The sequence below is a fragment of the Pedobacter gandavensis genome (assembly GCF_014172405.1).
Lineage (GTDB): Bacteria > Bacteroidota > Bacteroidia > Sphingobacteriales > Sphingobacteriaceae > Pedobacter > Pedobacter gandavensis.
The window spans coordinates 115,344-173,014 of sequence record NZ_WNXC01000005.1; the positions used below are offsets into that span (position 1 = coordinate 115,344).

The following is a 57,671-nucleotide window of genomic DNA, read 5'->3' on the forward strand; positions in this document are numbered from 1 at the left end:
GGATTTTTGAGAAAAACGAAGGGGATAAAAAAAATGACCAATATCTTCAAGTTTGAAGATATTGGTCATTTTTAATGAATTGATTCAGGCGCAAACCAGATCCTGGTTACAAAAAAATAAATCTATGGTTAAAGTGCTTTATCCAGCCCTCTGTCTTTTAGCAAGTACTTCATGTTTGGCTCTTTACCTCTAAAGGCTTTATATAAGTCCATTGGCTCTACAGTTCCGCCTTTTTCCAATACATTTTTACGGAAGGAATTGGCAACTTCAGGATTAAAGATATTTCCGCTTTCCTTGAAAGCAGCGAAAGCATCGCTATCCAATACCGCCGACCAGATATAACTGTAGTACCCTGCAGAGTATCCTGAAGCGAAGATATGTTGGAAATAAGTACTTCTGTAACGTGGGGCAATTTGCTTGATCAATCCGTATTTATTCATTTCTGAACTTTCAAATTCCGTAGCATTCACTTCTTTTCCTGCGGGTACAGTATGGAAGCCCATATCAAGCAAAGAAGCCGCAAGATATTCAACGGTTTCAAAGCCCTGGTTAAATTTAGAAGCATTCTTCATGCGATCGATCAATTCCTGAGGAACAATCGCTCCTGTTTTGTAATGTTTTGCATAAAATTGGAGTACTTCAGGCTCAAAAGCAAAGTGTTCCATCACCTGAGAAGGCAGCTCTACAAAGTCGCGGGGAACTGAGGTTCCAGCCAAACTTCTATATTTTACATTCGACAATAAGCCATGCAAGGCATGTCCCATTTCATGGTAAAAAGTGGTCACTTCATCAGCTGTAAATAAAGCCGGTTCATCACCATTAGGTCCGGAGAAATTACAAACGATAGAGACTACCGGAGCAACGCGCTTCCCATTTTCATAAGATTGCGTAGCGTATGAGGTCATCCATGCACCTCCACGTTTAGAGCTTCGGGTAAAGAAATCCATATAGATCACCCCAATATGAGTTCCATCAGCTTCTTTAACCTGATAAGCAGAAACATCTTTATGGTATACCGGAACCTCTGGAAGAAGCGTAAAAGTAATGCCATAAAGCTTGTTCACCACTTTAAAGAATCCTTCTCTTACATTGTCGATATGAAAATATGGGCGTAATGCTTCCGCATCATAATTGTATCTTTCTTTGCGTACCTTATCTGCATAGTGTGCCCAATCCCAGGCTTCCAACTTTTCATTGCGCCCTTCCTTGTCCATCACTTTCTGCATTTCCACCGCCTCCTGTTTTGCAACTGGCAATGCGGCATCCCAAAGGCCATTTAACAAGTCATAAGCCTCTTTTGGCGATTTGGCCATACTTTCTTCCAGTACAAAATCAGCATGACTGTTATAACCTAAAAGTGCTGCTTTTTCTGCACGTAATGCGACAATACGAGAAATGATTTTTTTGTTGTCATTCTCATCGTCATGATTGGCGCGATTGATATACGCATTATACATTTTTTCACGCAGGGCACGGTTTTCCGAATACTGAAGGAAAGGCGTTACACTCGGTGTATGAAGCGTAAACCTCCATTTCCCATCTTTTCCGGCCTGTTTTGCAGAAGCTGCCGCAGCAGCTTTTACCGATTCCGGCAAACCGGCAAGGTCAGCGGGCTTGTCAATTAACAATTCATATGCGTTAACTTCAGCAAGCAAATGTTGCCCAAAATTTAGGGTCAGCAAAGAAAACTCTTTATTAATGGCTCTCATTTGTTGTTGCTGTGCCGCATTCAAATTCGCTCCACTTCTTACAAAAGACTTATAAGTTTTCTCTAACAAACGCTGTTGTTCCGCGTTCAATTTCGAAGAATTACGTTTATCGTATACCGTTTTTACTCTTTTGAATAGTTCGGAATTCAAGTAGATATCATCACTATGTTTTGACAACTCCGGAGCCATTTGCTGAGCAATTTTTTCCAACTCAGGAGAAGTATTTGCAGAACTCAGGTTAAAGAATACGGTACTTACTTTCGACAATAATCTACCGCTTTCCTCTAAAGCCACTACCGTATTTACAAAAGTTGGTACCGAGCGTTGTTTATAAATTGCAGCAACCGCTTGCTGTTGTTGCTTCATTCCTTCCTGAAAGGCCGGCACAAAGTGAGCATTGGTAATTTTGTTAAATGGAGGCACCCCATATGGAGTGTTATATGTTTCCATAAATGGATTTGTACTTTGTCCCATTACCGTTTTATCAGTTACCAGAAGCATACCGCAAACTAAAAGCATAGAAGAGATTCCTTTTTTTAAGTTCATTCTTTAATAAAATTTATTAATCTACCACAAAAGCCCGGCAAGCCAGGCCCTCACAAAGATAATCTTAAAGCGGCTGATCCGCTTTTTTAAAAGTATCATTGTTGCAACAATATTAAAAAAATAAGGATTTAAACAGTGATAGCTCCTGTTTTTAGGAATTAAAAATCAAATTTCAATCTTAATCCTGTTCCAATCAGGTAGAGATTTTCCTGTGTAAACTCTTTTATTGGGAGCTTCACAAATGGCTCCAAAGAAACTGATTTCCCGCGGGAAATTTGTTGTTTATAGCCCAGGGAGAAGTTATAGAATCCAAGGTAAGGATCTGTTTTAAGCTCAGAATTTTTGCGCTCTTCTATCACTGTTGTGCTGAGTACATTGGCTTTAAAGGTTGCCGAAGCAGTACTTCCAGGATCAGCAAGGCTGCTCTGTACCTGGCTTTCCAGAAAAGTATTTTTTTGTTTTTGATTGAGTACGGCAAAGGCCGAGATTCCGACATTGGCATATAAGCTGTTCGTCAGTCTGTACCGGATTTCCAAAGGAATATCTATCCCCCGAATGTTCGCGTCTACCGCTTTCAGCTCTTTGCTGTTGCTAGCCAATCCCATTGTTGTCGTTGCCGGACTAGAATACGCGCCGTCTGAAGCTGGAGACGCCGTTCTGGATGCCCCCATTTCATTGTAGGAGATCCCCGAATTAATGGAAACCCTTTTACTTAAAGCATAGCCCATGCTCAGGCCATAGCCCATATTTAATTTCTTACTGCTGCCAACAGAAGGAGCTACCATTACACCCATTTCCCACTTGTCTTCCATAGGTAATCTGGCAACTTTAGCCTGATTTTTTCTTCCTCTGGCATTGCCATTTTTAGATTCTTGTGCTAAGAATTCTTCCAGACTTTGTGTTTTTACTTCTGCTGCAGCATCCTTTAAAACTGCTTCCTGGCGCTGCTGAGTTACAGCTACTGTTGTAGAAGGATGAACCGTATTTGAAGTACTATTTGCGATTACTGAATGATTAAAAGTTGTTTCCTGTACATTTGAAGGTTGATGTACTTGCGTACTCGTGGCTGTTGTATGGCCAGCAGGAATTTGATTTCTGGATTTGCTGCCGGAAACTTGCGCCAAGTCGCCCAAAACCCCAACAGGGTTGCCCGATTTACCTGCCCCAATTAAATTAGCATTAGCGGGTTCAGGGGTAGAAGCCAATTCTGCAGGCTTTACCTCTTTTATCAATTCCTCTGCTTTCAAGGCTTTTTCTTTTACCTCTACCGGCAATTTTATCGTTTGATTTGAAGCGCTTGTCCCAGTCAATATGGAGGGCTTAAGCCCTTCTTTTTTATTATTTACAAAGAATATAGCAAAGCCGATCAGCACTAAAGCAGCTGCAGTACTCAGACTACCCAACCAAAAAAACATCCCCCTTTTTTTTGCTGACTTATCAGCGTTGAAATTTTCCCATGCTCCAGGAGCATAGTCTTCCTCATGAGCCATTAATTGCCCCTTGATATGAGCGATTAGCTCATCATCAGGTAACTTTATATGTTCATTCGGTTTCATCTTTATCTTTTTATATTTATCATTTCCCCCATTCATCCCCTAGTACTCCTTTTTCGCGCGCCTTTTAATTTGGTTCAAAATCAGTAATCAATGATTTTGAATACAATATCCTTAACTTATTCTTTGCTCTGGTCAGGTAAACCCTGCTAGAACTTACTGGTATGCTCAATAACTTCGAAATCTCCTCATGCGAAAAACCCTCTAATTCATACATATTGAAAATCAACTTATGCATTTCCGGCAATTGATTCAATAACTTCATAATGTCTTGAACATGGAGTTGAGAGATGGCATTTAATTCTGTGATTGGTTGCGGCGGCTCCTCCATATCCTCCACATATAAAAATGTCTTTTTACTACGTAAAAAATCAATTGCTGTTCGGGATGAAATTTTGGCCATCCATCCTTTAAATGCTTTTTGTAATTGTTCCGGATCTTTAGGTGCCCCAAACTGCCCTAATCCTTTAAAAACCTTAATAAAGCAATCGTTAATCAGCTCTTCTGCATCATTACGATCGTTGATATACCTTAAAATAACGCCCATTAAATACCCATAAAATGATTTGTAAACCACCTCCTTGCATTTATTGTCATTTTTCAAACATCCAGCTAAAACGTCCTCAAACTTGAGCATTCTTTTCTAACACCATTAAGGCTTTTTTAAATTAACATCTTCTAAAACAGGGTTTACCTAGGAAAGGCTAATTTACACATTTCCAAATTAACGGTTTTAGAGGCTGGCTCTATTGAAGAGCCAGCTGCTTTATGGTATTTTTATTTTGCAGTATAAATGGCTGCTTTAAGACTCAAGGAATCCGTTACTGCTTTATCCTTAAATCCTTTTGCCCAAACGGTATAGAACTTACCTTTTTCCAATTTCATCGGAGGAAGTGTCGCTTTAACCACTTTGGTTGCATTGTCTTTTAATTCCAGGGCTACGCTTTCTCCTGGTTCTACATCTGTAAATACACTGAATTGTTTAAATACTTTGTTGGTTGCAATTTCTGTTGCTGAACCAGTGATTGCTAAATCCAACGCATCTGCATTAGGGCTTAAATTGATGAAACGAACTTTCGCTTTCTCATTTACCTTGATGCTATCCAACTTATCATTAATGGTAAAGAAGGCTCTTTTACTACCTGTATCTACTAAAAATGTACTATAGAATTTACCTGATTGGTACAATTCATTTTTTGTTAAAAGGAAGTTTGTCTTTCCTACCTCAACAAGACCAATTCCGCTGGTGCCAGGATACAATCCCAGGTAGCCGATTTTCACACCATACTTAAAAACTTCTTTAGAATTTGCCTTTTGGTTACCAATAATAAAGTCGTATTCTTTAATATCCGGACTAGCATTTACAATAGTTAACCCAGCCAGTTCAATTGGCTCTATATCATTGTACTTTTTTTTACAGGCAGAAAAAACTACAGAAACAGCAGCGACAGCAACAAACGTCTTCGTTATCGTTTTAAAATGGTTTGAAATTTTCATAATCAATTGTTTAATATATAAATGGTTAAATCTTGGCCTTTTGCCTTTTCTTTATTAAACGGGGCCCCATTTAAAAACGCTACAACCACCAAGCAAATAAAACAAAAAACCCTACTACATTGCTGTAGCAGGGTTTTTTGTTTTACTAAAAAAAGACTAGATCAGATTTACACTTCTACTTACAAAAGCAGTTAATTCCGCACCAGTTAACATTCCTTGCGCCAATAAAGCAAGATCAATGGCTTGTTTCGCCAATAATCCTTGTTCTTCTTCATTGTCAGTCAAAAGAATCTTACCGATTAGCTTATGGTTTCCATTGATGGCTACTTTATAGCTATCCGGCATGCCGCCATATAAGCCCATACCACCACCCATTTGTGCCATTTCTTTCATGCGGCGCATAAACTCATCCATCGTTACCGTTACTGGCAACTCTTCCGGGTTTAGCCCAACCACCTCTACTTGCATTCCCGGTTTGGTAATGGCTTTAGTAAAGATATCAGTTACCTTTTTCGCTTGTTCTTCTGTTAATACAGATTCGATAGCCTCATCTTTTTCGATCAATTTATCGGCAACGCTAGAATCTACGCGTTTCAATAATGTTTTCTCAAGTTTATTTTCCAGGAAGCTGATAAAATGGTTATCAATTGCTGAGTTCATCAACAATACATCATAATCCTTTTTATTGGCCGACTGGATAAAGGTATCTTGTTTAGCAGGATCCGTTGAATAGATATAAACTACCTGACCATTTTTATCGGTCTGAAAATCTTTTACCTTATCATGGTATTCTCCTAAAGTATAATTCTCATTTTTAGTATTGGTTAGCAAGGCAAAATCCTTCGCTTTATCGTAGAATTTCTCTTCGCTTACCAAACCATATTTCACGAATAAACCGATATCACCCCATTTCTCTTCATAACCTTTACGGTCTTTATTGAAAAGTTCTTGAAGTTTATCTGCTACTTTTTTCGTGATATAGCTATTGATTTTTTTCACATTGCTGTCTGCCTGAAGGAAACTTCTGGAAACATTCAAAGGAATATCCGGTGAATCGATCACCCCATGTAACAACATTAAGAATTCAGGAACGATGTCTTTTACCTCATCGGTGATGAATACCTGACGGGAAAACAACTTGATTTTGTTGCGTTGCATGTCAAAATCATTCTTCACTTTAGGGAAGTACAATACGCCTGTTAGGTTGAAAGGATAATCTACATTCAGGTGAATCCAGAATAAAGGATCCTCTGCGTATGGATACAATTGCTTGTAAAACGCAAGGTATTCCTCATCTGACAAATCTGCAGGTGCTTTTGTCCAGATTGGGTTGGTCGTATTGATGATATTACCTACCTCAACAGCTACTGTTTTTGGTTTTCCTTCTTCATCTTCACCGTCAGCAACATGCTCTGTTCTTGTACCAAACTTAATCGGTACCGGTAAGAACTTACCGTATTTCTCTAGAATTTCTTCCAGTTTATTTTTGCTCAAAAACTCTTCTGATTCGGCATTGATGTGCAAGGTGATTTCTGTTCCACGAGTGGTTCTGTTACCAGCAGAAATTTCGAATGAAGTACTGCCATCACATACCCAACGTGCAGGTTCTGCACCATCCTGGTAAGATAGCGTTTGAATTTCTACTAAATCCGATACCATAAAGGCTGAATAAAAGCCTAAACCGAATTTACCTATGATTTCGTTCGCGTCTTTTGCGTCTTTAAACTTCTCTACAAACTCGCTTGCTCCGGAGAAAGCCACCTGATTGATGTATTTCTTGATCTCCTCAGCAGTCATACCTAAACCATTATCAGTAATGGTAATGGTTTTTTTATCTGCATCAACCGCTACTTCTACCAATGGGTTACCCAGCTCTCCGTTGTATTGTCCTAATGCAGCAAGACGTTTAATCTTTTGTACCGCATCTACTGCATTGGATACCAGCTCGCGCAGGAATATCTCATTGTCTGAATACAGGAATTTTTTGATGATCGGGAAAATATTCTCCGTGTGAATGGATATGGTTCCTTTTTCTTCTATGCTCATATGTTAACTCATTTTTAAGTACATAGCCAACCTATCAATGGCTATTCCAATTCAAAAATCTTGTCAAATTGACAGTATCCAACAAGGTATAAATGCCAACTCATTCCCTAAATTTTCTGTATACTTGAATATCCTATGAATTTATTATCGCTTCATGATACCGACTGATCTCTATAAAACACTAAAAGATAACGGTACGATCTCCGCCGAATCTTTTGATAAATTAACTGAAAAACAGCAGAGTTCATTGTTCTCCTTGCATTGGGAGCTCAAAACCTTGTTATACCTGGGCGTAGTCTTGCTGAGCGGCGGACTCGGTATCCTGATTTATAAAAATATAGATAGCATAGGCCATCAAGCAATATTGGCGGGTATTGCAGCCATTTGTGGCGGATGTTTTTACTATTGCTTCCGACATAAAAATCCATTTAGCCGAGAATTGCTAAAATCTCCAGGTGTACTTTTTGACTATGTAGTTTTGTTGGGCTGTCTTAGTTTTCTAACCTTCACAGGTTACCTTCAGTATCAATACCAGATTTTTGGTACTCATTACGGCATGGCCACATTTATTCCGATGCTGGTTTTATTTTATGTGGCTTATGAGTTTGACCATTTAGGCGTGCTCAGCATGGCCATTGCCAACCTCGCGGTCTGGATGGGGGTATCGGTGACGCCATCCAGTCTACTTTCCAATGCCAATTTCGACAACCAAACCTTAATTTATACGTATTTACTTTTAGGATTGATCCTGCTGCTTGTCGGTTTCTTTTCTGAACGATTCAATTTCAAAAAGCACTTCCGTTTCAGCTACCTTCATTTTGGAATTCACATCAGCTTTATCGCCTTGTTATTCGCTTACTTTAATCATTACGATTCAGCAACGGCCATTTTATGGTTACTGATCTTATTCGGCCTGGGGTACTACCTTTATGTTGATGCCATGCGCCATAAATCATTCTATTTTATGCTTCTGGTGATCCTGTATAGTTATGTAGCGACCAGTATTCTTGTTTTCCGACTATTGGATGGAATGAGCAATACGGATAGTATATATATGCTATGCTTATACTTCATCATTTCTGCGGCAGTGTTAATACTGCGCATCATTCGCTTAAACAAACAAATTAAAGCCTCATGATCATTTACAATACGACCTGGTTAAAGCACCTGATCATCCAGGATCAAATGAAAAAAGCACATCGGGCAAATCAACTTTCTGCAGAAGAATTACAGGCGATCCAGCATAAATATCCGGTAGGTTTCTACAGCTCTAATCTGTTTTTGCGGATTGGGTTATTTTTGGTTACCACCACCCTTACTTCTTTTGCCTTTGGCTTACTGAGCCTCCTGCTGAGCAATAGCCATATTGTGGAGTCTCCGGGCTATTTTGCTTTCCTTGGAATTTTAAGTTATGTCGCTCTAGAAGTTGCGGTTCGTGTATATCACCATTATAAATCAGGCGTAGATGATGCCCTGATCTGGACCTCGGGCAGCCTCCTGTTAACCGCACTTTATATTTTTCTGGATAAAAGTGCTTTTAGCTTCAAAGGTTATGTTGACGAACTGTTGATTTCTGGATTGGTATTCCTGCTGAGTACTTATTTTACCCTCCGTTTTGCGCATATGGCTATGGCCCTGCTTAGCTTTTGTGCCTTCATCGCTTTTATCTTCTTTGCCTGGAATAGTTACGGTTTTTACACCCTTAGCACCATGCCTTTCCTCCTCATCATCATGGCAACGATGATCTATTTCTTCGCGCTACAGCTCGTTAAAAAATACTGGATTTATCAGGATTGCCTCGGGATGTTGCAATTTATCAGCCTGCTGACAGGCTATGCTGCTGGAAATTACTTTGTGGTCAGAGAGCTTGGCAGTTCCATGAATCATGTCGTTCTATTGCCAGATCAGGACATTCCTTACGCTTGGTTTTTCTGGCTATGGACCTTTTGTATTCCTTTCGTGTATATCGCAATGGGCTTAAAAAGAAAAGACATTGTACTCATACGTACCGGGTTAATTTTAATTGCCGCAGCCTGTTTTACCCTTAGAAATTATCACCACATTGCTTCAATAGAATGGATACTGGTAAGTTCAGGGGCCTTATTACTGGCTACCTCTTATGGGCTAATCCGCTACCTGAAAACACCAAAATACGGCTTTACAGTAGCCGAGCTTGATAGTGACCATATTTTAGATAATCTAAAAGTAGAATCGCTAATCGTAAGTGGAACCTTTGGTGATGGCACTACTGCAGCCGAAGGAAGCCGCATGGGCGGTGGTAGTTTTGGCGGAGGCGGCGCCTCAAGTGATTTTTAAGCTAGAAACCGAACTCCTGATTAGATTGCCGGGGGCGATTCTGAGGCAGAAAAATTTCTTTAATATTATTTAGAATAATTATAAATAGTTTGTTTCTTTGTGAAAAAAGAAACACATGGATTTCAACCTCAAGACCTTATCTATACTCTCGATTTTCCTTTTTGCCGGACAAGCTGTTTTAGCGCAAACGGCAAAAACAGAGAAAAATCTGGATGCCAAATCTAAAACCACGTTTTACAGTCTGACCGATGGGAAAACAGTAAAAGAAGCTGAAAACTGGGATCTAGCCTTCAACACCACCACCATCAAGCTGAACAGTAAGCATAAAGTTGCCGGACAAATGTTAAGCAACACCAGCTTTGATAAAGTATCAAAGGCTCCCGAAAACGGATACAAAGAAGACACTCAAAGCACAAGTGTAATCCCAACCGGATCAGGAAAAGGCTGGTACAACTATGACATGGCCAGTCATGCATTAACCCCAATTGACGGAAAGATTATTCTAATTCGTACTGCGACAGGGAAACAGTATAAAATTCAGGTATTGAGCTATTACTTCGATGAGCAAGACTACAATGATACCGGTTTTTACACCTTTAAATATGCCCTATTGAAATAAGTCTCCGTTCATTTTTAACGATTATTCAAACCATTTATAATTGCTGCAAACTCGCCCTTAGCTTTTGCTAAACCCTTAACATAGATACAGAAATGACCGGAATGCTACATAAATATTATCCTGCGTACGGTTATTTCTTATGTATCTTTGTGCCCTGATGGAATACAATGTTCACACTTTGCCAAATGGCATCCGATTACTTCATGTCCCTTCTCCCTCAACCATTTCCCATGCTTGCATTATTGTAAATAGTGGGTCAAGAGATGAGCAGGACGAAAAAGCAGGTTTGGCTCACTTTATTGAGCACTTAATCTTTAAGCGCACAGAAAAAAGAACGACAAACCAGATCCTAAACCGACTGGAAAGCGTGGGTGCTGATCTAAATGCCTACACAACCAAAGAATATACTTGTATTCATGCTTCCTTTCTAAATCCATATCTGGACAGGACTTTAGAACTTTTCCATGACATCGTTTTCCATTCCACTTTTCCAGAAGACGAGATGGACAAAGAAAAAAGTGTCATTCTGGATGAGATTACTTCTTACCTGGATCAACCGGAAGAGGCAATTTACGACGACTTCGAAGACCTTGTTTTTGCAGGGCATCCACTGGGTAGGAATATCCTGGGTAGCCCGGAGACGGTCAACAATATCAATCAAGCAGACATCCATCAGTTCATCAAGGAAAACTACCATACCGATAAAATTATTGTTGCAGTTTTAGGAAATTACAGCCTGAACAAACTAATCAAAACCGGTGCTAAATATTATTCAGAGATTCCGGAAAACCTACATAAAAACACCAGAGTTGCGCCAGAAAAAGCGCCATTGGCGAAGGTGATTCTCGAGAAACCGATTATGCAGGCTCATGTGATGTTAGGCTCCCAGGCTTATTCTTTACACCATCCCTACAAAACAGGATTATTGTTACTGAACAATTTAATTGGTGGCACAGGAATGAGTTCGATTTTAAACTTACAGATCCGCGAGAAATACGGCATCGCTTATACCATTGAAACAGGCTATAGTCCTTTGAGTGATACTGGTATCTTTACCTTATACTTTGGGACAGACAAAGAAAAAGTAGACCGCGCCTTATCACTGATTTTTAAAGAGTTTAAAAAGCTGAAAGACCATCCGCTCACAGAAGTTCAACTTCAAAAAGCGAAGAATAAGTTTATTGGACAAATTGCTTTAGGTGAAGAAAACAGAATAGGACTGATCATTTCTATGGCTAAGAGTCTGATCGACTACAATAAGATTGACGATTTACAAACTGTTTTTAATAGAATTGAGGCCGTAACCACCACCGATATGGCTAATATTACGCATGAAATATTAGATGAAAGTAATCTTAGCGCCTTAACCTTTTACCCTTTAGCGTAATATTTGTATTTTTGCATTATGAAATTACCCATTGTAGCATACGGCGATCCGGTACTTAAGAAAGTTTGCGCTCCTATAGACGAGACTTATCCGGATTTAAAACAATTGATCAGCAACATGTTTGACACCATGTATAATGCTCATGGAATTGGTTTAGCTGCCCCTCAGATTGGCTTACCGATCAGGTTATTTATTGTTGATACGGGAGTAGATGAAGAGGAGAAGCAAGGCTTCAAAAGTGCTTTCATCAATGCAGAGATCCTGGAAGAAACAGGCGAGCCCTGGGCTTTCAACGAAGGCTGTTTAAGCATTCCAGACATTAGAGAAGATGTGATGCGTAAGCCAAACATCCGCATCAGGTACTATGATGAAAACTGGGATTTGCAGGAAAAAGAAATCAATGGCATCCTGGCCCGCGTAATTCAACATGAATACGATCACATTGAAGGCAAACTGTTCACAGAAACTTTAAGTTTATTGCGTAAAAGAATGCTGAAAAGCAAACTAGATGCGATTTCTAAAGGGAATGTGAGAGTAGATTATAAAATGCGTTTCCCACAGCAGAGCAGAAGGCGTTAATTACCTTCGCTCCTGCTTTTATCACCTTTGAATATGGATTGCATCAACTTACCCCATGCGAATGGGTTTAAAAGCGGGTTGGTTTGCACCATATTCTTATTTAAAGACCTATCGTGATTCAATCGGAAGTTAATTCCGGAGATCTCTGAAGCGTCTCTTGGCAGGGTTTGTATCCTTTCAGTGATACTCTCCTGAGAAAGATTCCTGATGGCGATTGAAAAATCATCATCAGCAATCTTCATAGCCATAAAGTCTCTGGTGAAATCCTCTACAGTAGCCCATGGATAAACCCGAACGGTAGGTAGATTGACAATCTCTGCTTTTAGCTTCACCATCGCTGTATATTTACTGTCGTCTATCTGTGTAGGTATTGCCTGTAGCAAATCCTTATAGCCTATCGCAGTATATAAAATGGTATCGCCAGGATGTGCGATAAAGGAGAAATATCCTTTATAATTCGCCGCATAGCGCTGGCCTTTATTTGTTAAATTGGTCACCGTTACATAAGGCACCACTGTATTACTGTCTACATCGGTGATAATCCCGCTAAACTGAATCAACTTCTTTCCACCCGGGCTTTCTTGTGCAAAAGCCGTAGAAATGAAAAGAAGTAATAATAAGGTGAGTGAATACTTCATATACAAAAATAGCTGTATTAATTAAAACGGCTAGTTAAATAGTGTTAAAACGATTATACCGGTTCTGCCAGGTTAACAGCCACAACAGCAGTGATTTGTGGCACTGCTTTCATGATGGCTTGTTCAATACCTGCTTTCATGGTCATAAAGCTCATTTTGCAAGATCCACAGTTACCTAATAATTTTAATTTAACTACATTATCCGCCGTAATCTCTTCTATAGCCACATCCCCACCATCAGCAATTAAATATGGTCTGATCGTGTCTAGTGCCTGCTCTACTTGTTGTGTTAAATCCATTTTATTAATTTATTAAAGTATAAAAATAGTAATTTTTTAGCAATTAACGGTCAGTGCATTGTTAATAGCTACCTGTTGTGCCACCTTTCCAGCAATATCCGCAAAGACAGCTGACATTTGACTAGACAGGTCTAGTGCAATTGGCGCCCCTTGATCACCAGCAGCTGTAATCCCTTGAACGATTGGTATTTCCCCTAAAAATGGTACTTCAAATGATTTTGCCAGCTCCTTACCTCCATCTTTACCAAAGATATAATATTTGTTCTCTGGTAATTCTTCGGGTGTAAAGTAAGCCATATTTTCGATTACGCCTAATACCGGGATATTAATGCTTGGCATTTTAAACATGGCCAATCCTTTCCTGGTATCTGCAAGCGCAACCTGTTGAGGAGTCGTCACAATGACAGCGCCTGCAATTGGGAAGCTTTGGGTGATCGTGATGTGAATGTCGCCGGTTCCTGGAGGTAGATCTACAATCAGGTAATCCAATTCACCCCAATCGGCATCATTAAACAATTGCTTGATTGCATTGGAGGCCATTGGTCCACGCCATGGTACAGGCTGATCCGGATCTGCAAAAAATCCCAATGACAATAGCTTGATGCCATATTTTTCAATAGGAAGAATCAACGTTTTTCCATCTTCAGTTTCTCTGGCACTAGGTTTTGCACCTACCAGATCAAACATCGTAGGTACCGATGGGCCGTAAATATCGGCATCAATCAATCCTACTTTTGCGCCATCAGCAGCCAGAGCCACAGCAAGGTTACTTGCAACCGTAGATTTCCCAACTCCACCTTTTCCTGAAGATACCAGCAAAATATTGCGGATAGCTTTCAATTGAGTGGTGTCCATTGGCTTGGTTACCCTCGAAGTGATATTAATTTCGACTTCAGCTTCCTGACTTACAAAATGTTTCACTGCATTTAAACATGCATTTTTCAGCATATCTTTCATTGGACATGCAGGAGTGGTTAATTCCAACGTGAAACTCACCTTCTTATCTTCTATTTTCAAATCCTTGATCATGTTCAAAGTCACCAGATCTTTTTTAAGATCAGGGTCTTCAACATTTCTCAGAGCGGCTAGAACTTGTTCTGGACTAATCATCATTAGCCAAAATTAACAAAAGACGGCCACAATTAATTGACTTTAGGCTTTTTAAGTGTAATTTTAACACGAAATAAACATTCGCGTTTAACGTTTAGCAATTATATCTACTTTACCGTATGCAACTTCCCAAAATTAACATCCCCAAAAAATATATAAAAATTGGTGCCTGGGTGTTTGGAGTTTTTCTATTGATCTCGGTTATTCTGGGCGGCATTGCCTATAGTAAGCGGGAAGCTTTGTTACAAAAAATGATGGCGAAAGCCGTCGCTAAAGCCGACACGGACTATGATCTGGATTTGAAAATCGGGAGCTATGGTTTCAGCGGTTTGAGTACCGTTCACCTCACTAATATTACCGTAGTGCCAAAGGATCGCGATACATTGGCCAATATTAATGATTTTACTGTTGGTGTAAAGCTATTCCCACTGATCTTTGGAAATGTGAAGTTGTCGGAAATTATCCTCAATAAAGGAACGCTAAATGTGGTGTTTAAAGATTCACTGAGTAACCTGGATTTCTTATTGAAACGCAAAAAGAAAGACACAGTGAGTACGAAAAAATCAGATCTTGCTGACCTTGCACATAATCTTTTGAACCAGGTTTTATATAAAATCCCTGACCATATGGAGCTGAAAGATCTGATGCTCCGAATCAATGACAATGATACGGCAAAACTGAGCTTTTTAACCACCACAGCCACCATTAGTGACGGAGATCTATTATCGACCATTAAAGTGAATGATAATTATGCAACCTGGCATGTGAATGGCTCGGTATATCCAGGTAGAAAACAACTGGATGTCATGCTTTTTGCCGACAAAAAAAAGGTTGACCTTCCTTACCTGGAAAAGAGATTCAAAACCAAGTTCAGTTTTGATACGGTAAGAACCGAAATGAAAAGCGCAGATTATAGTGGCGATGATTTCAAAATCAAGGGCTCATGGGCCGTAAAAAATCTATTACTGAACCATCCGAAAGTCGCTTCCAACGATATTGTAATTGAAGATGCCAAGATTGATGCCGATATGCGCATCGGTGCAAATTATATTGCTCTGGACAGCTCATCCACTGTATATCTGAAAAAAGCAACACTTCATCCTTACCTAAAATATACCCTATCTCCGAATAAAATTTATGAAGTAAAAATCCAGGCTCCAGAGCAGGATGCCCAGGATATATTAAATGCGTTCCCACAAGGACTGTTCGAATCACTGGACGGCCTGCAGGTAAGTGGAAAGGTAAAATATGCACTCAACTTTTACCTCGACAGCTCGATCCCAGACAGTGTAAAATTTGATTCAGGTCTTACACCAGTCAATTTTAAGATCCTGAAATGGGGAAAAACAAATCTCCAAAAGATCAATAGCGACTTTATTTATACGCCCTATGAGCGCGGAAAGCCGATGAGAGACATCATGATCGGTCCTTCCAACCCGAATTTCACACCGCTTTCGGAAGTGTCCAGCAATTTTAAGAATGCCATTTTGACTTCTGAAGATCCTTCATTCTTTACCCACAAAGGCTTTGTACAAGAATCCTTTCGCAAGTCTCTTGCGGTGAATTTCAAAGAAAAGAAATTCGTGAGAGGGGGTAGTACAATCTCTATGCAGCTGGTTAAGAATATATTCCTCAGCAGACAAAAAACGCTGGCCAGAAAGGCAGAAGAGATTCTGATTGTATGGCTGATTGAAAATAACCGCCTGATCAGTAAGAACAGAATGCTTGAAGTTTATTTCAACATCATCGAAATGGGACAAAATGTTTACGGAATCGGTGAGGCTACCCGCTACTATTTCGGTAAAAGACCTTCTGACCTGAATATCGGAGAAGGAATCTTCCTCGCCAATATCGTCCCTCGTCCAAAGATTGCCCTATTTAAGTTTAAACCAGATGGTGGCCTGAAAGATTACCTACATCCTTACTTTAAATATATTGGTAATATCATGGCCAATCGTGGCTTGACGCCTAGAGATAGCAGCGCCTATGGCTTCTATAATGTACAATTGAGACCAGCATTGAGGCAACATCTATTGCCTGATACCACAGCGGTAGATTCTGCTGCCTTTGATAGTGACGATCTACTTCCGGCCATAGAAACACATGATGAGTCTAAAAGCTTATTCGACCGGATCTTTGGTGGCAGCAAAAAAGACACGACTTCCAGGCCTGCTATAAAAACGGACAGCTTGCAAAAGACCAAGAAACAGTTGAGACAAGAAAAAAGAGAGCAGAAGAAGAAGGAAAAAGATTTAGAAAAACAAATGGAGCAGTCCAAAGAAAAGGGTTAACGCTCCTAAAGAAAAGATATGAATACGATTAAAGTGCTGGATAAGGAGTTCAATATCCTACTAGAAAATGACAACATTCAGAAACGTACCCGCCTGATTGGCATACAGATGAATTTAGATTATGAAAAGCGCTGCCCCCTATTTATCGGGGTATTAAATGGTAGCTTTTTGTTTATGGCAGATTTGGTTAAAGAAATCACCATTCCCTGCGAAATGACCTTTATTCGTGTCTCCTCTTATAAGGACACCGAAAGTACCGGCGAAATTAAGGAAGTATTTGGTCTTCCGGAAAATCTGGAAAACCGCGATATTATCCTGGTTGAAGATATTGTAGATACTGGCTTTACCCTGAGTTATATCCTTAAAGAGATTTATAAACAATCACCAGCTTCAGTTAGTGTCTGCTCCCTTTTACTGAAACCAGATGCGCTAAAAGTGCCCATTGAAGAGTTGGAATATGTAGGCTTTGAGATTGCCAATGAGTTCGTTGTAGGCTATGGTCTGGATTATAACGGGCATGGCAGAAACCTTAACCATATCTATACGGTTAAAACTGTTGCAGACCCTATACCTTAATGTTATATTTTTTTATCACTTTTGCAGAAACTAATACTCCAAATCACCAATGACCATACACAAAGAAGGTTACACTACCATTGCCATATCATTGCTGTTCATTTTTGTATTGAACGCTTTTATCGACTATAAATTTGCAGACATTACCTGGTTAACCTGGTTAGTATATATATTCTCATTTGCATTATTTATTATTGTATTGCAATTTTTCAGGAACCCAAGTAGACAATTTGTTACTGCCGACAACAAAGTGATTTGTCCGGCGGATGGTAAAGTTGTCGTAATTGAAGAGACTGAAGAAGGTGAATATTTCAAAGATAAAAGACTTCAGGTCTCTATCTTTATGTCGCCAGTAAACGTACACATCAACAGAAATCCAATTTCTGGTGTAGTGAAGTTTTTTAAATACCATCCAGGGAAATACCTTGCCGCATGGAACCCTAAGTCTTCTACCGAAAACGAACGTACTACAGTTGTTGTAGAGCATGCTAATGGAACACCCGTATTATTCAGACAGATTGCCGGCGCCCTTGCCAGACGTATCGTATGGTATGTTAAAGAAGGAGACCAGGTTAAACAATCTCAGGAATTTGGCTTTATCAAATTTGGTTCTAGAGTAGATATCTTCTTACCACTAGGTACTAAGGTTAATCTTGAACTCGACCAGGTTGTAAAAGGTGGAATTACCGTTTTAGCGGAATTGAGCTAGAAGTTTATCAGCTATTTATTTAGACGGCGTTCTGTTACAGGACGCCGTTTTTGTTTTTAATAGAATTTAAGGGGAGGTCAGCGGATAGCAGATTTTTCTGAGTAGTTCTACATTGTTAAACTGGGGAGGAGAAGCTTATAGCTCGTTTGTAACGGCTATAATAGATTCAGGCCTGTAAAGGTGGCTCAATTCATTTGACGCTACTGTAGCCCTTAGAAATCGATTCTAGCTTTATTTCTACATAACCAAGAGATTTCTTGATCAGCAGATGCCGAATTTATATTCAGCGTTAAACCTCATGGCTTTTTTGAATAATTTTTAGGCGTCAAAACGCGGCTGGCCGATCTGAATGATCCGCTCATTTTCTCCGGCCAGGGAATGGCCATTGATTACCCTTCAGAGGGTATTTTACTTTCCGTAATCGTATCCTTCCTGGAACAGGAACTTCTTGTACAGACAAAAACTACTTGTAGCATCTTATAATTGCCAAAAAAAGCCATTAAAGACGTACATTGTAAATGTCTGCCTACAGAAACCACCTCCTTCAAGAGGAGAACAAAAAAACCTCCCCGATCGGGATCGGGAAGGCTATTATGCTTTTTGACTAGAGAGATTAAACTCTTCTAGATTTGATACGAGCTGCTTTACCAGTTAATTCACGTAGATAGAATAATTTCGCTCTGCGAACCTTACCGTGGCTGTTAACCTCTATTTTAGCGATATTAGGCGAGTTGATCGGGAATATACGTTCCACACCAACACCATTAGACATTTTACGAACAGTAAACGTTTCATTAGCACCTACACTATTACGTTGTAATACTACACCTTGGTAAATTTGAATACGTTCTTTATTACCTTCGCGAATTTTATAGTGAACACTCACTGTATCTCCTGATTTGAATGCAGGAAACTCATTTTTTGCGATTACCTGCTCTTCAACAAATTTTACTAAATCCATGATTTTAAGCTATTAAGCCGACTTTTTGTTGTTTAAAATCGGACTGCAATATTAGGAATTATTTTTTATAAATGAAAGTGATTTCTGTTTTTTTCCACATTCTTTAACATTTCCACATTTCATTCTTTGGCATTTCTACAATTAAACATACTGCAAAGCCCTTTTTAGCCTAAAATTTTTTTTTTAGCGTTTTGACTACCAGCAATGTTGGTCATTTAAATTCAGGCATTTTCCTCCTGCCCAGCTTCTTCATAAATAAGGCACTGTAGACTTTTCATTTCTAAAGGGTAATTCGCAAGTTGACCATGCTCCAGCCCAAAAATACCTTCCAACAAAACGACTGTAGCATAAGGAATATCAGCCTTCCCATTTAAGGGTAGCTTTCTATAATTGTGAAAGGTATTAAAGGCTATATTCAAGTATTTAGGAATTAACCTGCTCGCAGCTTTATAATTCTTAAGATTCAACTTGTTCATCTCTTCTTCAATTTTGTACTTCTTTGGTTCTTCCATATTTTTTTGGTTTTGCGGTTAACAAGTGGAATTGGATATTTCTTGATAATAAATACAGTTTATTTCGAATTAAACAATTTTCACATTGCAATTATATAAATAAGCAACGACTCTACATAATTTATTTCTACATAGCGTACTTATTGTCACCAAAAGAATTTAAAACAGCTGCATCATCTCGTTTAGGGAGGTCAGGGATTAGTCCTTTCAGATTGACTTTTCCCGTTCGGGTTGAGAAAATCAACAAGGTCCCCCATATCAATTGGCTGTGCCCTTAAACTACCTGGGTCCATACCAAAAAGCTGCTCCATCATCACAACTTTTTCATAAGGAACATCCTGAATTTCATTTCCCAAAATATTTCGGTAATTATGGAAAGTATTTAACGAAATTCCCAAAATTTTAGGTAGTGTTTGTATGGCTCTTCTATAGTCTTTTACGTTAAGCTGATAGAGGTAATCGTTGATTTTATACTTTCTAGGGGCTTCGGTCATATCTTTTTTAAAAAAATAATATTTAAAGTGTATTATTGTCAGAATTATGGTTGTAAACATATAATTTACTAGAACTAAAATACTTATTATTTTTAGTAATAACACACAATATCCCTAATTTTTTATGGAACTAAAAAGTATCATTGACGAAATTTTAAAGAAGAAGAAGCGCCCGTTTAGCTGGTTAGCAGATCAGATGGGGATGACCTTTGATGGCTTTAAATTGAGTCTGAACAATCGCTCCATCAAATACAGAGATATTGTATTAATGACTAACATACTGGAGGTTTCACCTATGGTCTTTTTTAGCAGGCCTACCGCCGCCGCTGAATTACCGGGAAAAAGTGCAAACGACCGTGTTACCTTAGAACAGGGCGAGCTAAAGCAGGCATTAAAGAGCTGCAAAGAACTAAATGCAGCCTTAAAAGATCAAATAAAAGACAAAGACAAGATTATTGCCCTGATCAGTAAAGAAGGGTCCTGAGCGAGTTAAATAGCTAGTCGGCCAGTAAGTCTGGTCTACGTTGTTGCGTGCGCAGTACCGCTTGTTCATGGCGCCATTCATTGATTTTTTGCTCATGACCACTCAATAAGATATCCGGAACTTTATGTCCATTCCAATCCGCTGGGCGAGTATATACCGGAGCATCTAATAGTTCCCCTTGAAAACTATCTGATAAGGCTGAGGTTTCATCATTTAATACCCCAGGAATCAACCTGACAATGGCATCCACGAGAACGGCCGCAGGCAGCTCTCCACCAGACAATACATAATCGCCGATGGATATCTCTCTGGTTACATATAAATCTCTTATACGTTGGTCTATCCCCTTATAATGGCCACATAAAATCATGATGTTCTCTTTCCCTGACAATTCATTAGCGATTGTCTGGTTAAAAGTAACGCCATCCGGGCTCATAAAGATAATCTCATCATAGGTTCTTTCCGCTTTTAAGGCTTCAATACAGCGTGCAAAGGGCGGAAGAGACATCACCATCCCGCTGCCACCGCCATAAGGATAATCGTCTACGCTCTTTTGCTTATTGGTAGAATAATCCCTTAAGTTATGAACTACAATTTCGGCAATTCCCTTGGTCTGGGCACGTTGTAAAATAGAGTGTGCAAAAGGGCTGTCCAATAAAGCGGGTAATACAGATATGATGTCAAAACGCATGCGGCAAAGATAATTTAATTTTCCAGGTAAATGTCTAACAAACCGTCAGGAAGGTGTACGCGAAGGATACTTTCTTCTTCATCAATTTCTACGATCATGTCATCATTAAGTGGAAACATGACTTCTTTTTCCTGATAAAGTACGGTAGCGACAAACTGTTGCGGATATTCATTCACTTCAATAATTTCTCCGAGTTCACCATGATTTACATCGGTAACCAGGTACCCTTTCAGGTCATCATAATGAAATTCATCATTAGAGCGGTCTGGCATTTTGGTTAATGGCAGATAGATTTTTTTCCTTAATAAAGGTTGTGCTTTATCAATATGATCTATGTCATCAAAATAAATATTTGCCGTATTATTGGTTTGTAGTTTATAGGTAGACACGAAGTAAGGCACTAATTTTCCATTAAAATCGGCAAAAATAACATCCAGTTCCAGCAACTCAGGTTCATCATATTCAAAAAATACCTGTACCTCTCCTTTTAATCCTTTTGTTTTGGTGATGTAACCAATGTAAAATGCTTCTTCAATTTTCATAATCGTATCCTTAGTGTTTCCACTTTATCCTTAAAATCTTGCCCTTTCAGGCTGCCGTAAAAAATGGCTTAAATGAAAATAGCGAAGAATACATTCCAGAGGAAGATTCTTCGCTATTGTTCAGAATAACAAAAATATTATGCTTGTTCTTCTTTGTTTTCTTCAGTTGCAGGAGCTTCTTCAGTTGCAGGAGTTTCCTCAGCTACGTCTTCAGATGCTACTTCTTCTTCAACAACTTCTTCTGCTACTGGAGCATTTTTGATTGCTAAAGCAGCTGCACGGTCTGCATTTTTCTTAGCTTCAGCAGCTAAAGCAGTTTTCTTAACTTCTTCTTTAGATTTAGTCAAGTTTTCTTTTTTGCCTTCAATTTGACCGTCTTTTCCTGTTAACCATGCAGCAAATTTAGCTTCTGCTTGTTCTTCAGTTAAAGCGCCTTTTTTAACACCACCTTGTAAATGTTTTTTGTATAAAACACCTTTGTATGAAAGGATAGCACGACAAGTATCCGTAGGCTCAGCACCTTTGTTAACCCAGTCTAAAGTTTTATCGAAATTGATTTCGATGGTTGCAGGATTGGTGTTTGGGTTGTATGAACCTAAACGCTCAATGAATTTACCATCTCTTGGTGAACGAGAATCCGCTACCACTACGTGGAAAAAAGGCTTACCTTTTTTACCGAATCTTTGTAATCTGATTTTAGTCGACATTTCTTATTTTGTTTATGTATTCAACATAGTTCCCGGAGCAACGCGCTTGCGGGACTGCAAAAGTAAGTAAAATCCTATTGATTAGCAAGATGCATTATTTTTAATTATATTTAAGTACTGATGTCCCAGAACCAAGCTTCAGCAATTGTTGCTCAATAGGATAGCGCTAAAAGAATCACCGTACTGCTTTGGAAAGTAACTAAATGTGCTTTGATCTTCTAGGGCTTTGCTAGGGCCCTTCTAGGGCCATGCTCCGCATTTAAAGGGGCAAAGACCGAACCTGATCCCATGATAAGCACTCACGAGCCTTTAATAGACGACCTTCTATTTCCTCTAGTAGTTAGGCAATACCCGAATCTTTCCGTAAAGCACCTTGCAGGACATCAATTGATCATGGCGCTAAGCAGCTAAATTTTCATTCATAAAAAAACAGCCCTCTAAAAGAAAGGGCTGTTTTTTTATGATATCATGAGTTTCACTCGATTACAAGGAAAGAATTTCTACCAGTTTTAACCAGGCAGGTGTGATCTCTTTTGCATCGATATGTTTAATAGCATGGTCAAAAGGTGTAAAAATGATTTCTCTGTTTACTTGTCCAACCATGACGCCAGACTGCCCTGCGATTAGCCCTTCAACAGCTGCTACGCCGAGGCTACTGGCCAATACACGGTCCATGCAGCTCGGTTTACCACCGCGCTGAATGTGTCCTAAAACAGAAACCCTGATGTCATACTGTGGAAATTTCTCTTTCAAGACTTCGCCCACATTAAATGCACCTCCAACTTCATCACCTTCGGCAACGATAATAATTTTTGAAGATTTATCCTTTCTTCCGGAGGCCAATCTGGTCACCAATCCTTCTACGCCCATATTGGCTTCAGGAATCATGATTGCTTCTGCACCTACACCAATTCCGCTTCTTAAAGCAATCAGCCCAGAGTCACGTCCCATTACCTCTACGATAAACAGACGGTCATGAGATTCTGCAGTATCGCGAATCTTATCTACGGCATTGATTACCGTATTGATTGCAGTATCATACCCGATAGTGAAATCCGTTCCCTCCAGGTCATTGTCTATAGTACCAGGCAAGCCTACTACCGGAAAGTTATATTCTGTTGTTAATAAATGGGCGCCGGTAAAAGTACCATCACCACCAATTACAATCAGGGCATCAATATCGTGTTCTTTTAATTGCTTGTAAGCTGCATCTCTACCTTCTTTGGTACGGAAGGCATCGCTTCTGGCGGTTTTCAAAATTGTGCCGCCGCGTTGAATAATATTGGCTACGGATTTACGGTCCATATCGAAGAAATCACCATGAATCAGACCTTCATAGCCCCGTAATATACCGGTAACTTTCAAATCATAATAGATTGCCGCTCTTACCACTGCCCTAATGGCAGCATTCATTCCCGGGGCATCGCCACCGGAAGTTAATACTCCTATATTTCTAATTTTATTCATTTGGTTTTTCAGCGTTTTTAAATTTATCTAAACCACTTTGTAAATATGCAGCGTACTCCTTTGCGTCAAAAATTGCGCCCTGTGGTTTTACCAAAGGGTTCAGGTCATGGCCTGCCAAAACATAATAAGGCTGTGAATTTGAGCCATATTTAGTGGCTTGAAAATCACCGTTCCATCTTCCCAGGTCATCGGTTGTGGTTCTTAATATTTCCGAATAGTGGATTTTATCTTTAGGCATTTTGATATTTCTCTCATCCACATAAAGCTGGATCAGCACATACTCATCTTTAATCAACCTACCAACTTCTTTATCAATCCAGACTTTATCTTCCATCTTACGACAGTTCACACAGGCATGACCTGTAAAATCGATTAAAACTGGTTTGTTTACGCTTTTCGCATAGGCTAAACCTTCATCCAGGTCAAAAAAGGCATTGAATCCTACTGGTGGTTTAAGGGTTTCATTGTATTTTACCGTTGCAGGGAAACCATTGGAAGCTGTTGATGATGCAGCTGAACCATTGCCACTCAAGATAAAGTCCTGGGTGTTCATTGGTGGTGCAATACCGCTCAGGATATTTACCGGAGCGCCCCATAGGCCTGGAACCAGGTATACTGCAAATGATAAAGAGAAGATGGCGAAAAATAATCGCGGTACAGAAACGTAAGGAACGTCACTATCGTGCGAGAATTTGATCTTACCTAACAAATAGATTCCCATCAGGATAAAGATGATGATCCATAAAGCGAGGAACAACTCACGGTCGAACCATTCCCAATGCCAAACCAGGTCGGCAGCAGAGAGGAATTTTAGTGCCAATGCCAGTTCCAGGAATCCCAAACACACTTTTACACTGTTCAACCAACCACCAGATTTAGGCATAGAGCTTAAAAATCCAGGGAAGATTGCCGATAGCGTGAAAGGCAATGCCAGTGCCAATGCGAAACCAAACATCCCGATTGCAGGGGCAAGAATATCACCTTTAGAACTCGCCTGAACCAGAATCGTCCCAATAATTGGTCCTGTACAAGAGAAGGAAACCAGCGCCAGAGAGGCCGCCATAAAAAATATCCCTCCTAATCCTTTGCTATTGTCTGCTTTTTGGTCGATTTTATTGACAAACGAACTTGGCAATGTGATCTCGAAAGCGCCAAAGAAAGAGATGGCGAAGACCACTAACAGGATAAAGAAAAAGAAGTTGAAATAACCGCTAGAGCTCAATTCATTGAGTTTTGCAGAGCCAAAAAGCAAGGTAATCAATAATCCTAAAGCGACATAAATGACAATAATGGAAACTCCATAGATCAATGCTTGTCCTATTCCACCCTGCTTACTTCCCGCTCTTTTAATAAAGTAGCTGACAGTAAGGGGTACCATTGGAAAGATACAAGGCATCAGAAAAGCGATAAATCCACCTAATAAACCTGCAATAAACGTCTCCCAAAGTGTTTTATCTACTTCTGCCGGAATTGCCGTACTGGTTGGAGTTTCTACTGCTGTAGATTTCAATACTGCAGTTTCTTTCTTTACCGTGTCTTTAACGATGTTATTTGCGATGCTATCTTGAGCGGAACCGACTTCAGTAAAAACTAATTCTTCTTCGGCAGCGGCACTATCAGGTTTTTGTATGGAAGCAAAGCCATTAGAGGTTAAGGCTACGGTAAACAGCAGCATTAAACTCAGCATTAAAAATAATCTCTTCATTCTTGTGTGTTTTTTTACTTAAAGGCTCACCATAAATAGGGAAAATCTATCTAAACGGCAATTCTCTTTATGATAAGGGCGTGAAATTAGTTATAATTTTTTATTTAAGGGTTTCAATATGGATGGATGGGCTATAATTTTACGTTGCCCCGATAACTTGCTGAATGAATGGGCATAAAAAAAGCGATGGGGAAAATCCCATCGCGCTCATTATCCTGCTTTCTTCCTGCTTATTTCACAGAAATGCTGAAGCTAACCTCTTCCGGAGGCAAACACTTGCTATCGTTACAAACCATAAATTCCACTTTCCCTTTTACAGTTGCGGTTGGTTTATTCAATTTTATTTTTTGTTGGAATACCACACTATTGCCAAAATAGCTCACATTCATCTTAAAATTTTCATCAAAATAAGTGGTTGCTTTAGGTTCAGTAGTCTTTCCTACTAAAGTATAATCTTTAGAAGCTGCAAAACTGAAACTTGTTGGCTGAGGCCCACCTGATTTCAGGGTTTGCGAATAAATGTGCCATCCACTTTCCATTGTTGCCTTGATATACACTACCGCTTCGGTTTTACTTATTTTTTTTGCGGCATACGACCAGGTTACCGGTTTTTCTATTTGCGCAGAAGCACCGATTACTGCAAATAGTACGAACGCAATCATCAGACTGATTTTTTTCATATTGTGTGGTTTAAAAATTCTATTTCTTTAAAATTATACTCTTTTTTTTCTCCATTGATCAAGAGGACAAGCATCCCAGCTTCGGTCACTGATACAATCTTGCCTTCAATAATCTCGCCATTTTGGCGGTAGCTAGCAAGCGTATCGAATTTATACAGTCCGCTGACATAATCATTCAACAGTTCCTTGTAATTTCCTGACTTTAAACGAAGGTACTGTTTTTCAATATTGCTACAAATTTCTGCTAAAACACGAATTAAATTAACATCCTCTTGTAAAATTACCTTCATTGAAGTTGCGCGATCAGCAAGCTCCGGAGCAAAAATACACTGGTTCACATTGAGGCCAATACCGATAATACTGGCTTTGAAAGTGCTTCCAGCCAGCATATTTTCGATCAGCACACCGCCCATTTTACGGTCGTTATGGTAGATATCATTGGGCCATTTGATCTTCACTCCTTCTTTGATGAAAATTTGCAAAGCATTCCGAATACCAATGCTTACAGCCATATTAAGCAGGAATTGTTGAGGTATTGCTAAAAAAGCGGGTTTGAGATAAAGGCTAAAAGTGAGGTTTAATCCGGGCTCGGTACGCCATACATTGCTTTGCTGTCCTCTACCAGCAAATTGATGGTCTGCCATAATAACAGTTCCTTCCGTTAATGGCTCGGAATTTGACACCAAGTCTTTTATAAAGTTATTGGTAGAATCAACCTCTAATAATTTGATAAGATTTTGACCAACAAATAATGTTGAAAAAGTGTTATTTTGCAAGTGTTGATTGTATATTTGTTTATCAAAACTAAAAAATTTTAATGGTAAAAAAGAAAAATGTAAACCTTTCTACATTACTCTCAGAGATAGCCGTGAACGGCATGCAGGAAAAAAAAGGGAAAGATATTGTGCGTTTAGACCTACGTGAACTTAAGAGTTCTGTTTCTGACTATTTCATCATCTGCCATGCAGATTCAGCTACCCACGTGAAGGCAATTGCGGATAGTGTAGAAGATGAAATTTACAAAAACACAAAGACAGATCCTTGGCAGAAAGAAGGACAAGCTAGCGGAGACTGGATTGTTTTGGATTATTTCGATGTGGTAGTTCACATATTTAAGACTGACAAGCGCGAGTTTTATGGCATAGAAGATCTATGGGGTGATGCCCAATCGACTAGCTATCAAAGCGCTTAATCATTTACACAAAAACATTTTTGACTCAAGATGAAAGAGAACCCGAATACAAACCCTAAGTTAATTAAGAAGTTACCGAATATTCCTAAAAAGCCTCAAAAAGGCTCTAAATTCAATATTATTTGGGTTTATGGGGCAATTATTTTAGGTCTGTTTTTACTGCAGTTTTTATTTAGTGCAGATACGATCAAGGACGTTACTTACCGTACTTTCGAAACTCAAATGCTCTTACCTGGCGACGTTGATAGATTAGTTGCCTATAAACATGAAGACCTGGTAAAGGTTGAAGTGTATATAAAGAAAGACAAACTTGGCGAGGAGAAGTATAAAAAGTACATCAGTAAAAATAATTTCGGCACACAGAATGGCCCATTGGTGTATTTCACCGCTGGATCTATGGATGCCCTGGACACTCAGTTAAAAGAAGCTCAGAAAAATATTCCTCCGGATCAACAGATTTTGGCGGAGAAAGAGACGAGACAAAGCACTTTTAACTCTTGGTTCTTTACTGTAATTATTCCGGTATTGTTATTTATCGGGTTCTGGATTTTCATTATGCGTCGCATGGGCGGTGGCGCAGGTGGTGGTGGTGGACAGATTTTCAACATTGGGAAATCTAAAGCAACGCTATTTGATAAAGAAAGCCAGGTTAACGTAACATTTAACGATGTTGCAGGTCTGGAAGAAGCTAAACAAGAGGTGATGGAGATCGTTGATTTCCTGAAAAACCCTCAAAAATACACGAATTTAGGAGGTAAAATCCCTAAAGGTGCACTATTGGTAGGTTCTCCTGGTACTGGTAAAACTTTATTGGCCAAAGCAGTAGCTGGTGAAGCTCAGGTTCCTTTCTTCTCGCTATCGGGTTCCGACTTCGTAGAGATGTTTGTAGGAGTTGGTGCTTCAAGGGTACGTGATTTGTTCAAGCAGGCGAAAGATAAAGCACCATGTATCATCTTTATTGATGAGGTGGATGCAATCGGTCGTGCAAGAGGAAAAAACAGTATGATGGGCGGAAATGATGAGCGTGAAAATACGTTAAATCAACTTCTGGTAGAGATGGATGGTTTCGGTACAGATTCAGGAATTATCATCCTTGCTGCAACTAACCGTCCGGATGTATTGGATTCTGCCTTACTTAGACCAGGTCGTTTTGACCGTCAGATCTCTATTGACAAACCAGATTTAGTAGGTCGTGAGCAGATTTTCAAGGTTCACCTGAAGCCGATTAAAACGGATGAAGTGGTAGATGCTAAAAAGCTTTCTGCACAGACTCCTGGATTTGCCGGGGCGGAAATTGCGAATGTTTGTAATGAGGCTGCATTAATCGCTGCCCGTCGCAATAAGAAATTTGTAGATATGCAAGATTTCCAAGATGCAATTGACCGTGTAATTGGTGGATTAGAGAAGAAAAATAAGATCATCTCTCCTGAAGAGAAAAGAATAGTTGCTTACCATGAGGCTGGTCATGCGATTGCAGGATGGTTCCTGGAACATGCCGATCCATTGGTAAAAGTATCTATTGTTCCCCGTGGTGTTGCAGCCCTTGGCTATGCGCAATACCTGCCAAAAGAGCAGTTCCTGTATACTACAGAGCAGTTAACCGATGGTATGTGTATGACAATGGGAGGTCGTGTTGCGGAAGACCTTACTTTTGGTAAGATTTCTACCGGTGCACAGAATGACTTAGAACGCATTACTAAATTAGCTTATGCGATGATTACCATTTATGGTATGAACAGCGTAATCGGTAATGTTTCCTTCCATGATCCACAGAATGAATATAACTTCAACAAACCTTACTCAGAGAAAACATCAGAATTAATTGATGTGGAAGTGCGTAAATTGGTAGAAGAGGTTTATAACAGAACTAAACAACTTTTAACAGACAAAAGAGAAGGTCTAGAGAAACTGGCTCAGAAACTTTTAGAAAAAGAGATTTTATTCCAGGCAGATCTGGAAGAGATTTTAGGTAAACGTCCTTTTGACAACCGTACTACTTATGATGAATTTGTAAATGGTACAGGTGATCAAAAGCCGGCTGCTGAGGGTCTATTGCACCATGGTGTTGGTGAGGCAACCGATGTATCGGCTCCTACCAGCCCTTCTCAAACAGAATCTTAAACACATTTATGAGGAACCGCCAGTACGATTTTGTGCTGGCGGTTTCTCCTTTTTTTTATGCAAGAAAACCGATCTTCTAAAGAACTCATACTAAAAAAGATAAGGAAGGCGCTTCTAGAAAAGCGGGACAATCCTTATCCGAATCTGGAAGATACCCCATTGTATCCTAAGAGCGATGAATTTTTGGAAATTATGTTCGCTGAAGAGCTGACTGCGGTTTCCGGGAACTTTATTTATTGCGAAAATGGCATGGATTTCATTGAAAATATGCTGCAATTGGCAGAGAAATTCAACTGGAGAAAGATCTATTGCTGGGAACCTGAATTACAAAACCTTTTATCAGAATATGAATTCCCCTTTTATCAGACCGACAAGGATTTTGAACTGGCGGAAGTAGGCATAACCCTTTGCGAAGCTTTAATTGCACGTAATGGTTCAGTGATGGTTTCTAATGAAAATGCAGCTGGCAGAAGGCTGAGTATTTTCCCCCATCACCATATTGTTATTGCCAGAACCGGTCAACTGGTACTGGATTTAAAAGATGCATTTAAGCTCATTAAAAACAAATATGCTGATCAACTTCCTTCGATGATCAGCACGATTACCGGTCCGAGCAGAACTGCTGATATTGAAAAAACTCTGGTACTTGGTGCACATGGACCTAAAGAATTATTTGTAATTTTAATTGACGATTTTAGCTAATCGTTTCAGATTTCAATTAATTAATCCTAATTTTATACTGTACACCAAATCAGTATCCGGTTCAAAATGGGCGAAAAAACAAACATACATTCAGTTATTATAGGTACTGGTAGTTATATTCCAGAAAATATCATCTCAGGTGACGCCTTTTTGAATTCTACATTTTACGACAATGGCGTGCTTCTGGAGAAGGATATTCATGAAATCATTCATAAGTTTAGCGAGATCACAGAGATCAAAGAAAGACGTTATATAGACGATCATTTGGTGAATAGTGATATGGGAACAGTTGCTGCGCAACGTGCAATCGACCATGCTGGGATTGACAAAGAGAGTCTGGATCACATTATCTTCTGCCACAATTTTGGCGATGTAAAGCTAGGCAGTAACCGAATGGACATTTTACCTGCTCTTGCAGCAAAGGTGAAACAAGCGCTCGAAATCAATAATCCTAACTGTGTGGCATATGACCTTATCTTTGGTTGTCCGGGCTGGGTACAGGGCGCTATTCAGGCAAATTATCTGATTCAAAGTGGCGATGCTAAAAGGGTATTGGTCATTGGTGCGGAAACTTTGTCCAGAATTACTGATCCACATGACAGGGATTCCATGATTTTTTCTGATGGTGCTGCTGCAGTCGTTTTTGAAAGCCAGTCTACCACAGAGGATCTGGGTATTATTGCGCATAAAACACAGACTTATGCCGTTAATTTTGGTTCATTGCTTCAAATGGGTAAAAGTAACAATCCAGAGGAAGACAATGGCAATGCTTATTTAAAGATGAATGGTCGTAAGCTATATGAGTTTGCGGTAACCAATGTTCCACAGGTTGTGAAAAAGGCAATTGATAAGGCAGGGATTGACATTACTGCAATTAAAATTGTGTTTATTCATCAGGCAAATGGAAAAATGGACAGCGCCATCATGAAGCGACTCTTTAAATTGTACGATATTGATACTGTTCCGGAAAACCTGGTTCCAATGTCTATTTGCTGGCTTGGAAATAGCTCAGTCGCTACAGTTCCCACCCTACTGGATTTAGTCTGGAAAGGCAATGTGGAAGGTTATCAAATCAATAAAGGCGATTATGCGGTATTTGCTTCCGTTGGAGCAGGCATGCACATCAATGCCTTTGTTTATCGTTTTTAAGTTTCATTTATCTTTCTTTGAAATAAAAATATCCCCTAAAAATATTACAAAAAAGCATCGTTATTTTTAATTAAGTTTGGTTAACCACAAATCAACCTAACATGAAAAAAATAATGATGCTATTTAGTGCGACATTACTGTTGAGCTCCTGCTCCAGGTATTATGTGAGCACCCTGGAGAGTTCTACTGCCAGAAAATCTGAAGAAACAGGCGTTTTTACCTTTGAAAATGACACGCTTGCGGTAACCTACAATTTTAACGGAAAAAATGCCCCGGTCAGTATTGAAATGTATAACAAGCTCAACGAGCCTCTATATATTGACTGGCAAAAATCAGCTTTAATAAAAGGAGACAAAGCGGTCAGTTTCTTGGGAAGGGAAGTATCCATAAAAGCCGATATCTCTGGCTATTCAATGAATTTCAGCAATGAAAAGGCATTTAATGACCTGAGATTTCATGATTCGGCGCTCAAAGGCTCAGCAGAGCTGCCAGAAGTGATCAGTTTCATTCCACCGAAATCAAGAATTTCAAGGACTCTTTTAAAGCTTGCAGAGGCACATAATTACAAGTCCTTACCAGACTCGGTTTATAAGAAATCTTTCATTTCACTGAATGACAGACCTGGTATTTGGGCCAAAGCCGCGACATTCAGTCCACAGAACAGTCCTTTATCCTTTAAAAGCTACCTGACTATTTTTACGGAGCAGGAGGATAAAAGAAAAAATTTCTCTTTGGTTCAGGATTTCTACCTATCAACGCTGGTAAAGTCTTTTGTAAACCCAAAATCAATGACTTCCGTGGAACAGAAGCCAGGTAATATTTTCTATAACTCAGAAAGTACAGGCTACGGAAAAACGATGACAGGTGTCGCTATTGGTGCGATTGTAATGGTTGGTGCTGCAGCTGAATCTAGCTTGCCAGTATCAAAATAAATTAAACTATTATTTTATTCGGTTCAATCCAGCTTTTGCCTGCGTTTCAATACTGCTTTCGTATTCATGATTTTTCATTTGGATGGCAGTATTGAAACTTTCTTTTGCTTTAGCAATGTTCTTTTGTCTTTCATAAACCTTCCCCATTTGTAATGCAGCATTGGCGGCAAAATAGTACTTCAATTGTTTTCCATTGCTGATGGCCAATTGATAGTTGCTTAAAGCAGCATCATCTTTACCCAGGTCATCATTTAAGCGGCCAAGACGGTAATAATATTCCGTACGATCTCTCCCCACGGTAAAATCTTCTGCTTTCTGCCCTGATAAAATGGCAAGACCTTTCGCATCATACCCTCCATCAAAGAGTAAGCGTGCTTTTAATAAGGTCACATCGGGGACTGGGGCGTTCGCTTCATTAAGCGCCTGCTTGTCTTTTTCCTGATACAAATACCCATTGTTCTTTACTTTGCTCACAAAAGCCGAATAAGCTCCTGTGTCGCCTTTTAATAGAGAAACCCAAGCCAAGTGCAGGTTAGCATCTTTAATGTAGTTAACGCCTTTATTTTGCTGTAGAAACTTATTAAAATAGCTGGCAGAGGAAACATCGAGCTTATTGAGCATGGCGGTGCCTAACAAGAGGTCTAAATATGGGAAAGCGGTATAGTAATTCCCGGAAGGTCGGTTTTGTAAAATCTGAATAGCTTCGGCATTGTGTCCGGTTTTTGCACACACGGAGGCTTGCAGGTAAGCTTTCAACAAACTACTATCGGCCATCCTTGAGGTATATTTCATAGTTTTCTGGTAAGCGCTCGGGCTATGCGCAATATCGTTAAGGACGAATACGTAGTAAAAAACAACCTCTTCATAAAAAGGCTCATAGGTGGATTTAGGTAGGTTTTCGGCCAGATTATCGAGCATATTCATACCCGCCTGAAGATTCCCCTTGACGCCAAATGTGGCCAGCGTACTTTTCAACATCCCATCAGGCAGGTTTCCAAGGAAAGCATTAATTACCCCTAATCCTTTTGAATTGAGGTGGAAACCGGGGAACTTTTTGGTGTTTTCCTGCAGCAAGCCATTTGCTTTTTTAATCTCCCTGGCCGCTGTAAAATATTCGCCGTAACGTCCTCTGATCAAGGCCCATTGGAGATTGATTTCTGCCTGTGCATATAAGTAATACGGAGAGCTTTTATCGTCACCTTCGATCTGATCCAGTCTCTTTGATTTGTTATCTTTCAGTTGATCAAAATCGCTTTTGCTTTCTGTAGTCAGTAGATGAAAGTAATCGATATAATTTTCCAGTAGTGGAATTATAGCGTTATTGGGATTTACTTTTTTCTCATTTGCGATCAGTGCTTTTGCAGTATTCAATTTCAATTCAAATATATTCTGATACGCCCTCAAACAGTTGGCATTGAAATCAAAGTTGGCAAAAAGAGCGTTTGGAGCTGTTAAAAGCAGTATAAAAAGGAATAATCTAGCAATGATATATTTTACTCTCGACATTATGGAATCCATTGTATGGTAAAGAATTGAAAAAGATTAACAGCAATACAGCAACAATGTTTCAAAGATAAAAAACAGGATCAACGAAAAAAGGCCGGATTTTAATTCCGGCCTTTTTATTATTCGATAATCTGTGGTTATACTGGAGCTACTTCTTGTGTTAGGGCTTCATCCACAAGGATTCTTCCACAGTGCTCGCACACGATAATTTTCTTACGTTGACGAATGTCAAGCTGACGTTGAGGCGGGATCTGGTTGAAACAACCTGAACATGAATCGCGATCAATAGTCACCACTGCCAATCCGTTATTTGCATTGCTTCTTAACCTGTTATAAGCGGTTAAAAGTCTTTCCTCGATTTGAGTTTCTGCTTTTTCAGATTTTTTAGCAAGTGATTGCTCTTCTTTTTCCGTTTCAGCAGTAATGGTTTGCAATTCGCCTTTTTTAATTTCAAGATCTTTTTTTCTTGACTCTAAATCAGCTAATGCTTTTTCATAAACCTCATTTTTCGTTGTGATGTCAAATCCGTACTCTCTGATCTTCTTCTCACAAACCTGAATTTCAAGCGTTTGTATTTCTACCTCTTTAGTTAAGGCATCATACTCACGGTTGTTTTTAACATCTTTTAACTGGGTCTCATATTTCTTGATCAAGTTTTGAGCTTCTTTGATCATGTTTTTACGCGTTACAATGGCATCTTCAGTATCATCCAATTCGCCTTTGAATTTTTGTATACGTGTTTCCAGGCCAGCAACTTCATCTTCTAAATCAGCTACTTCCATTGGTAATTCACCACGGATTTGACGTATTTTATCGATCTTAGTATGCAGGGTTTGTAATTCGTATAAAGCTTTTAGCTTTTGCTCTACAGTTTGTTCCATTAAATGAAATAATTTATGGGGTTTGTGTTATGCTCCGTTAAACGGATTGCAAAGTTAGGAAATTTTTCTTGAATAATATCTATCAACAAATCAGATGTAAATTGTTCACTCTCAAAGTGTCCGATATCTGCGATGACTAATTTTTCATCGGCATCAAAAAACTCATGGTATTTAAAATCAGCGGTTACAAAAGCATCGGCACCCGCAGCAATTGCTTCTTTTAGCAGAAAACTACCGGAACCACCACATACTGCGACCTTTCTGATTCTTTTTGGCAATAATTTTGTGTGTCTGATCACTACAGCATCCATCTTATCTTTAACCAGATTGAGGAATGCCCGGCCTTCTATAGCTTCTTCCAGCCAGCCGATCATACCTGCTCCTACTGTATCTAGTTTGTTTTCGAGGGGGTATATGTCGTAAGCAACCTCTTCATAAGGATGGTTTTCCAATAGGGCAAGTAATATTTTACGTTCATTTTGTGCGATAAATACGGTTTCAATCCTGATTTCTGGCTCATGGTGGCGGATACCCGGTTCTCCAACAAAAGGGTCGGTATGTTCATTTCCTTTGAAGGTTCCGGTACCAGTGACATTAAAACTGCATTCACTATAATCGCTAATGTTTCCTGCTCCGGCAGCAAATAGTGCATCTTTTAGTTCTTCTGCCTGTTCAATTGGGCAAAAAGTAACCAATTTTTTCAGTAATGAGCCTTTAGGGCTGAGAATCTTGGCATTTTTTAATCCGAGTCTTTTCGCGATTACGCCATTGACGCCATATTTTACATGATCCAGATTGGTATGGATGGCATATAAGGCAATGTTATTTTGAATGGCTTTCAGTACTACCCTTTCCACATAAGTTTTTCCGGTGATCTTTTTCAGTCCTTTAAAAACAATGGGATGATGGGTAATAATCAGGTTGCAATTTTGGGCAATCGCCTCTTCTACAATCGCTTCCGTACAATCTAAGGCAACTAGTGCCCCATGTACCTCCATTTCAGGCTGACCAACCAGCAGTCCAGAGTTGTCGTAATCTTCCTGATAATTGAGCGGTGAAAATGCTTCCAGGTGTGCTATTAAAACGGATAATCTCATAAGCTGTAAATTTACGATTTGAACCTCAGAAAATAAACTTAATCATTTTTAGGCTTCCAAGCATTTGAAAAACAAAAAAGCCGGTTCAAAATTTGAACCGGCTCTCCTATTTATTGAGGTCTTATTGGATATTTCCCATTTTCACCATTTGCAAGCTTTCAAAAACCATGCGTTGGTTGTATTCCATGGCTAAAGTTTTATGATTTACCAAGTCGATGATTGTGCCTATGAAGCATAATCCCAAGGTAAAGAAGTAAAGCACACCCATTCCGATTTGGTTCACCAAGAACCTTGGCAATCCAGGAACAAAGAAACCTAAGATGCAGTACAATACCATATCATCTGGATTCCTTCTTTTACTCCCGTAAATCATTAAAAAACCTCTTAATTGTTGTTCACTAAATCCTGTAGTTGCAGTCTGCAAGTAAGAATATTCCTGGGGTGTGATACCCGGCAGCGTCATAAATGGTGAATCAAACATATCTCTCCTCCTTGTACTTTAATTTTCTATTGTTATCTATTTTCCTGTTAATCAATTCAATAATCCGGTGAACAATGATCATCACCGCGGGAATTCCAAACCAGTGATGTGCCAGACTTTCCCTGATATTTCCGTGGAAAAGTTGCGTTATTGCTCTTCCAATTCCACATCCCGGACACCATTCTATCCCCATATTTGCCAGTGGACAAAGCGTAAAATGATGAATATGCCCATGCTTTATTGGTTCTGCTATAGCAAGCAGCACCAAAGCTGTAATCCAAAAGATCAGTTCTACAGGTATACGGCGTAGCATTTTCATCAATGAGCTTTAATCAATCCCCGAAATCAGTTCTCCCAATATCGTTTTTATTTTAGATTGATTATTAGAGACTTTGTTACATTTAAGCTCATCATAAATCTTACCTTTGCATAGTGAACATCCGTGACCTGATTAATACCTATAAAACAGACGAACGCATTGTCGCATTGGCAAAAGCCCTCAACGCGGGCAAAGGTAATAAACTTCAACTAAAAGGTTTAGTGGGGTCTGCCGATGCAACAATAGCCACTGCTATTTATTTTCTTCTGCACAAACCTATGTTATTTGTGCTTCCTGATCGGGAAGAGGCCTCCTATTTCATGGCCGATCTGGAGAGTATCCTCGATAAAGAGGTCTTACTTTTTCCTTCTTCCTTCCGTAAACCATTTGAATTCACCCAGGTAGATACTGCAAATGTATTGGCCAGGGCAGAAGTACTCAATGAACTGAATCACCATTCAGAATACGGTAAGATTGTGGTGACTTACCCCGAAGCTTTGGCTGAAAAGGTAATCAATAGAAGTGTGCTGGAAAAAAATACACTGGAAATTGCCGTTCAAACTAAACTAGGCATTGATTTTATCAATGAATTCCTATTCGATTATGATTTTGAACGGACTGAGTTCGTTTATGAGCCCGGGCAGTTTTCTATACGTGGAGGGATTGTAGATATTTTCTCTTTCTCACATGATTTGCCTTACCGGATTGAGTTTTTTGGTGATGTCGTAGAAAGCATCCGGACTTTTGAAATTGAAAGTCAGCTTTCCGTGGAAGATGTAAAAAGCTTTACCATCATTCCTAACGTACAATCTAAATACCTGACAGAAAGCAATATTAACCTGTTAGATTATATAGAAAAAGATACGTTGCTTTGGTTTAAAGACGTAGAATTTAGTCTGGACATCATTAAAGCTGGCTATAAGAAAGCGAAAGAACTCTGGCTGGCTTTACCTGCAAAGGAGAAAGCGGAAAATCAGGATTGGATTGATCCAAAGTTTGCTTTTACAGATGAGAAAATGATGGCTGATATGGTTCATGATTTTGCTTTACTGGAATTTGGCAAGCAGTTTTTCTATAAAACGGAACATGTCTTTTCTTTTGATACCAAACCTCAACCTTCCTTCAATAAAGACTTCAACCTGCTCATTCACAACCTAAAAGAGAATGAGAAACAGGGGATTCACAATTATATTTTCAGTTCCTCTCCGAAACAAACCGAGCGTTTGTATGCGATTTTAGAAGATATTGATAAAACAGCAAAATTTACACCGGTTAATATTCCATTAAGGGAAGGTTTTTTAGATCCACATCAAAATGTGGCTTTTTATACCGACCATCAGATTTTTGACCGTTTCTACAAATACAAGCTTAAAAGGGGATACCAACGGAGTCAGGCAATTACGCTGAAGGAATTAAGAGACCTCAAACCTGGAGATTTTGTGACCCATATTGACCATGGTATCGGAAAATATGCCGGTTTGGAAAAAGTTGAGGTAAGCGGTAAGACTCAGGAAATGATCCGTCTGGTTTATGCAGACAATGATTTGCTCTATGTAAACATCAATTCCTTAAACCGAATTGCAAAATACAGCGGCAAGGATGGAACTCCACCGAAAATGAATAAACTGGGCACAGAGGCCTGGGATAAGCTTAAAAAGAATACTAAAAAAAAAGTTAAAGACATTGCCCGGGACCTGATCAAGCTTTATGCTATAAGGAAAACCCAGGTAGGTACAGCTTTTGCTCCTGATGGCTATCTGGAAACAGAATTGGAGGCTTCCTTCATTTATGAAGATACGCCAGATCAGGAAAAGGCCACCATGGACGTTAAAAAAGACATGGAAGCACCACATCCAATGGATCGACTAATTTGTGGTGATGTAGGTTTTGGTAAGACCGAAATCGCGATCAGGGCTGCTTTTAAAGCCGTTGCCAATGGAAAACAGGCGGCTGTATTGGTACCAACTACCATTCTTGCACTTCAACATTTTAAAACTTTTTCTGCCCGTTTGAAGGATTTCCCTTGTACGGTGGATTATATCAACCGTTTCAAGACCAATAAACAGATTAAGGAAACCCTGGTTAAATTAGCTGAAGGGAAGGTCGATATCGTTATTGGAACCCACAGGTTATTGAGTAAAGATGTTAAATTCAAGGATTTAGGCATCATGATCATTGATGAAGAGCAGAAATTTGGGGTAACCTCCAAAGAAAAGCTCAGGGTGCTGAGGGCAAATGTGGATACACTGACCTTGACGGCAACACCTATTCCACGGACTTTACATTTCTCGCTGATGGGGGCAAGAGATCTTTCGATCATGAGTACGCCACCACCAAACCGTCAGGCTGTAAACACAGAACTTCATGTATTCAACGATAAATTGATCCAGGAAGCCATTCAGTTCGAACTGGATAGAGGCGGACAGGTATTTTTCATCCACAATAGGGTCAATGATTTACCACAATTGGGAGGTATGATCCAAAGACTGGTGCCTAAAGCAAGGATTGGAATTGCACATGGTCAGTTGGATGGTGATGCACTTGAAGATGTGATGCTTGATTTCATCAACGGAGAAAAGGATGTATTGGTTGCCACCACAATCATAGAGGCTGGTTTGGACATTCCAAATGCCAATACCATCATCATTAATCATGCTCACATGTTCGGTTTGAGCGATTTACACCAGATGCGAGGCAGAGTAGGGCGTTCCAATAAAAAAGCATTTTGTTACTTACTGAGTCCACCATTGTCTACATTGACATCTGAAGCAAGAAAAAGACTGAGTGCCATAGAAGAGTTTTCAGACCTGGGTAGTGGTTTCAACATCGCCATGCGGGATTTAGACATTAGAGGCAGTGGAAATCTACTAGGAGCGGAGCAAAGTGGTTTTATCGCTGAAATTGGCTTCGAAATGTACCATAAAATCTTAGATGAGGCCATTCAAGAGTTAAAAGGTGATGAATTCAAGGATTTATTTAAGAATGAACCCGCTCGTCCTTTTGTGACTTATACCCAAGTGGATACTGATCTGGAGATGTTCATTCCAGATGATTATGTAACAAATATTACAGAAAGATATAACCTCTATACGGAGCTTTCTAAATTGGAAAATGAAACACAGCTGAAAGCTTTTGAAACTGCACTGAAAGACCGTTTTGGCCCTGTTCCTAAACCGGTAAAAACAATGCTTAATGTATTGCGCTTACAATGGGTGGCTAAGAAATTGGCTTTTGAAAAGCTGAGCTTTAAAAAAGGAGTATTGCGCGGATATTTCATCGCCGATAAGCAGAGTAATTTCTTCGATTCTACAATGTTTAACCAGATCCTGCATTTTGCACAGATGCACCCAAGAATCTGTAATTTAAAAGAAGTGAAAAATTCTTTACGGATTGCTTTTGAAGGCCTGAAATCAGTGGATGAAGCCGTAGAAATGCTCAATATGGTTGCTAATTAACCCGATATACTATGAATCCGCAAATATTAAACGACCTGGTGACCATGAAAATGCCTTTTGGCAAGTATCAGGGTAAAACCATGTGTGACCTTCCGGAATCTTACCTGATCTGGTTTCACAATAAAGGCTTTCCTCCTGGAAAACTAGGGGAGATGCTGGCCACTTTATATGAAATCAGATTGAATGGTTTAGAATACTTATTACAGCCTTTAAGAAGACGCTAGGTTAATTTGTATCTATTTAGGGAGAAATGGCTTAAAAGCCCTTATTTTATGTAAAAAGGCTATAAAAAAAGCAGCAGAGTAATATCTGCTGCTTTTTTTATAGTTCATTCAATCGGCCTGCAAGATTTATAAACAGGTCAATAATTTATATTTTGTCTGCTTAATTTAGAATAAGATACAGATACACATAAACAACGGGTGCAGACATCAATAAACCGTCAAATCGGTCTAAGAGTCCACCGTGACCAGGAAGAATATCTCCGGAATCTTTAACATTCAAGCTTCTTTTCAGCATAGATTCTACCAGGTCACCTAATGTTCCGAAACTAGAAATTAAAACTGCCATACCTCCTAAGATCGGAAAAGAAAGTTCTGTGAAGTAAATAGACAGAATAAAAGCAACTAATACACTGGTGAATACTCCACCAAAAAAGCCTTCCCAGGATTTTTTTGGAGAATGGCGTTCAAATAGTCGTGTTTTGCCAAATTTGGAGCCAAAAAGATAAGCACCAGTATCATTTGCCCAAAGCATCAACATAAAGGATAATGGCAAATGAAAGCTATAATCGGGGATATGACCAATGAACCCCAGGGAATAAAAGAAACAGAAAGGTACTGTCACATACATGAAACCAACAAAAGTGTAAGAGATATTGGCGAAAGGTATTTTATCTTTTTTGTAAAGCTCTGAGAGAAATACAGAGAAGATCAGTGGTACCAACAGCAGTAGGTATTTCGTTTCAAATTGCAGAAAATGATATCCTGCAGTCATGAAAAAGATCAGAGCCGCCGCAACCATGGCAATATTCCGATGAGGCCTGATACCTGCCGTTTTGATCAGTTTAAAAAACTCCCATAAGGCTGCTAAACTCAGTAATAAATAAAAAGCAGAATAGACATAAGGGCCTAAAAACATAGAGCCTAACATCACTATAGTAAAAAAGAAAGCAGTTATAGCTCTTGTTTTCATGCGTATACGTGTGTAATTGTATTGGTTTATGCGATCTCGTTATCTTTAATATAAGCCATCGCTTTTTCTAAATTTTCTGGGTGTACCAGGATATGGATGACACCAAAAACCTTGTAGGAAGAGTCTTGTTGGTTCATCACTACTGCGGGAATATCTTGCTCCAATAGCCCTTGCTTCAATATTTCAGCAGTAAAGGGATCTTCTGTACTAAATACTTTTGTCCAATTGTTTTCCATCTGTTCTTGATTTATTTTTAAAATATTTGAATACTAAAAAAGTTAAAACCGCACTGATTAGATAACCGTACCATTGAAAATAGGTGGTTTTATCTGATTCGGACAAAGGTATATTGTTTTTTTGCATATACCATGCTGCGGTTACTGCATAAGCATTATTTAAAAAATGGGCGAATATGGAATACCAAAGACTTTTAGTCCAGAAGTAAATATAGCCGAAAGCTGCCCCCAGTAGTAAACGCGGTAAAAACCCATAAAACTGTACATGAATCGCACTAAAAATAAAGGCGGTAAGCCAAATGACGAAATGCGGATTTTGGAACATTCTGCCTAATGCACGCTGAATTGCACCCCTAAACATGAATTCTTCCGCAATAGCTGGCAATAAGGCAATCAAGGCAATATTTATCAGGTAGTCACCAATACGGTTCATCTTTAACAGTTCCAAAGTAGTAGCCATGGCTGAATCTTCCTGGGTTTTCATCCATTGTTCTATTGGTTTTAAAAATTCCGGCAGCACCATTTGTTGATTAAGCTGAGTAACCCATTCCAATGTGGGCATGGATAACACCATGATCAAGATCACGAGTAGGAGCAGTTCTATCCTTATTTTCTTAAAATGATAGAATTGAGGAATTTTTTGTCGCTCTCCCCAGGCCATTAATAAAGCTGGAAACAAAAAAAGACCGAATTGCTGTAAGGAAATCAAGGTTCTGGAAACGATGATAAATTTTGGATTTCCCGGACTTAACCAACTGGGATCTATCATTTCACCATACCAGAAATACAATCCGGAAAGGGCAACAACATATGTGAGTACCAAGCCAGCAATCGCATATAAGGCCAAGGTAAGTAATTGTACATAAGGACTTTTTTCAGGTCTTTCGTTTTCTATAAAATTCATTATTTGTATAATTTGTACCTTTGTCCTTTGATTTTAGGTTTGAAGATAGAGAAATGTCTGTAAAGATAGGAAATATTGATCTGGGAGAGTTCCCACTTTTGCTTGCACCGATGGAAGATGTAAGTGACCCTCCGTTCCGTTTTGTATGTAAACAAAGCGGCGTGGACATGATGTACACTGAGTTTATCTCTTCTGAGGGGCTAATTAGAGATGCCGCGAAGAGTAGGGCTAAATTGGATATTTTCGAATATGAACGTCCAATTGGCATCCAGATTTTTGGCAGTGAAATTGATCATATGCGCGAAGCAACAGAGATCGCCACCCTTGCTGGACCAGACTTAATGGACATCAATTATGGCTGTCCGGTTAAAAATGTAGCTTGTCGCGGAGCGGGATCTGCTTTATTACAAGATATTGACAAAATGGTAAAAATGACAGAGGCTGTGGTGAAAGCAACACATCTGCCAGTTACTGTTAAAACTCGTTTGGGATGGGATGACACCACTAAAAATGTAGAAGAAGTTGCCGAACGTTTACAAGATATTGGAATTCAAGCTTTAACTATTCATGGAAGAACACGCGCACAGTTATACAAAGGCGCGGCCGATTGGACATTAATCCGCGAAATCAAAAGAAATCCGAGGATTAAAATTCCAATTTTTGGAAATGGTGATGTAGATAGCATTCAAAAGGCAGCAGATTGGCGCCTGGAATATGAGGTAGATGGCATCATGATCGGTAGAGCAGCCATTGGATATCCATGGATTTTCAGGGAAATCAGACACTTTTTCAAAACTGGTGAAATTCTTGCCGGTCCAACAGTAGAAGAACGTGTCAATGTATGCAGAACTCATTTTGAAAAATCTATTGCCTGGAAAGGTCCAAGAGTAGGTGTTTTTGAAATGAGGAGACATTATGCCAATTACTTCAAAGGTTTGCCTGATTTCAAACCTTACAGAATGTTATTAGTCAAAGAAGAAAACATTGAAATAATTCATAGCATTTTAGACGAAGTGGCAGATAAATATCATCACATTCACCCGGATAGGGAAATGGCTTGATTTTTGAAAAACATTTCTTAAACAATATTTTAAAAATGGTTACAGCGATCACACAGGGCGTTAAAATTTCAGTAGAAACCATGTACCAGGATGAATTTTCAAATCCTGGTAATGACCACTTTATGTTTGCTTACCGAATTACTATTGAGAACTTATCTGATTATGCCATCCAATTGATGAGAAGGCAGTGGTTTATTTTTGATTCTAACGGTACAGAGCGAGAAGTTGAAGGGGAAGGTGTAGTTGGAATCCAACCGGTAATTGAACCTGGAACAAGCTACAGCTATGTTTCTGGTAGTCATTTGAATACGGATATGGGATCCATGAAAGGTAATTACCTCATGCACCGACTTGTTGATCAAACTGATTTTACAGTAGATATTCCGGAATTCAATCTAGTTGTGCCTTACCGCCTCAATTAGTACTTATTTCTTCCAAATAACATAGAAGCATAATAGATCAAATTGGCTAATGAGCCTAATGCCGCTACTAGATAGGTCATTGCTGCCCAGAAAAGCGCATCTTTGGCCTGTACATTTTCTTCTGGCGTAATCATTACGCCATGGGTATTTCTTAACCACGCCAATGCTCTTTTACTGGCATCAATCTCTACAGGTAAGGTGATGATGCTAAATATAGTCAGTAGTGCTAATCCGATGACCCCAATGCTCAATACAAAAGGATTTCCGGTAAAACCTATTAATAAAACCCCAAGAATTAATACCCATTGTAATAAGGTAGAAGAAATGCTCACTAAAGGCACCATACTTGTCCTCAGTTGTAACCAATGATAGGCAGTGGCATGTTGTACTGCGTGTCCACATTCATGGGCTGCAACTGCTGCTGCTGCAACACTACGTCCATGATAAACATCTGTACTTAGATTCACGGTTTTTTCAGCAGGATTATAATGATCACTGAGTTGCCCATCGGCACTCATCACCCTCACATCATATATTCCACTGTCGTGAAGCATCTTCTCCGCCACCTCTTTTCCCGAAAATCCCGAAGTTAAACGCATTTCCGTGTACTTTGAAAATTTACTTCTAAATTTCCATTGGACGTACATGCTAATCAGTAATATCGGGATTATTAAAAATAAATAAGTTCCCATTTCCGTAGTGTATGTTTTTCAATTAATTCAAATCAAAAAACGAGCCTAAATTCGTACACCTAAAAAAAAATTTAAAAAGCCTGATCACATTATTTAACATTCAGACTTGCAGGTTCCTTTTTATTTCTTCATTTTTGATAAAAATATTAGTATGGAAGCAGCAATAATCGCCTTATTGATCATAATTTTAGTAGTAGTTATCGTATTGTTCTTAAAGAAACCTCTTGCTGGAAACCAGCATATTGCACTCTTGGCTTTAAAAGAGGAAGAGCATCAAAAATCATTAAACTGGTTAAAAGAAGAGAAATTAAGACTGGAAGATGAGCTGAATGACCTACGTAATAATTTCCTGTTAGAACGTAGTAAAGTCATCAAATCCGAAGAAAGCCTGGTTGCACAGCGGGAAAAACAGGCAGAACAGGAGTTGTACATTGCTGATCTTCAAACACGTTTCAAATTAGAATTTGAAAACATTGCCAATAAAGTACTGGAAGAGAAAACAGCAAGATTTACGGAGCAGAACCGGACAAATCTCGATCTCATCCTGAATCCATTCAAAGAAAACATCAAAGCTTTTGAAGAGAAAGTAGAAAAGGTTTATAAATCGGAATCTGACGAACGCAATATTCTTAAAGGGGTAATTTCACAGCTAATGGATCAGAGTAAACAGATTCAGGAAGATGCGAATAACCTGACCAAGGCCCTCAAAGGGGATTCTAAAAAACAGGGAAATTGGGGTGAAGTCATTCTCGAAAGGGTATTGGAACGTTCTGGATTGATCAAAGATAGAGAGTATAGGATACAAGCCAATTTAAGCGCTGCGGAAGGGAACAGGATGCAACCAGATGTGATCATTGACCTTCCAGACGATAAACATGTCGTAGTCGATTCTAAGGTCTCCCTGGTGGCTTACGAGCGATTGGTTACTGCAGAGACTGATTTAGAAAGAGAGACCCATTTGAAACAACATATTCTTTCCATTAAAAACCATATTCAGGGATTATCTGACAAAAATTACCATGACCTCTACCAGATCAATTCACCTGATTTTGTACTGCTTTTTATTCCTATAGAATCATCCTTTGGTATTGCAGTACAGCAAGATGCAGAATTATTCAACTATGCATGGGACAGAAAAGTAGTCCTGGTGAGTCCTTCCACTTTGCTTGCAACTTTGCGCACTATAGCCAGCATATGGAAACAGGAAAGACAAAACAGAAATGTATTGGAAATTGCCAGATTGAGTGGCAGTATGTATGATAAGTTTGTTGGGTTTTTAACAGATATGGAGAACATCGGGAGAAACATCAGACAAAGTCAAGATGCTTATGATAAAGCCTTAAACAAGCTTTCCACAGGAGCTGGAAACCTCGCAAATACTTCAGAGAAAATCAAAAAATTAGGTGCCAAAGCAACGAAGCAAATTGACACCAAATTTTTAGATCCTTTAGTTGTAGAAGAGGAGCGCTTATAATTTAAAAGCGTTCCATCCCTGTGCTTTCAATTCATGAACCACATTGGATTTAGAAATCATTTTACAACCTGAGTTTTTATCGGTAATATGTCCAATAATACTGATGTCTACATCATTTTTTAGCTTGGTATAATCTGCTTGTTTTATGGTAAAAAGTAATTCGTAATCTTCCCCACCATTCAATGCACAAACAGTTGGATCTAAGCCCAGCTCACGTGCCGTTTCATAGGTCATCGGGTCAATCGGAATCTTTTCTTCGTACAAAGTACAGCCTTTTTCAGACTGCTGACAGATGTGCATAATCTCTGAAGCAAGGCCATCAGAAACATCAATCATTGAGGTTGGAATAATTTCCATTTGTGCCAGCAAATCAATGATATCTCTTCTTCCTTCTGGCTTCAGCTGACGTTCAATAATATAATCCTTTCCTTCCAGATCAGGCTGAATATTAGGGTTTTCTAAAAATATCTGTTTTTCTCTTTCTAGAATTTGCAAACCTACATAAGCACCACCTAAATCTCCGGAAACACATAAAAGATCACCCTCCTGGGCACCACTTCTGTACACCACATCTTTTTTATCTGCATAGCCAATACTGGTTACACTGATCACCAAACCCTGTTTGCTGGAAGAACTATCCCCACCAATCAGGTCAATATTGAATTTATTACAGGCCAATTCAATGCCTTTGTATATTTCTTCTACGGCTTCCAATGGAAATTTACTAGAAATTCCGATAGAAACTGTAATCTGAGTAGCGATACCATTCATGGCATAAATGTCACTCAAATTCACTTGAACCGCTTTAAAACCCAAGTGCATTAAGGGCACATAAGCCAGGTCAAAATGAATGCCTTCCAGCAATAAATCTGTAGAAATTAATACTTCTTTATCTGGGAAATTCAGTACTGCGGCATCATCCCCAACCCCTTTAATACTGCTTTCATGTCTGATCTTGAAATTATCAGTCAGGTGTTTTATCAGACCAAATTCTCCAAGTTCTCCGATGTCGGTACGCTCTTTATTCTCAAACATATATTTTATTTCTATTGAGTTTTAACTTTTAATACTTGTTGATTTTCTTTAAAATTCTCCGGAAATCTCCAGAAAAATCCACTATATGAAATTTATAAACCCAATGCTGCGGAAATCTCCAGCATTCTTTCAATTGGTTTACGTGCTTGTACTATAATATCCGCAGGAACAGTCACTTCAGGGCTTCCATTTTTTAAGCATAAATAGAGTTTTTCTAAAGTATTTCTTTTCATATAAGGACAATCATTACAGGCACAGTTATTATTTGGTGGTGCAGGAATAAAAGTTTTTGTCGGATTTGCTTTCTCCATCTGGTGAATAATCCCACTTTCCGTAGCGACAATAAATTCCTGAGCATCACTATTCGTACTATATTTCAATAATCCGGTGGTCGATCCAATGTAATCTGCCATTTCCAAAACTGCCTCTTCACATTCCGGGTGGGCAATAAACTTTGCATTCGGATGACGAGCTTTCAATTTCGTAATTTTTTCTCTCGAAAAAATCTCATGGACCATACAGGCACCGTTCCAAAGCACTAAATCGCGACCTGTTTTTTTAGCCACCCAAGCACCTAAATTTTTGTCTGGACCAAAAATGATCTTCGTATCCTTTGGAAGACTTTCTACAATCTGTACCGCATTCGTGGAGGTACAAACAATATCGCTCAAAGCCTTCAATTCGGCGGTACAATTCACATAGGTAATCACCACATGATCAGGGTACTTTTCTTTGAATTTTTTAAACAGGTGTGGCGGACAACTATCAGCCAACGAACATCCTGCTTTCAAATCCGGCAACAAAACTTTTTTATCCGGAGAAAGAATCTTTGCCGTTTCTGCCATAAAATGCACTCCTGCAAACACAATCACCTCAGCATCAGTTCTTGCCGCTTCTTGTGAAAGTCCTAAACTGTCCCCAATATAATCAGCAATATCCTGAATATCAGGCTCTTGGTAGTAGTGCGCCAGCACTATTGCATTTTTCTCTTTTTTTAGTTTTTCGATTTCCACGAAAAGATCAAGTGTAGGATCAATCTTTTCTTCGACAAAACCTTTTCTATTTAATTCCTCAAATGTATCCATTTTCAACAGTTCAATAAATTATAATTATTTAATATAGATAGACTTCTATTGTTTATTAGTGTGTTAATAACGTTTGTAAATTATTTTTTTTTAGGCGATTATTTGAGTTATTCATAAGTTATCCACAATTAAGTTGATTTTTTTAAACAAAAATCCGCTGATTCACAGTATTTTATTTTTCTCTCTCAAAACTTATCCATAGTAATATGTGTATTGTTAGTTTGTGTGTAAAAAGTGGATAACCTCTGCAAAGTTGCTCAAAAATAACTGAAAATATTGTGGCAAATTCCCTTTTTAGCTTAGCTTTAAACATTCAAATTTATTTGTTCTATATGTTTAGACAAGAAATTAACAATTATATCAACGTTGTTAACAAAGTAAGGGAAGTAGCTTAATTTCAATGAGAAAAGTAGATTTTTTAGTAATAGGGTCGGGTATAGCGGGTTTAAGCTTTGCATTAAAAGCAGCTCAGCATGGTAAAGTTTTAATTGTTACAAAATCAAATGAAGATGAGTCAAATACAAAATATGCGCAGGGTGGAGTAGCAGTTGTTGTGGATAAAGATGATTCGTTTGAAAAACATATTGAAGATACATTAATTGCTGGAGATGGGCTGTGTGACAGAGAGATAGTAGAAATAGTTGTCAAAGAAGGGCCTCAGCGAATTCAAGAAATTATAGATTATGGGATCAATTTTGATAAAAATCAAACCGGAGTTTACGATTTAGCGAAAGAAGGTGGGCACTCAGAAAATCGTGTTTTACACTATAAAGATGTCACCGGATACGAAATTGAAAGTGTTTTATTAAAGCAGATTCATGAGAACGAAAACATAGAGATATTAACACATTACTTCTGTTTGGAGTTAATTACTCAGCATCATTTGGGTGTTCATGTGGATAAGAGTTCAGAAGATATCCACTGTTACGGCATATATGCCTTTAACACAGAGCGTAATGATGTGGAAAAGATACTAGCTAGTGTGACTATCTTAGCCTCGGGAGGCGCAGGGCATGTGTATAGCAGTACAACAAATCCAATAATTGCCACGGGCGACGGAATGGCAATGGTATACCGGGCAAAAGGGAAAGTTAGAAATATGGAATTTATTCAGTTTCATCCTACCGCATTGTATCACCCAGGAGAATATCCGGCATTTCTGATCTCTGAGGCCGTTCGTGGTTATGGCGGAGTGCTCAAAAGAAAGAATGGAGAAGAATTCATGTATGAATATGATGCCAGGGGATCTTTGGCTTCCAGGGATATTGTGGCTCGTGCGATAGATTCTGAAATGAAAAAATCTGGGGAGGACTTTGTCTACCTTGACATCACCAATCGAAAAAAGAGTGATATTTTAGCTCATTTCCCGAACATTTACGCCAAGTGTCTATCTATAGGTATAGACATGACGAAGGATTTAATACCGGTTACGCCTGCAGCTCATTATATGTGCGGTGGAATTTTGGTAGATGAATACGGGCGATCTTCTATAAAAAATTTATATGCTTGTGGTGAATGTTCTTCAACAGGTTTACATGGCGCCAATCGTTTGGCTTCAAATTCCTTGTTAGAAGCGCCAGTGTTTGCACATCGTATATATGAAGATGCTATAGCTACTTTCGAAAATACGGTGATCCCTGATGACATCCCAGAATGGAACGACGATGGGGTGAAACAATCTGATGAGGATATTTTAGTCACACATAATTTAAGGGAAACTCAGAAATTAATGAGCGATTATGTTGGAATTGTTCGTTCCGATTTTAGATTGGATCGTGCAATGAGGCGATTGTTTTTGCTTCATGAAGAGACCGAAGCCTTTTATAAAGCCAATAAAGTTTCCGTGAAATTGTGTGAATTGCGGAATGTGATCCAGGTAGCTTTCTTGATTATTAAGTCTGCAAAAGCAAGAAAAGAGAGTAGGGGATTACACTATACAACTGATTATCCAGTACACGCAGAAGAATTAACAGATACAATTTTTTAGATTATGCCAGTTATATTACCAGTGAAAGATAAGCACCCTCAATGGGGTGAAAATTGTTTTATAGCGCCAAATGCGACGATTGTTGGCGAAGTATCCATGGGCAGTAACTGTTCTGTCTGGTTTAATGCTGTGATCCGTGGTGATGTTAATCGCATTACAATTGGTAACGATAGCAATATTCAAGATGGGGCTGTGATTCATGCGACGTATTTAAAAGCGGCAACAGTGATTGGAAATAGAGTTTCTGTTGGACACAATGCGATTGTTCATGGCTGTGTTTTAAAAGACCATATACTGATCGGTATGGGCGCAATTGTGATGGATAATGCAATCGTAGAAGATTATTGTATTATTGCCGCAGGCGCAGTTGTATTAGAGCATACACACTGTGAGTCAGGCTATATCTATGCTGGTACACCTGCAAAAAAAATAAAGCCCATTACTGAAGAGCAACGGGCTTTATTGAATAAATTACCAGATAACTATATTATGTATGCTGACTGGTTTAAATAAATAGTTTTAAAGACTTATTCTTTTGGAATTTTAATGGTTTCATTTCGTTCCCAAAGGGCTCTAATGGAGAGTTCTTTGGGTTCGTTCCAAATTTTCTCGGGTTGACGCCCATCAGTCACACTTCCAGTATCCCATTTTTTGTTTTTGTTATTGTCGTAGGTAATCCTTGTAAAGTATTTACCAGCTTTATAATTGTTAAATTTGACGGTGGTATCTTTGGTAACCACTATCGTATTTACCGGATTCTTATTCTCATCAATTACTTCTACGATGTAACTTTTATTCTGCTCAGGAACGATCAGTTTTAGAATTAAAGTTCCATAATCATCCTTATTACCTAATTTGAAATCCTTGGTAAATTCCTTATTTTTTGTGTTGAAGATAGCATTAAAAGTACCTGCTTCAAACTTCATTTCATAGGATTTTTTAACTCGCCAAGGGTACTTTACATAGTAGGATAGAAAGTCGGTGCTATCTTTTTCCAAGGTAAAGTTGGTTCTTTTTACGGAATCTTCCAGCAATTGGATCTTAGCGATATCAGTACTTAAAATAGGAAAATTGAAAGTTAATTTTAATGGTTTGTTAGGATTTAGTACACCACTTTCGAAGTTATCCGTTGCGTTCAAAACTCTAGTATAGGTTTCTTTTTTCCCCCTGAGTAATGTTGTGGTTTGCAATAATTTTCCGTTTTCTTTGAGGCTGATTTTTGTTGAATCGAAGCTCATGTCTGTCAACCACATTTTCAAAGAGTCGTTGTTTTTACTGAACTTGATATATTTTTTTGCATCTAAGGCTGCAGGTTCCACTACATTCACTTCTGGTTTTTGTAGTTTTTGATTAAAAGCAAAACTGATACTTCCATCAGCATTGATGCGTTTATCTAAAATTCGGAAGACTGTTGCTTCTTCTTTGAAGACTTTAATATTTACGGAGTCCATAGTTTTTTTTAGGACGATCGGCTCTTTAATAAAACCAATTTCATCTGTACTCTGCTGATAAATTTTGTCTCCGCCTTTTTCTTTTAATGCATAGATTTTGTAGGTTCCTTCTCTTAAATTATTCAGACTGTAGTGACCACTGCTATCAGTTAATGAATAAATGGATGGTCTTGCTTTTCCAAAGATCGTATCTTTTTCCAAGGGGAGGATAAATGCTACTGCTTCAATTTCTGGTTCACCGGTTACGGCATTTGTGACCTTGCCTTTGATGCTTAAGGAATCGAGTTTTGGACCTGTTGAAAATACATAAGAGAAATTCTTTAGGATGTTGTTTTCGTTGATATCCGCGATCAACTTCCCGAAGTTCATGGTATAGGTTGTGTTTTTTTCCAAAGTGTCTGGGAACGAAATCTCCAGTAATTTCTTTTTCACTTTTAACAAAGGTGCAACCTTTAATTCTGGAGAGATAGAAAATTCTTTAGACTCATTTTGTAGCTTGAAGTATTCATCAAATTCAATGGTGATTTTCTTGGCCTTGAAATTTGTCGTAAGATTTTTAGGCTCCATACTCAACACCTTAGGCGGCTCCGTATCTCGGGGACCTCCTTGTGGTTGTTGTATGCTCGCACAGCTATATATTAATGAAGTTAGCAATAGGAGGGATGCAAAAAGCCTGAAGTTCGGTATAATGCTATTATTGGCCATTTATATGCGCTGTGTTAAGTTTATTACTCTTTTTAATAGATATCATTAAAGAATTTTAAAAGTCGCTTAAAACTCATTTAAACGAGCCAGCTAGATTTCATCAGAATGTAAATGTAACTAGCTCGTTATCAATTAGTTGTGTTTTATTTACTCATGTGCACCATTAAAACGGAGATATCAGAAGGAGAAACTCCTGAAATTCTTGAAGCCTGGCCTAATGTGCGGGGTTTGATCTTCAATAGCTTCTCTCTCGCTTCTTTTGATAAGGATCCAAGTTGAGCATAATCAAAATCTGGATTGATGTCTTTGTCTTCCATCTTCTGCATTTTATTTACAATTTCTTGTTCCTTCTCAAAATAGCTTTCATATTTAATTTTGATTTCCGCCTGTTCTATTGTCTCTTTATCAAATGCAGCAAGGTAATCTTTAAATGGTGTACTGATCTCACGTATGTCTTCAATGCCGACCTGAGGTCTGCCCAGTAAACTCACTATTTTTACATTTTGAGTTAGCGTGCTTGTACCTAGTTCTTCCAGTTTTGCATTGGCTTCGGCCATGTCAATACTTTGCTTTTTAGCAAAGGCAACGATGGCATCAGAGTTGGCAACTTTCTGTTTAACGAGGTCCAAACGTTCGTCACTAATCAATCCCAACTGATGGCCGATAGGAGAGAGACGGATGTCTGCATTGTCTTGGCGAAGTAGTAACCTATGCTCTGCTCTTGAAGTAAACATACGGTAAGGTTCGTCTGTTCCTTTGGTCACCAAATCATCAATCAATACCCCTATATAAGATTCAGAACGCTTCATGATTAATTCATGTAAATCATTCACTTTTTGATGTGCATTGATACCTGCAATAAAGCCCTGACTGGCGGCTTCTTCATAACCGGTAGTTCCGTTGATTTGACCAGCGAAGAATAGGTTGCTGATCATTTTCGTTTCTAAGGTTAGAGAAAGTTGAGTAGGTGGAAAATAGTCGTATTCGATCGCATAACCTGGGCGGAACATTTTAGCGTTTTCAAATCCAGGGATTTTAGTGAGCGCTCTATATTGTACATCCTCTGGTAAAGAAGTTGAGAAACCATTTACATAAATTTCACAGGTATGTAAACCTTCTGGTTCCACAAATATTTGATGTCTTTCTCTTTCTGCAAAGCGATTAATCTTGTCTTCGATAGAAGGGCAATACCTCGGACCTAAGCCTTTAATTCTTCCGGTAAACATCGGAGATTTTTCGAATCCTTCTTTTAAGGTTTCATGAACTTCTGCATTGGTATAGGTAATCCAGCAGCAACGTTGTTCTGTAGGACGCTCCACATTGGTGTAGGAAAAACGACCGGGATTTTCATCGCCCCATTGTTCTTCCATGACAGGATAATTTAAAGACCTTCCATCCACTCGGGGTGGGGTACCAGTTTTCATTCTACCCGCTTCAAAACCTAACTCTACTAATTGTTCGGTTAGGCCTGTTGCCGATCTCTCCGCAGTTCTACCACCACCAAATTTCTTTTCTCCAATATGAATCAATCCATTTAGGAAAGTTCCATTTGTTAAAACCACCGACTTTCCTTTGATCTCAATTCCTAAAGAAGTTTTAACTCCAACAACAGTATTGTTTTTTAGGAGTAAGCTGCTCACCATATCCTGCCAGAAATCCACATTAGGCGTGCGCTCTAAGGCTAGTCTCCATTCTTCAGCAAATCTCTTCCTGTCATTTTGTGCTCTTGGACTCCACATCGCGGGACCTTTAGAAAGATTCAGCATTCTAAATTGTAGTGTGGTCTTGTCACTGATGATTCCAGAGTAGCCACCCATCGCATCGATCTCTCTTACGATCTGGCCTTTTGCCACACCACCCATAGCAGGGTTGCAACTCATCTGTGCAATGGTTTCCATATTCATGGTGATCAGTAAGACTGAAGATCCCAGATTGGCAGCAGCAGCAGCGGCTTCACAACCGGCATGTCCGGCACCAACTACTATAACATCGTATTCTTTAAACATTACCTGTTGTTTTTATATCGCTTAAATTTTGTTTCACGTGGAACGCAGTAAATGCCCGCTGTTAAGCTCGGATGTTTCACGTGAAACAATAGGTTAAAATTAATCATTTAATAGTGGAGACACGCTAATTCATGCTCCTTTTTATTGTTTCTTTTTTTGCTCAGCTTCATTTATCTATTGAAGGAAGAGCAGCCTTCCTTATTAATAGGGGGCGGATTTTATTTATTCAATAGCTATAAAACACTTGGTATTCAAACCAGAGCAGCCTTTATCTAAAATCAGTATTCAATTTAAAGCATCACTTTAAATGATGCCTACTTTGTTGTTTTTATTTTAATGTAGAACGCTAGGTTCCACGGTATATTTTTAAAGATGGAATCAGCAATTTCTGGGCTAATCCTGGAGTTTACTGGGTATCCAAATATTCTTTTTTTAGATTGGGCGAAGGTCTTTTTCCTATTTATCAAAAGGTTCTTGGCTCAAAGATCTTGGCTTTTATTCCTTTTTTTCGGGGGTATTTGATTGCTGTAAATCTGTGAAACAAGGAAGGGCCATCTGTGATACATCTTAGTTTACGGCTAATATTTTAAGGAATTTCATCGAAATATCTAAGCCTGATTCTGGTTGTTTCTTCATCGGTGATTTAGTTTTGTACGCCACATATATTACACTACTGATTACAAAACCTCGATTATGCAAACGATTTTTTTTGTTTCTGTTGACACCTTAGTTCTTGCTTTTTTAACTTTAGAACTTTGGAATCCCTGACTTTGGATTCTGTCTTTAGCCAGCTCAAGCATTTGTTTTTAGCTTGCTATTCTTTATTTTTTTAGAAGAAAGCTTTTGCTGATCGGCAATTCCAAGGCTTAGTTTTTTGCATCATGAACTGTAATGAGCACCTAATTCCATTCTATTTTCATTTTAATTGTTACCAATTTTGTGGCAAAATAGGAGCTGGAATTTTCAATTGTTTGTCGGATTCAGGTTTCAAATTACAGGTCTTTATTGCTGTTATTAATATCAATATTGCTATTGTAAAAGAAACGGATCTGATTTGTCGCGATATCCAATAGCAGAAAAATTCCGGATTCAAATGTGTAGCTCATGAAATTATCATTCCTTTAAATCGAGAAATAAAGCTTTTATTCTTTTATTTCTAGTCACAACCGAAAGGTAAAATCACCGTTGTTATTTAGCTATTAAAAATGAGAAAGAACATTTTGTTGTTTTTTGAAAGTATCAGGAGGGAGGGCTTATGGCAATCAAACCTGATGAATTTCTTATTTATAATTCTCAATTGTATACTGTTTGTTGAGAATTTTTCCTCCTGAAAGGAGTGGCTGATCAATCTGTCCCCACCTAAATCTTTATAAGATCAGGCGGGGATAATTGGTATTGCTTATAGCTCGGATAATGTTAACCAGCGTTCAGTAACTTTTTCTAATTCCTGATTTAAGCCTTCAATAGTTTTAGAAACATCCTGTATTTTGTTGTAATCTGCACTATCTATAGTCAATAAAGAGTTACTCAATTCCTGGATTTTTGCTTCTAGTTCAGCAATCTTCAGTTCCGAATCTTCCAGTTCTTTTTGCTCTTTAAAAGACAATTTTTTAGCAGGTATTGCTGCCGTATTTTGAACAGGCTGCTCCTTTGCTTTTGCTGGTGTTTTTTCTTTAGGGGTCTCTAAACTGATTCTATATTCAGAGTAATTACCATTGTAAATTCCAACTTCTCCATTGCCTTCCATGATGAACAATTGCTCACTCATTTTGTCTAGCAGATACCTATCGTGTGATACCAGAATTAACACACCAGGGAAGTTCTCTAAGAACTCTTCCAATACATTTAAAGTATCAATATCAAGGTCGTTTGTAGGCTCATCCAGGATTAAGAAATTAGGATTTTGCATCAATACTTTCATCAGGTGTAATCGCTTCTTTTCACCACCACTTAACTTCTCCACCATGCCATGTTGTTTCTTAGGAGGGAAGAGGAACAGGGTCAATAGTTGCGAAGCAGAGATCGTTTGACCGTCGGCCATTTTGATATATTCAGCATCTGATTTTACGATATCAATTACTCTTTCTTTCTCATTGAAAGCCAAGCCGCCTTGTTTATAGTAACCATAAACAGTCGTCTCACCGGTACTCACTTTTCCTTTTTCAGGCGTTAAGTGGCCGGTAATGATATTCAATAAAGTAGATTTTCCGGTACCATTCTTACCTGCAAGTCCGATACGGTCTGCACGCTTAAAGGTATAGCTGAAGTCATTAATGATTGGTTTATCATCAAAAGACTGGCCGATATGGTCCAGTTCCAGGATTTTATTCCCTTGACGTGCCATTTTAACATTCAAAGTAACACTTTGATTATCAGATCTTTGTTTAGTTTTACTTTCCAGGTCATAAAAAGCATCAATACGGGATTGAGACTTTGTAGTACGCGCAGCAGGCATTCTTCTCATCCATTCCAGTTCCTTTTTTAAAAGGTTCTTGTTTTTCTGAAAAGTACTCTCATCAGCCATTTCACGCTCAGATTTCTTCTCTAAGAAGTAAGCATAATTGCCGTTATAATTATAGATTTTTCCTCTGTCCAACTCTACGATTGTATTACAGACGTTGTCTAAAAAGTACCTGTCGTGTGTAACTAATAATATAGTTTTGTTTCCGGAAGTCAATAGTTTCTCCAGCCATTCGATGGTGTCAATGTCCAAATGATTGGTTGGCTCATCTAACACATAGATTTCAGGGTCTTCTATCAGGAGTTTTGCAAGCGCGAGACGCTTTTTCTGCCCACCAGATAGGGTAGAGATCTGTTGTTGCAAATGAGTGATTCCCATACGGCTTAAAATCGTTTTAATTTCATGCTCATATTCCCAGGCATTGTGTTCGCTTAATTCCTCATATAAGCGATTCAGTGTTTTTTCATCTGGGTTTGGATCTTCAATCAGTTCCTCATATTCTTTGATCAGTTGCTGCTGTTTGTTTTCCGTAGAGAAAATGAAATCACTAATAGAGTGACCGTCTGGAAAAGAAGGTTCCTGATCCAGGAAGCCTATTTTAACAGATTTATTCTTTACGATTTTACCTTCCAAAGGATTAAACCTTTCGGCAAGTAATTTCAGTAGGGTGCTTTTTCCGGCACCGTTTATACCAACCAACGCTACGCGCTGTCCAGGTTGAATCCCCAGGGTCAAATTTTTAAATAGCCATTCATCATGGTAAGCATGGCCTAAGTTTTCGGCTGCAATTAGTGTACTCAAAGTCTGTGTTTAACGATATTTTATGTATGAAATTAGTGCAAAAGTAAGCAATAATTCTTAGGTATATAGTTGAGCCTATTGAAGATGTAATGATTTGCTCCTTTAAAAATCAACGGATTGGGCTTAAAGGATTCCGGATATGGCGCTGATTACGGTATGGCTTTTTGCTTAGGGACATCCAGAAAGCTTAAGAAAAGGGGAGTC

The 57,671-nt window shown here is 38.8% G+C and carries 53 protein-coding genes; 21 read left to right on the plus strand and 32 right to left on the minus strand.

The genetic code is table 11. The annotated features are described in order from the left end of the window. Window positions 1–128: 128 nt before the first annotated feature. The 5 genes from GM920_RS14545 to htpG all read right to left on the minus strand — a co-directional run bounded on the left by GM920_RS14545 (window position 129) and on the right by htpG (window position 7,351). On the minus strand, window positions 129–2,255 hold the full coding sequence (locus GM920_RS14545; RefSeq protein WP_182958686.1) for a M3 family metallopeptidase: 2,127 nt from the start codon (window positions 2,253–2,255) through the stop codon (window positions 129–131). Between the two features lie 158 nt (window positions 2,256–2,413). Further along, window positions 2,414–3,811, minus strand: a complete 1,398-nt coding sequence (locus GM920_RS14550) for a hypothetical protein (RefSeq protein ID WP_182958689.1) — start codon at window positions 3,809–3,811, stop codon at window positions 2,414–2,416. 64 nt (window positions 3,812–3,875) lie between these two features. Next, window positions 3,876–4,445, minus strand: a complete 570-nt coding sequence (locus GM920_RS14555; protein ID WP_182958692.1) for an RNA polymerase sigma factor — start codon at window positions 4,443–4,445, stop codon at window positions 3,876–3,878. A 140-nt stretch (window positions 4,446–4,585) separates the two neighbouring features. After that, a complete protein-coding gene (locus GM920_RS14560; protein ID WP_182958693.1) occupies window positions 4,586–5,305 on the minus strand; it encodes a DUF4397 domain-containing protein in 720 nt (239 codons plus the stop codon). Window positions 5,306–5,461: 156 nt separating this feature from the next. Beyond that, on the minus strand, window positions 5,462–7,351 hold the full coding sequence (htpG, locus tag GM920_RS14565) for a molecular chaperone HtpG (protein WP_202986122.1): 1,890 nt from the start codon (window positions 7,349–7,351) through the stop codon (window positions 5,462–5,464). Window positions 7,352–7,505: 154 nt separating this feature from the next. On the opposite strand from htpG, the gene GM920_RS14570 reads away from it, so the two are divergent. The 5 genes from GM920_RS14570 (at window position 7,506) to def (ending at window position 12,252) form a co-directional block, all read left to right on the plus strand. Beyond that, on the plus strand, window positions 7,506–8,489 hold the full coding sequence (locus tag GM920_RS14570) for a DUF2157 domain-containing protein (RefSeq protein WP_202986123.1): 984 nt from the start codon (window positions 7,506–7,508) through the stop codon (window positions 8,487–8,489). Then, the gene (locus GM920_RS14575; RefSeq protein ID WP_182958696.1) at window positions 8,486–9,667 is read left to right on the plus strand and encodes a hypothetical protein; all 1,182 of its coding nucleotides are present in this window, start codon (window positions 8,486–8,488) and stop codon (window positions 9,665–9,667) included. The genes GM920_RS14570 and GM920_RS14575 overlap by 4 nt, the downstream gene beginning before the upstream one ends. A 115-nt stretch (window positions 9,668–9,782) precedes the next feature. Then, window positions 9,783–10,286, plus strand: a complete 504-nt coding sequence (locus GM920_RS14580; protein ID WP_182958699.1) for an HmuY family protein — start codon at window positions 9,783–9,785, stop codon at window positions 10,284–10,286. Window positions 10,287–10,443: 157 nt separating this feature from the next. Next, window positions 10,444–11,673 (plus strand): M16 family metallopeptidase, encoded by a 1,230-nt coding sequence (locus GM920_RS14585; RefSeq protein WP_182958702.1) that lies wholly within the window; start codon window positions 10,444–10,446, stop codon window positions 11,671–11,673. Between the two features lie 18 nt (window positions 11,674–11,691). Then, window positions 11,692–12,252, plus strand: a complete 561-nt coding sequence (def, locus tag GM920_RS14590) for a peptide deformylase (RefSeq protein WP_182958705.1) — start codon at window positions 11,692–11,694, stop codon at window positions 12,250–12,252. Here def and GM920_RS14595 read toward each other — a convergent pair. Genes GM920_RS14595 through GM920_RS14605 form a run of 3 tightly spaced genes read right to left on the minus strand, consistent with a single transcriptional unit; the run spans window position 12,249 to window position 14,299 of the window. After that, window positions 12,249–12,890 (minus strand): peptidase associated/transthyretin-like domain-containing protein, encoded by a 642-nt coding sequence (locus GM920_RS14595; RefSeq protein WP_182958707.1) that lies wholly within the window; start codon window positions 12,888–12,890, stop codon window positions 12,249–12,251. The genes def and GM920_RS14595 overlap by 4 nt on opposite strands. A gap of 53 nt (window positions 12,891–12,943) precedes the next feature. Beyond that, window positions 12,944–13,189 (minus strand): NifU family protein, encoded by a 246-nt coding sequence (locus GM920_RS14600; RefSeq protein ID WP_182958709.1) that lies wholly within the window; start codon window positions 13,187–13,189, stop codon window positions 12,944–12,946. Between the two features lie 36 nt (window positions 13,190–13,225). Continuing rightward, on the minus strand, window positions 13,226–14,299 hold the full coding sequence (locus GM920_RS14605) for an Mrp/NBP35 family ATP-binding protein (protein ID WP_182959224.1): 1,074 nt from the start codon (window positions 14,297–14,299) through the stop codon (window positions 13,226–13,228). Window positions 14,300–14,418: 119 nt separating this feature from the next. Between GM920_RS14605 and GM920_RS14610 the strand changes: the two genes are divergently transcribed. Genes GM920_RS14610 through GM920_RS14620 form a run of 3 tightly spaced genes read left to right on the plus strand, consistent with a single transcriptional unit; the run spans window position 14,419 to window position 17,875 of the window. Beyond that, window positions 14,419–16,590: a transglycosylase domain-containing protein gene (locus GM920_RS14610; RefSeq protein WP_182958711.1), complete on the plus strand. Its 2,172-nt coding sequence runs from the start codon at window positions 14,419–14,421 to the stop codon at window positions 16,588–16,590. 18 nt (window positions 16,591–16,608) lie between these two features. Next, window positions 16,609–17,166, plus strand: coding sequence for a hypoxanthine phosphoribosyltransferase (gene hpt / locus GM920_RS14615; RefSeq protein WP_182958714.1), 558 nt, complete (start codon window positions 16,609–16,611; stop codon window positions 17,164–17,166). A 49-nt stretch (window positions 17,167–17,215) separates the two neighbouring features. Then, window positions 17,216–17,875, plus strand: a complete 660-nt coding sequence (locus GM920_RS14620; RefSeq protein ID WP_182958716.1) for a phosphatidylserine decarboxylase family protein — start codon at window positions 17,216–17,218, stop codon at window positions 17,873–17,875. 613 nt (window positions 17,876–18,488) lie between these two features. Here the strand turns inward: GM920_RS14620 and rplS are convergent. The 3 genes from rplS to GM920_RS14635 form a co-directional block, all read right to left on the minus strand. After that, a complete protein-coding gene (rplS, locus tag GM920_RS14625) occupies window positions 18,489–18,836 on the minus strand; it encodes a 50S ribosomal protein L19 (protein WP_182958719.1) in 348 nt (115 codons plus the stop codon). A gap of 221 nt (window positions 18,837–19,057) precedes the next feature. After that, entirely contained in the window at window positions 19,058–19,348 is a 291-nt protein-coding gene (locus GM920_RS14630; protein WP_182958720.1) for a hypothetical protein, read from the minus strand. 191 nt (window positions 19,349–19,539) lie between these two features. After that, window positions 19,540–19,842: a hypothetical protein gene (locus GM920_RS14635; RefSeq protein ID WP_182958723.1), complete on the minus strand. Its 303-nt coding sequence runs from the start codon at window positions 19,840–19,842 to the stop codon at window positions 19,540–19,542. Between the two features lie 124 nt (window positions 19,843–19,966). Here GM920_RS14635 and GM920_RS14640 point away from each other — a divergent pair, with 124 nt between their 5' ends. Then, window positions 19,967–20,326 (plus strand): hypothetical protein, encoded by a 360-nt coding sequence (locus GM920_RS14640; protein ID WP_182958725.1) that lies wholly within the window; start codon window positions 19,967–19,969, stop codon window positions 20,324–20,326. Window positions 20,327–20,339: 13 nt separating this feature from the next. On the opposite strand, the gene trmD is transcribed toward GM920_RS14640, so the two are convergent. The 7 genes from trmD to GM920_RS14675 all read right to left on the minus strand — a co-directional run bounded on the left by trmD (window position 20,340) and on the right by GM920_RS14675 (window position 26,894). After that, complete coding sequence (trmD, locus tag GM920_RS14645) at window positions 20,340–21,017, minus strand: tRNA (guanosine(37)-N1)-methyltransferase TrmD (protein ID WP_182958727.1); 678 nt, start codon at window positions 21,015–21,017, stop codon at window positions 20,340–20,342. Between the two features lie 14 nt (window positions 21,018–21,031). Beyond that, complete coding sequence (rimM, locus tag GM920_RS14650) at window positions 21,032–21,559, minus strand: ribosome maturation factor RimM (RefSeq protein ID WP_182958730.1); 528 nt, start codon at window positions 21,557–21,559, stop codon at window positions 21,032–21,034. A gap of 137 nt (window positions 21,560–21,696) precedes the next feature. Then, entirely contained in the window at window positions 21,697–22,266 is a 570-nt protein-coding gene (locus GM920_RS14655) for a 30S ribosomal protein S16 (RefSeq protein WP_182958732.1), read from the minus strand. Window positions 22,267–22,749: 483 nt separating this feature from the next. Continuing rightward, window positions 22,750–23,733 carry a 6-phosphofructokinase gene (gene pfkA / locus GM920_RS14660; protein ID WP_182958734.1) on the minus strand — a complete coding sequence of 328 codons (984 nt, stop codon included), beginning with the start codon at window positions 23,731–23,733 and terminating at the stop codon, window positions 22,750–22,752. Further along, window positions 23,726–25,438, minus strand: coding sequence for a protein-disulfide reductase DsbD family protein (locus tag GM920_RS14665; protein WP_182958736.1), 1,713 nt, complete (start codon window positions 25,436–25,438; stop codon window positions 23,726–23,728). The genes pfkA and GM920_RS14665 overlap by 8 nt, the downstream gene beginning before the upstream one ends. A gap of 230 nt (window positions 25,439–25,668) precedes the next feature. Next, complete coding sequence (locus GM920_RS14670; protein ID WP_182958738.1) at window positions 25,669–26,118, minus strand: protein-disulfide reductase DsbD N-terminal domain-containing protein; 450 nt, start codon at window positions 26,116–26,118, stop codon at window positions 25,669–25,671. Beyond that, window positions 26,115–26,894: a biotin--[acetyl-CoA-carboxylase] ligase gene (locus tag GM920_RS14675; RefSeq protein WP_182958740.1), complete on the minus strand. Its 780-nt coding sequence runs from the start codon at window positions 26,892–26,894 to the stop codon at window positions 26,115–26,117. The genes GM920_RS14670 and GM920_RS14675 overlap by 4 nt, the downstream gene beginning before the upstream one ends. Window positions 26,895–26,935: 41 nt before the next feature. Between GM920_RS14675 and rsfS the strand changes: the two genes are divergently transcribed. The 5 genes from rsfS (at window position 26,936) to GM920_RS14700 (ending at window position 32,214) form a co-directional block, all read left to right on the plus strand. Beyond that, window positions 26,936–27,310 (plus strand): ribosome silencing factor, encoded by a 375-nt coding sequence (gene rsfS, locus GM920_RS14680; protein ID WP_182958742.1) that lies wholly within the window; start codon window positions 26,936–26,938, stop codon window positions 27,308–27,310. Between the two features lie 30 nt (window positions 27,311–27,340). Continuing rightward, complete coding sequence (ftsH, locus tag GM920_RS14685) at window positions 27,341–29,431, plus strand: ATP-dependent zinc metalloprotease FtsH (RefSeq protein ID WP_182958744.1); 2,091 nt, start codon at window positions 27,341–27,343, stop codon at window positions 29,429–29,431. 57 nt (window positions 29,432–29,488) lie between these two features. After that, window positions 29,489–30,133: a LutC/YkgG family protein gene (locus GM920_RS14690; protein WP_182958747.1), complete on the plus strand. Its 645-nt coding sequence runs from the start codon at window positions 29,489–29,491 to the stop codon at window positions 30,131–30,133. 66 nt (window positions 30,134–30,199) lie between these two features. Next, the gene (locus tag GM920_RS14695; RefSeq protein WP_182958749.1) at window positions 30,200–31,282 is read left to right on the plus strand and encodes a 3-oxoacyl-ACP synthase III family protein; all 1,083 of its coding nucleotides are present in this window, start codon (window positions 30,200–30,202) and stop codon (window positions 31,280–31,282) included. A 101-nt stretch (window positions 31,283–31,383) separates the two neighbouring features. Next, entirely contained in the window at window positions 31,384–32,214 is an 831-nt protein-coding gene (locus tag GM920_RS14700) for a hypothetical protein (RefSeq protein ID WP_182958752.1), read from the plus strand. 9 nt (window positions 32,215–32,223) lie between these two features. Here GM920_RS14700 and GM920_RS14705 read toward each other — a convergent pair whose 3' ends face one another. The 5 genes from GM920_RS14705 to GM920_RS14725 all read right to left on the minus strand — a co-directional run bounded on the left by GM920_RS14705 (window position 32,224) and on the right by GM920_RS14725 (window position 36,498). Continuing rightward, window positions 32,224–33,720 carry a tetratricopeptide repeat protein gene (locus GM920_RS14705; RefSeq protein ID WP_182958754.1) on the minus strand — a complete coding sequence of 499 codons (1,497 nt, stop codon included), beginning with the start codon at window positions 33,718–33,720 and terminating at the stop codon, window positions 32,224–32,226. A 137-nt stretch (window positions 33,721–33,857) separates the two neighbouring features. Beyond that, on the minus strand, window positions 33,858–34,601 hold the full coding sequence (locus GM920_RS14710; protein WP_182958757.1) for a zinc ribbon domain-containing protein: 744 nt from the start codon (window positions 34,599–34,601) through the stop codon (window positions 33,858–33,860). Next, on the minus strand, window positions 34,601–35,698 hold the full coding sequence (locus tag GM920_RS14715; protein WP_182958770.1) for a Nif3-like dinuclear metal center hexameric protein: 1,098 nt from the start codon (window positions 35,696–35,698) through the stop codon (window positions 34,601–34,603). Before GM920_RS14715 ends, GM920_RS14710 begins: the two co-directional genes overlap by 1 nt. Window positions 35,699–35,819: 121 nt before the next feature. Next, on the minus strand, window positions 35,820–36,179 hold the full coding sequence (locus GM920_RS14720) for a TM2 domain-containing protein (RefSeq protein ID WP_082461367.1): 360 nt from the start codon (window positions 36,177–36,179) through the stop codon (window positions 35,820–35,822). Then, window positions 36,172–36,498 carry a DUF2752 domain-containing protein gene (locus GM920_RS14725; RefSeq protein ID WP_182958772.1) on the minus strand — a complete coding sequence of 109 codons (327 nt, stop codon included), beginning with the start codon at window positions 36,496–36,498 and terminating at the stop codon, window positions 36,172–36,174. The genes GM920_RS14720 and GM920_RS14725 overlap by 8 nt, the downstream gene beginning before the upstream one ends. Window positions 36,499–36,611: 113 nt before the next feature. Between GM920_RS14725 and mfd the strand changes: the two genes are divergently transcribed. Beyond that, window positions 36,612–39,953 carry a transcription-repair coupling factor gene (gene mfd / locus GM920_RS14730; RefSeq protein ID WP_182958774.1) on the plus strand — a complete coding sequence of 1,114 codons (3,342 nt, stop codon included), beginning with the start codon at window positions 36,612–36,614 and terminating at the stop codon, window positions 39,951–39,953. Between the two features lie 11 nt (window positions 39,954–39,964). Next, window positions 39,965–40,177: a DUF3820 family protein gene (locus GM920_RS14735; RefSeq protein ID WP_182958775.1), complete on the plus strand. Its 213-nt coding sequence runs from the start codon at window positions 39,965–39,967 to the stop codon at window positions 40,175–40,177. A 160-nt stretch (window positions 40,178–40,337) separates the two neighbouring features. Here the strand turns inward: GM920_RS14735 and GM920_RS14740 are convergent, their stop codons facing one another. Genes GM920_RS14740 through GM920_RS14750 form a run of 3 tightly spaced genes read right to left on the minus strand, consistent with a single transcriptional unit; the run spans window position 40,338 to window position 42,287 of the window. Continuing rightward, on the minus strand, window positions 40,338–41,147 hold the full coding sequence (locus GM920_RS14740; RefSeq protein ID WP_182958777.1) for a phosphatidate cytidylyltransferase: 810 nt from the start codon (window positions 41,145–41,147) through the stop codon (window positions 40,338–40,340). 26 nt (window positions 41,148–41,173) lie between these two features. Then, on the minus strand, window positions 41,174–41,383 hold the full coding sequence (locus GM920_RS14745) for a putative signal transducing protein (protein WP_182958778.1): 210 nt from the start codon (window positions 41,381–41,383) through the stop codon (window positions 41,174–41,176). Next, window positions 41,355–42,287: a CPBP family intramembrane glutamic endopeptidase gene (locus GM920_RS14750; protein WP_182958781.1), complete on the minus strand. Its 933-nt coding sequence runs from the start codon at window positions 42,285–42,287 to the stop codon at window positions 41,355–41,357. Before GM920_RS14750 ends, GM920_RS14745 begins: the two co-directional genes overlap by 29 nt. A gap of 53 nt (window positions 42,288–42,340) precedes the next feature. On the opposite strand from GM920_RS14750, the gene dusB reads away from it, so the two are divergent. Continuing rightward, window positions 42,341–43,348, plus strand: a complete 1,008-nt coding sequence (dusB, locus tag GM920_RS14755) for a tRNA dihydrouridine synthase DusB (RefSeq protein ID WP_182958783.1) — start codon at window positions 42,341–42,343, stop codon at window positions 43,346–43,348. Between the two features lie 35 nt (window positions 43,349–43,383). Beyond that, window positions 43,384–43,770 (plus strand): Co2+/Mg2+ efflux protein ApaG, encoded by a 387-nt coding sequence (gene apaG / locus GM920_RS14760; protein ID WP_182958786.1) that lies wholly within the window; start codon window positions 43,384–43,386, stop codon window positions 43,768–43,770. Here the strand turns inward: apaG and GM920_RS14765 are convergent. Beyond that, window positions 43,767–44,462 (minus strand): zinc metallopeptidase, encoded by a 696-nt coding sequence (locus tag GM920_RS14765; protein ID WP_182958788.1) that lies wholly within the window; start codon window positions 44,460–44,462, stop codon window positions 43,767–43,769. The genes apaG and GM920_RS14765 overlap by 4 nt on opposite strands. Window positions 44,463–44,613: 151 nt before the next feature. Here GM920_RS14765 and GM920_RS14770 point away from each other — a divergent pair, with 151 nt between their 5' ends. Beyond that, the gene (locus tag GM920_RS14770; RefSeq protein ID WP_182958790.1) at window positions 44,614–45,936 is read left to right on the plus strand and encodes a DNA recombination protein RmuC; all 1,323 of its coding nucleotides are present in this window, start codon (window positions 44,614–44,616) and stop codon (window positions 45,934–45,936) included. On the opposite strand, the gene thiL is transcribed toward GM920_RS14770, so the two are convergent. Both thiL and nadA read right to left on the minus strand, forming a co-directional pair. After that, the gene (gene thiL / locus GM920_RS14775; RefSeq protein ID WP_182958793.1) at window positions 45,931–46,971 is read right to left on the minus strand and encodes a thiamine-phosphate kinase; all 1,041 of its coding nucleotides are present in this window, start codon (window positions 46,969–46,971) and stop codon (window positions 45,931–45,933) included. The two genes, GM920_RS14770 and thiL, sit on opposite strands and share 6 nt — an antisense overlap. A 92-nt stretch (window positions 46,972–47,063) precedes the next feature. Then, window positions 47,064–48,056 carry a quinolinate synthase NadA gene (gene nadA / locus GM920_RS14780; protein ID WP_182958795.1) on the minus strand — a complete coding sequence of 331 codons (993 nt, stop codon included), beginning with the start codon at window positions 48,054–48,056 and terminating at the stop codon, window positions 47,064–47,066. Window positions 48,057–48,456: 400 nt separating this feature from the next. Here nadA and nadB point away from each other — a divergent pair, with 400 nt between their 5' ends. Beyond that, complete coding sequence (gene nadB, locus GM920_RS14785; protein ID WP_182958797.1) at window positions 48,457–50,043, plus strand: L-aspartate oxidase; 1,587 nt, start codon at window positions 48,457–48,459, stop codon at window positions 50,041–50,043. Window positions 50,044–50,046: 3 nt separating this feature from the next. Beyond that, window positions 50,047–50,556 carry a gamma carbonic anhydrase family protein gene (locus GM920_RS14790; RefSeq protein ID WP_182958801.1) on the plus strand — a complete coding sequence of 170 codons (510 nt, stop codon included), beginning with the start codon at window positions 50,047–50,049 and terminating at the stop codon, window positions 50,554–50,556. 14 nt (window positions 50,557–50,570) lie between these two features. Here the strand turns inward: GM920_RS14790 and GM920_RS14795 are convergent, their stop codons facing one another. The 3 genes from GM920_RS14795 to GM920_RS14805 form a co-directional block, all read right to left on the minus strand. Next, on the minus strand, window positions 50,571–52,199 hold the full coding sequence (locus GM920_RS14795; protein WP_182958804.1) for an Ig-like domain-containing domain: 1,629 nt from the start codon (window positions 52,197–52,199) through the stop codon (window positions 50,571–50,573). A gap of 143 nt (window positions 52,200–52,342) precedes the next feature. Continuing rightward, window positions 52,343–54,205: a tRNA uridine-5-carboxymethylaminomethyl(34) synthesis enzyme MnmG gene (mnmG, locus tag GM920_RS14800; protein ID WP_182958806.1), complete on the minus strand. Its 1,863-nt coding sequence runs from the start codon at window positions 54,203–54,205 to the stop codon at window positions 52,343–52,345. Between the two features lie 1,399 nt (window positions 54,206–55,604). Beyond that, complete coding sequence (locus tag GM920_RS14805) at window positions 55,605–57,467, minus strand: ABC-F family ATP-binding cassette domain-containing protein (protein WP_182958808.1); 1,863 nt, start codon at window positions 57,465–57,467, stop codon at window positions 55,605–55,607. Between the last annotated feature and the right edge of the window lie 204 nt (window positions 57,468–57,671).

Coding starts and splice junctions, on each gene's coding strand:
- GM920_RS14640 (WP_182958725.1), top strand. CDS start 19,967: ATGGAACTAAAAAGTATCATTGACGAAATTTTAAAGAAGAAGAAGCGC.
- hpt (WP_182958714.1), top strand. CDS start 16,609: ATGAATACGATTAAAGTGCTGGATAAGGAGTTCAATATCCTACTAGAA.
- GM920_RS14605 (WP_182959224.1), bottom strand. CDS start 14,299: ATGATTAGTCCAGAACAAGTTCTAGCCGCTCTGAGAAATGTTGAAGAC.
- GM920_RS14795 (WP_182958804.1), bottom strand. CDS start 52,199: ATGGCCAATAATAGCATTATACCGAACTTCAGGCTTTTTGCATCCCTC.
- GM920_RS14560 (WP_182958693.1), bottom strand. CDS start 5,305: ATGAAAATTTCAAACCATTTTAAAACGATAACGAAGACGTTTGTTGCT.
- GM920_RS14555 (WP_182958692.1), bottom strand. CDS start 4,445: ATGCTCAAGTTTGAGGACGTTTTAGCTGGATGTTTGAAAAATGACAAT.
- GM920_RS14545 (WP_182958686.1), bottom strand. CDS start 2,255: ATGAACTTAAAAAAAGGAATCTCTTCTATGCTTTTAGTTTGCGGTATG.
- thiL (WP_182958793.1), bottom strand. CDS start 46,971: ATGTTTGAGAATAAAGAGCGTACCGACATCGGAGAACTTGGAGAATTT.
- GM920_RS14620 (WP_182958716.1), top strand. CDS start 17,216: ATGACCATACACAAAGAAGGTTACACTACCATTGCCATATCATTGCTG.
- rsfS (WP_182958742.1), top strand. CDS start 26,936: ATGGTAAAAAAGAAAAATGTAAACCTTTCTACATTACTCTCAGAGATA.
- GM920_RS14575 (WP_182958696.1), top strand. CDS start 8,486: ATGATCATTTACAATACGACCTGGTTAAAGCACCTGATCATCCAGGAT.
- GM920_RS14765 (WP_182958788.1), bottom strand. CDS start 44,462: ATGGGAACTTATTTATTTTTAATAATCCCGATATTACTGATTAGCATG.
- GM920_RS14725 (WP_182958772.1), bottom strand. CDS start 36,498: ATGAAAATGCTACGCCGTATACCTGTAGAACTGATCTTTTGGATTACA.
- GM920_RS14580 (WP_182958699.1), top strand. CDS start 9,783: ATGGATTTCAACCTCAAGACCTTATCTATACTCTCGATTTTCCTTTTT.
- mnmG (WP_182958806.1), bottom strand. CDS start 54,205: ATGTTTAAAGAATACGATGTTATAGTAGTTGGTGCCGGACATGCCGGT.
- GM920_RS14715 (WP_182958770.1), bottom strand. CDS start 35,698: ATGAGATTATCCGTTTTAATAGCACACCTGGAAGCATTTTCACCGCTC.
- ftsH (WP_182958744.1), top strand. CDS start 27,341: ATGAAAGAGAACCCGAATACAAACCCTAAGTTAATTAAGAAGTTACCG.
- GM920_RS14670 (WP_182958738.1), bottom strand. CDS start 26,118: ATGAAAAAAATCAGTCTGATGATTGCGTTCGTACTATTTGCAGTAATC.
- nadA (WP_182958795.1), bottom strand. CDS start 48,056: ATGGATACATTTGAGGAATTAAATAGAAAAGGTTTTGTCGAAGAAAAG.
- dusB (WP_182958783.1), top strand. CDS start 42,341: ATGTCTGTAAAGATAGGAAATATTGATCTGGGAGAGTTCCCACTTTTG.
- GM920_RS14600 (WP_182958709.1), bottom strand. CDS start 13,189: ATGGATTTAACACAACAAGTAGAGCAGGCACTAGACACGATCAGACCA.
- rplS (WP_182958719.1), bottom strand. CDS start 18,836: ATGGATTTAGTAAAATTTGTTGAAGAGCAGGTAATCGCAAAAAATGAG.
- GM920_RS14550 (WP_182958689.1), bottom strand. CDS start 3,811: ATGAAACCGAATGAACATATAAAGTTACCTGATGATGAGCTAATCGCT.
- GM920_RS14665 (WP_182958736.1), bottom strand. CDS start 25,438: ATGAAGAGATTATTTTTAATGCTGAGTTTAATGCTGCTGTTTACCGTA.
- GM920_RS14790 (WP_182958801.1), top strand. CDS start 50,047: ATGCCAGTTATATTACCAGTGAAAGATAAGCACCCTCAATGGGGTGAA.
- pfkA (WP_182958734.1), bottom strand. CDS start 23,733: ATGAATAAAATTAGAAATATAGGAGTATTAACTTCCGGTGGCGATGCC.
- GM920_RS14750 (WP_182958781.1), bottom strand. CDS start 42,287: ATGAATTTTATAGAAAACGAAAGACCTGAAAAAAGTCCTTATGTACAA.
- GM920_RS14710 (WP_182958757.1), bottom strand. CDS start 34,601: ATGGAACAAACTGTAGAGCAAAAGCTAAAAGCTTTATACGAATTACAA.
- apaG (WP_182958786.1), top strand. CDS start 43,384: ATGGTTACAGCGATCACACAGGGCGTTAAAATTTCAGTAGAAACCATG.
- GM920_RS14595 (WP_182958707.1), bottom strand. CDS start 12,890: ATGAAGTATTCACTCACCTTATTATTACTTCTTTTCATTTCTACGGCT.
- GM920_RS14690 (WP_182958747.1), top strand. CDS start 29,489: ATGCAAGAAAACCGATCTTCTAAAGAACTCATACTAAAAAAGATAAGG.
- GM920_RS14720 (WP_082461367.1), bottom strand. CDS start 36,179: ATGTTTGATTCACCATTTATGACGCTGCCGGGTATCACACCCCAGGAA.
- GM920_RS14740 (WP_182958777.1), bottom strand. CDS start 41,147: ATGAAAACAAGAGCTATAACTGCTTTCTTTTTTACTATAGTGATGTTA.
- trmD (WP_182958727.1), bottom strand. CDS start 21,017: ATGCGTTTTGACATCATATCTGTATTACCCGCTTTATTGGACAGCCCT.
- GM920_RS14610 (WP_182958711.1), top strand. CDS start 14,419: ATGCAACTTCCCAAAATTAACATCCCCAAAAAATATATAAAAATTGGT.
- GM920_RS14735 (WP_182958775.1), top strand. CDS start 39,965: ATGAATCCGCAAATATTAAACGACCTGGTGACCATGAAAATGCCTTTT.
- GM920_RS14635 (WP_182958723.1), bottom strand. CDS start 19,842: ATGACCGAAGCCCCTAGAAAGTATAAAATCAACGATTACCTCTATCAG.
- GM920_RS14770 (WP_182958790.1), top strand. CDS start 44,614: ATGGAAGCAGCAATAATCGCCTTATTGATCATAATTTTAGTAGTAGTT.
- GM920_RS14745 (WP_182958778.1), bottom strand. CDS start 41,383: ATGGAAAACAATTGGACAAAAGTATTTAGTACAGAAGATCCCTTTACT.
- nadB (WP_182958797.1), top strand. CDS start 48,457: ATGAGAAAAGTAGATTTTTTAGTAATAGGGTCGGGTATAGCGGGTTTA.
- htpG (WP_202986122.1), bottom strand. CDS start 7,351: ATGAGCATAGAAGAAAAAGGAACCATATCCATTCACACGGAGAATATT.
- GM920_RS14570 (WP_202986123.1), top strand. CDS start 7,506: ATGATACCGACTGATCTCTATAAAACACTAAAAGATAACGGTACGATC.
- GM920_RS14585 (WP_182958702.1), top strand. CDS start 10,444: ATGGAATACAATGTTCACACTTTGCCAAATGGCATCCGATTACTTCAT.
- def (WP_182958705.1), top strand. CDS start 11,692: ATGAAATTACCCATTGTAGCATACGGCGATCCGGTACTTAAGAAAGTT.
- GM920_RS14700 (WP_182958752.1), top strand. CDS start 31,384: ATGAAAAAAATAATGATGCTATTTAGTGCGACATTACTGTTGAGCTCC.
- GM920_RS14630 (WP_182958720.1), bottom strand. CDS start 19,348: ATGGAAGAACCAAAGAAGTACAAAATTGAAGAAGAGATGAACAAGTTG.
- rimM (WP_182958730.1), bottom strand. CDS start 21,559: ATGAAAATTGAAGAAGCATTTTACATTGGTTACATCACCAAAACAAAA.
- GM920_RS14695 (WP_182958749.1), top strand. CDS start 30,200: ATGGGCGAAAAAACAAACATACATTCAGTTATTATAGGTACTGGTAGT.
- GM920_RS14705 (WP_182958754.1), bottom strand. CDS start 33,720: ATGTCGAGAGTAAAATATATCATTGCTAGATTATTCCTTTTTATACTG.
- GM920_RS14655 (WP_182958732.1), bottom strand. CDS start 22,266: ATGTCGACTAAAATCAGATTACAAAGATTCGGTAAAAAAGGTAAGCCT.